Source organism: Chryseobacterium sp. S0630 (genome assembly GCF_024158915.1).
Lineage (GTDB): Bacteria > Bacteroidota > Bacteroidia > Flavobacteriales > Weeksellaceae > Chryseobacterium.
Genome location: NZ_JAMZGF010000019.1, coordinates 1 through 57,671 on the forward strand (window position 1 = coordinate 1; position 57,671 = coordinate 57,671).

The 57,671-nt window shown below is 34.5% G+C and carries 36 protein-coding genes (1 of these 36 running past the window's edge); 28 read left to right on the forward strand and 8 right to left on the reverse strand.

Annotated features, from left to right (window positions below; all coding sequences use genetic code 11):
* Positions 1–198 precede the first annotated feature (198 nt).
* From NK356_RS10535 to NK356_RS10555, 5 genes are all read right to left on the reverse strand, one after another.
* Positions 199–1,005 carry a hypothetical protein gene (locus NK356_RS10535; protein WP_253316931.1) on the reverse strand — a complete coding sequence of 269 codons (807 nt, stop codon included), beginning with the start codon at positions 1,003–1,005 and terminating at the stop codon, positions 199–201.
* Positions 1,006–1,426: 421 nt separating this feature from the next.
* Positions 1,427–1,759 carry a helix-turn-helix domain-containing protein gene (locus NK356_RS10540; protein WP_253316932.1) on the reverse strand — a complete coding sequence of 111 codons (333 nt, stop codon included), beginning with the start codon at positions 1,757–1,759 and terminating at the stop codon, positions 1,427–1,429.
* Complete coding sequence (locus NK356_RS10545; protein WP_253316933.1) at positions 1,735–2,154, reverse strand: helix-turn-helix domain containing protein; 420 nt, start codon at positions 2,152–2,154, stop codon at positions 1,735–1,737. Before NK356_RS10545 ends, NK356_RS10540 begins: the two co-directional genes overlap by 25 nt.
* 31 nt (positions 2,155–2,185) lie before the next feature.
* Entirely contained in the window at positions 2,186–2,656 is a 471-nt protein-coding gene (locus NK356_RS10550) for a hypothetical protein (RefSeq protein ID WP_253316934.1), read from the reverse strand.
* 111 nt (positions 2,657–2,767) lie between these two features.
* Entirely contained in the window at positions 2,768–3,679 is a 912-nt protein-coding gene (locus NK356_RS10555) for a hypothetical protein (RefSeq protein ID WP_253316935.1), read from the reverse strand.
* Positions 3,680–4,041: 362 nt separating this feature from the next.
* Between NK356_RS10555 and NK356_RS10560 the strand changes: the two genes are divergently transcribed.
* Together NK356_RS10560 and NK356_RS10565 are read left to right on the forward strand one after the other, a co-directional pair.
* On the forward strand, positions 4,042–7,035 hold the full coding sequence (locus NK356_RS10560; protein WP_253316936.1) for a two-component regulator propeller domain-containing protein: 2,994 nt from the start codon (positions 4,042–4,044) through the stop codon (positions 7,033–7,035).
* The gene (locus NK356_RS10565; protein ID WP_034700015.1) at positions 7,028–7,666 is read left to right on the forward strand and encodes a response regulator transcription factor; all 639 of its coding nucleotides are present in this window, start codon (positions 7,028–7,030) and stop codon (positions 7,664–7,666) included. Before NK356_RS10560 ends, NK356_RS10565 begins: the two co-directional genes overlap by 8 nt.
* Before the next feature lie 140 nt (positions 7,667–7,806).
* On the opposite strand, the gene NK356_RS10570 is transcribed toward NK356_RS10565, so the two are convergent.
* The 3 genes from NK356_RS10570 to NK356_RS10580 all read right to left on the reverse strand — a co-directional run bounded on the left by NK356_RS10570 (position 7,807) and on the right by NK356_RS10580 (position 11,602).
* On the reverse strand, positions 7,807–8,973 hold the full coding sequence (locus NK356_RS10570; protein WP_253316937.1) for a hypothetical protein: 1,167 nt from the start codon (positions 8,971–8,973) through the stop codon (positions 7,807–7,809).
* A gap of 590 nt (positions 8,974–9,563) precedes the next feature.
* Positions 9,564–10,073, reverse strand: coding sequence for an ankyrin repeat domain-containing protein (locus NK356_RS10575; protein WP_034700016.1), 510 nt, complete (start codon positions 10,071–10,073; stop codon positions 9,564–9,566).
* A gap of 5 nt (positions 10,074–10,078) precedes the next feature.
* Positions 10,079–11,602 (reverse strand): catalase, encoded by a 1,524-nt coding sequence (locus tag NK356_RS10580; RefSeq protein ID WP_253316938.1) that lies wholly within the window; start codon positions 11,600–11,602, stop codon positions 10,079–10,081.
* A 380-nt stretch (positions 11,603–11,982) separates the two neighbouring features.
* On the opposite strand from NK356_RS10580, the gene NK356_RS10585 reads away from it, so the two are divergent.
* The 26 genes from NK356_RS10585 to NK356_RS10710 form a co-directional block, all read left to right on the forward strand.
* Entirely contained in the window at positions 11,983–12,396 is a 414-nt protein-coding gene (locus NK356_RS10585; protein ID WP_253316939.1) for a lipocalin family protein, read from the forward strand.
* Between the two features lie 467 nt (positions 12,397–12,863).
* Positions 12,864–15,854: a two-component regulator propeller domain-containing protein gene (locus NK356_RS10590; RefSeq protein WP_253316940.1), complete on the forward strand. Its 2,991-nt coding sequence runs from the start codon at positions 12,864–12,866 to the stop codon at positions 15,852–15,854.
* On the forward strand, positions 15,847–16,482 hold the full coding sequence (locus tag NK356_RS10595) for a response regulator transcription factor (RefSeq protein ID WP_253316941.1): 636 nt from the start codon (positions 15,847–15,849) through the stop codon (positions 16,480–16,482). Before NK356_RS10590 ends, NK356_RS10595 begins: the two co-directional genes overlap by 8 nt.
* A 69-nt stretch (positions 16,483–16,551) precedes the next feature.
* Entirely contained in the window at positions 16,552–17,229 is a 678-nt protein-coding gene (locus NK356_RS10600; RefSeq protein ID WP_034700025.1) for a response regulator transcription factor, read from the forward strand.
* The gene (locus tag NK356_RS10605) at positions 17,226–18,491 is read left to right on the forward strand and encodes a HAMP domain-containing sensor histidine kinase (protein WP_253316942.1); all 1,266 of its coding nucleotides are present in this window, start codon (positions 17,226–17,228) and stop codon (positions 18,489–18,491) included. Before NK356_RS10600 ends, NK356_RS10605 begins: the two co-directional genes overlap by 4 nt.
* 102 nt (positions 18,492–18,593) lie before the next feature.
* Positions 18,594–20,000, forward strand: coding sequence for a porin (locus NK356_RS10610; RefSeq protein ID WP_253316943.1), 1,407 nt, complete (start codon positions 18,594–18,596; stop codon positions 19,998–20,000).
* A gap of 12 nt (positions 20,001–20,012) precedes the next feature.
* Complete coding sequence (locus tag NK356_RS10615) at positions 20,013–21,299, forward strand: MFS transporter (RefSeq protein ID WP_034700031.1); 1,287 nt, start codon at positions 20,013–20,015, stop codon at positions 21,297–21,299.
* Between the two features lie 81 nt (positions 21,300–21,380).
* Positions 21,381–22,652 carry a dicarboxylate/amino acid:cation symporter gene (locus tag NK356_RS10620; RefSeq protein ID WP_034700033.1) on the forward strand — a complete coding sequence of 424 codons (1,272 nt, stop codon included), beginning with the start codon at positions 21,381–21,383 and terminating at the stop codon, positions 22,650–22,652.
* A gap of 189 nt (positions 22,653–22,841) precedes the next feature.
* Positions 22,842–23,348 (forward strand): TlpA disulfide reductase family protein, encoded by a 507-nt coding sequence (locus NK356_RS10625; protein ID WP_253316944.1) that lies wholly within the window; start codon positions 22,842–22,844, stop codon positions 23,346–23,348.
* Positions 23,349–23,515: 167 nt separating this feature from the next.
* Positions 23,516–25,561: a zinc-dependent metalloprotease gene (locus tag NK356_RS10630; protein WP_253316945.1), complete on the forward strand. Its 2,046-nt coding sequence runs from the start codon at positions 23,516–23,518 to the stop codon at positions 25,559–25,561.
* A 1,031-nt stretch (positions 25,562–26,592) separates the two neighbouring features.
* The gene (locus NK356_RS10635) at positions 26,593–27,063 is read left to right on the forward strand and encodes a hypothetical protein (RefSeq protein ID WP_253316946.1); all 471 of its coding nucleotides are present in this window, start codon (positions 26,593–26,595) and stop codon (positions 27,061–27,063) included.
* A gap of 176 nt (positions 27,064–27,239) precedes the next feature.
* Complete coding sequence (locus NK356_RS10640; protein ID WP_034700039.1) at positions 27,240–27,689, forward strand: hypothetical protein; 450 nt, start codon at positions 27,240–27,242, stop codon at positions 27,687–27,689.
* Positions 27,690–28,826: 1,137 nt separating this feature from the next.
* The gene (locus NK356_RS10645; RefSeq protein ID WP_253316947.1) at positions 28,827–33,896 is read left to right on the forward strand and encodes a choice-of-anchor L domain-containing protein; all 5,070 of its coding nucleotides are present in this window, start codon (positions 28,827–28,829) and stop codon (positions 33,894–33,896) included.
* A gap of 485 nt (positions 33,897–34,381) precedes the next feature.
* Positions 34,382–35,665 carry a zinc-dependent metalloprotease family protein gene (locus NK356_RS10650; RefSeq protein ID WP_253316948.1) on the forward strand — a complete coding sequence of 428 codons (1,284 nt, stop codon included), beginning with the start codon at positions 34,382–34,384 and terminating at the stop codon, positions 35,663–35,665.
* A 216-nt stretch (positions 35,666–35,881) separates the two neighbouring features.
* Complete coding sequence (locus NK356_RS10655) at positions 35,882–37,189, forward strand: zinc-dependent metalloprotease family protein (RefSeq protein ID WP_253316949.1); 1,308 nt, start codon at positions 35,882–35,884, stop codon at positions 37,187–37,189.
* 767 nt (positions 37,190–37,956) lie between these two features.
* On the forward strand, positions 37,957–41,394 hold the full coding sequence (locus NK356_RS10660) for a PKD domain-containing protein (protein WP_253316950.1): 3,438 nt from the start codon (positions 37,957–37,959) through the stop codon (positions 41,392–41,394).
* Positions 41,395–41,957: 563 nt separating this feature from the next.
* The gene (locus NK356_RS10665; RefSeq protein WP_253316951.1) at positions 41,958–45,173 is read left to right on the forward strand and encodes a PQQ-dependent sugar dehydrogenase; all 3,216 of its coding nucleotides are present in this window, start codon (positions 41,958–41,960) and stop codon (positions 45,171–45,173) included.
* Between the two features lie 72 nt (positions 45,174–45,245).
* Positions 45,246–45,890 carry an MbnP family protein gene (locus NK356_RS24260; RefSeq protein WP_367399302.1) on the forward strand — a complete coding sequence of 215 codons (645 nt, stop codon included), beginning with the start codon at positions 45,246–45,248 and terminating at the stop codon, positions 45,888–45,890.
* Positions 45,878–46,885 (forward strand): cytochrome-c peroxidase, encoded by a 1,008-nt coding sequence (locus tag NK356_RS10675; protein ID WP_253316953.1) that lies wholly within the window; start codon positions 45,878–45,880, stop codon positions 46,883–46,885. Before NK356_RS24260 ends, NK356_RS10675 begins: the two co-directional genes overlap by 13 nt.
* Before the next feature lie 41 nt (positions 46,886–46,926).
* Positions 46,927–47,781 (forward strand): EboA domain-containing protein, encoded by an 855-nt coding sequence (locus NK356_RS10680; protein WP_253316954.1) that lies wholly within the window; start codon positions 46,927–46,929, stop codon positions 47,779–47,781.
* Between the two features lie 14 nt (positions 47,782–47,795).
* Positions 47,796–48,701, forward strand: a complete 906-nt coding sequence (locus NK356_RS10685) for a TatD family hydrolase (protein WP_034700052.1) — start codon at positions 47,796–47,798, stop codon at positions 48,699–48,701.
* A 3-nt stretch (positions 48,702–48,704) separates the two neighbouring features.
* Positions 48,705–49,601, forward strand: a complete 897-nt coding sequence (gene eboC, locus NK356_RS10690) for a UbiA-like protein EboC (protein ID WP_034700054.1) — start codon at positions 48,705–48,707, stop codon at positions 49,599–49,601.
* Positions 49,602–49,616: 15 nt separating this feature from the next.
* Positions 49,617–50,789, forward strand: coding sequence for a 3-dehydroquinate synthase (locus NK356_RS10695; protein WP_253316955.1), 1,173 nt, complete (start codon positions 49,617–49,619; stop codon positions 50,787–50,789).
* The gene (eboE, locus tag NK356_RS10700) at positions 50,783–52,012 is read left to right on the forward strand and encodes a metabolite traffic protein EboE (protein ID WP_253316956.1); all 1,230 of its coding nucleotides are present in this window, start codon (positions 50,783–50,785) and stop codon (positions 52,010–52,012) included. The genes NK356_RS10695 and eboE overlap by 7 nt, the downstream gene beginning before the upstream one ends.
* A 16-nt stretch (positions 52,013–52,028) precedes the next feature.
* Positions 52,029–53,402: a nucleotide pyrophosphatase/phosphodiesterase family protein gene (locus NK356_RS10705; protein WP_253316957.1), complete on the forward strand. Its 1,374-nt coding sequence runs from the start codon at positions 52,029–52,031 to the stop codon at positions 53,400–53,402.
* Positions 53,403–53,806: 404 nt separating this feature from the next.
* A protein-coding gene (locus NK356_RS10710; RefSeq protein ID WP_253316958.1) for an amino acid adenylation domain-containing protein crosses the window boundary here: on the forward strand, positions 53,807–57,671 show its 5' portion. It continues 8 nt past the right edge of the window; only the first 3,865 of its 3,873 coding nucleotides appear in the window; the start codon lies at positions 53,807–53,809; its stop codon lies beyond the right edge, outside the window.

Sequence of the window (57,671 nt, forward strand, 5' to 3'; positions counted from 1 at the left end):
TCAGGCCACCAATCAGAATTCTGGGTTCCTCCTCCTGCTACACTCTTTTTCATTGTTCCGTTATGAAACGGGCATTTGCTGATGTCATTCAAATCTTTTTCCATTGTCGTTTTTTATTTATTTTTATGTGCTACTTAAGTATATGATTATTATAAACATATTTCAGCACTAATTGACTCTATTTTCCAATTAACAGTTTTAATCAGATACTTTAAATACCGATACAGAAACCTTTCCATCGGTTAATAAAGTTAAATTAACTCCTCCAGTTTCAATAGCAAAAGCAATTGTTTCCCCGGCATTAAGCTTAATAAGACCAGTCAAAGTCGTAGAAGTTACGGGAACCGCAGCAAGGGTAACTCCTAATATGGAAACCCGTACTGCATCAAATACTTTTTCCTCAAATATTGTCGTTCCATTTTTTAAAATCCCCATTTTTTTACCTCCCAGAATACTCAAATCTATACCTCCAGCCAATTGCGTTTCAAATGCTACTTCATAAATTCCACTTTTAGCTGCTGTATACACTCCAGTATTGAGAAGGGAAGCAGTTCCTGTCTTCACATCTTGCGAAGAAAGATTGATCTTATTCCAGTTAGTACCTGAAATTCCAAGATTTACTAATGACCAGGCTCCATCTTTGGATGCATATAAAGACGTCCCTGAATTACTTGAATTATCTTTTAGACCTACCCATACTGCATTTACTGCATCATAATAATAAAATCCCGCAGAAGTAACATTAATGGTTTTGGGAGAAACTGTGGTTACAGCAGATGTAGCAAATACCATAGTCCCATTTTGTGCCATACTGTAAGCAAGATCTTTAGCCTTTAACTGATCACCAGTGAGCCTTGGAGGTAAAAAGCCATCCTGAACTGCCGGGTCAGTAGCTTTTCCAACAACGTCAAACGTTCCTGCAGGTGTAGTCGTATTTATCCCAACCTGGCTATAGGATACAGTAGAAAAAAGAAAAGAAAGTAGTACAAGATAAACTTTTCGCATATTTTTAGTATTTAGAATTGAAAAATTAAAAGCACAAATCCTGATTAATAGTTATTAAGTAAAAATCTACTTTCCATCATTACTCCTGTTTTCCAGACTAAAAAACTTAGAGAGAAAATTTCTCTCTAAATATTTCATCTTTAGTTTTTAGAACCACATTAACTATTACACAATATCTAATCATTAATCTAATTCAAATTTCCACTAATTATCATATAGAAGCAAAAATAACATGTAGAGATTAATAGCTACAGATGTATTATAAAAACTACATCTTGTAAATAAAATACGACATTAAATAGACATAATCTACTTTTACTATGAGAATAGAAAAGAGTATACCCATCAGATATACTCTTTAAAAACTTAGAAAAAAACGAAGTAATATAACCCTTATTACTTTAGGATGAAAAGATGCAGATTATACTAAAAAGATACGTTTCCATTTTGTAACAGTATTTCTGCTTAATTTAAAATGCTTGGCTAGCTGACTATTATTTAATTTATGTATTTTTTGATAATCAAGAATTTCAAAAATGGTCTTTTTATCATAAGATTTGAACTTCTGACTTTCCGATAATCCCTCAAAAAAAATAATATTATTAATCTTTAAAACATCAGACAGGGACATGGTATCTTTTGATAAATATTTCTTTACATATTCCCTTTTATCCGGACATTTAGACTCTATGAAATCATGGTAAATCCTTTTATAATTAGGTCCCGTATTTATTGTTTGTACTTGCTTATCCATTTGTTCAATGTTGATTTGGGAATTCCGTAATGATTAATGATTTCAACTTGGGTCTTCTGTTTATTTTCCAGAAGCTCCAGCATATAATCTATAATTTCCTTTGTATATAAACTTTTCCGGAACTGAGGCAGTTTTGATTTTACTATATTTTTGTTCTGACTGCCAACCGGAGCATATAATATTAAATGATTGGAATAGAGACGAAAAAAATCATATTCCAATAATTTCGACCATTTTAGCAGTACATCTACATCCAATGATTTCATGGAATACATTTCCAGAATCTCTTTTTCTGTTGAATGTAAGAATCTGCATATTCTGCTCATATCAATATCCTGTTCATTTACACGCTCATATACCAAAGATCCAATATGAATATCTTTTAAATTTTCCATCTTAAATATATTTATATTCAAAACACAACTGCTATATCTTGGAAGTAGGTTCTTGTGTTTTCGCGGTTAAACTTTTCGTAATATCACCTAAAACCTGGTTTGTTTGATTTTGATTACAAAAAGTAATATCAATACTTTTTTTCAATACTTTTCCTGAAGAATTTGAAAAAAGAATGATTAAATATTTCCGAAAGATTCTTTCCTTTGTTTCTATCCTAATAATTTTTGTTTGAGGCATTTCAAATACCGGCATTTTTTTTCCACCTGAAAGCCATTGATAGTTTTTAATGGAAACCACTTGTCCGGAATTTTCATATTCGAATATAAACCGGTTCTTTAATGCTCCATATATCAATACCAATAAAGCTGTTAAGAAAAATATTCCTGAAAATAAATAATAACCTAAATACCTAAGGCCAATAATGATCAAAAAAAGCAATGCCGATATAACTAACTGAAAAGTCATATAATTGCTCACATTTTTCTTATTATTTATTTTCATCGACCTCCAATTATTAAAATTGTTTATTCTTATTTGTTTTCAATTTTTACATCCTTAGATTCAAATGGCGGAATATTGCTATCCCGCTCATTCAAAAATGTAATTAAAAATCTAATTCTTATAAAAACTATATCCTACGGATTGTACTCCCCAATTTTGCAAAAGACCTGGATTCGTAAGAGTTTGTCTTGATGAAAAGTTTTCAATTCCATATAACAACTCTACTTTATATTCACTATCAGGATCAACAGTTACTGCTGTACCATCTCCAATACTATAAAAAGCAGATAGGAAATATCTAAAATTTTGGTTTGTACTTCCTGGTGTCGAATATGTAGTTCCAGAATTATCTTTAGTTGCAGCTTCTTGAAGATATGGTGAAATCTGAGTGGTCTGCATTGTCACTGTTACTACATTAACAACATTCCAGGTAGTGCCCGTTTTTTTATACAATCTGGCATATGCCCTGCTATGAAAGAAAAGTGGCAGCCTAATTCTCCCTGTACCTCCAATTATATCTGCTTGAGACCAATCAAACCCATATGCCATTTCAAACCAAGTGTTCCATGTTGCTGTACCTCTTCTTACAGAACCTGCAGGAAATTTAAAAATGATTTCTGAATTAGGTACCACCCAACAGTTAGCAGGCTGGATAGTAGTTCCAGTTCCACCATCCTGTGCATTAGTTTGCAATGGGTTTAATATAGATGTTAAAGGCACATTTACACTACTATTTTGTCTAACATTACTATCAATGTTATATAAAATAAAATCGTTTGGATCAACTGGCTTAAACATTCCTACATTTCCTTCTCCATCAGCAACCAGAGGGGTTCCTGCCGGAATAACAGGCAAGTCTCTAACTCGCAATTGCCCATTAATATCCATTGTTTTTGTAGGAGATGTTGTATTAATCCCAACATTTCCCGTTTGCGCAAATACGCTAGTTGACAGCCCTAATAATACAGCTGCTAAAGATGTAACTTTTGTGTTTTTAAACATACTTAGGTTTATTTTTTTCAATTTGTTTTTTTTAAGACAAAACAATTCAATCAAGTACAACATGTTATTTCTTTAAACACAAAGGAGAAATTATCTCCTCTGTGTGAAATGACCTTGAAATTTTTGATTAAAATGTTTGGGAACACATTTAACTTAAATTGTTAAATCAAGTAATAAATTATTGTTGCAAATATCTGACAACCTTAATAAAAACTAAAATAATTACTGTAAATATATATTACCGTTATTGTAATTTTTAATAATATTACATGTAGTTTATAAATGACATTTAATTCTTTTAAAAGCGAGTAATATTTACTACATTTATAACAATAATTAAATATGTAAGACAAAAACACAAAAATAAAACACTATAATTAACAATGTCAGTTAAAACACTTACATTCCTGCTATTAATATGGATACAATGTTGTTACAGCCAACTAGCCGATTCTGCATGGTATGACACTGATAATGGACTTCCACAGAATAGTGTAAAAGATATTATTAAAGATAAACATGGGTTTATATGGCTGAGCACAGAAAACGGCTTAGTACGCTATGACGGATATAATTTTGTTACTTATAATCATCTTAATCTTAAAAACAACAGATTTACTACATTTTTTGGTAGTGTAGAAAAAGACTCTATTTATAATTTTACTGCTTATACAGAAAACATAGTTTTACTTAATAAAAGAAGCATAAACACTTTACGTTATCAGACCAATTGTGTAAAAAAAGCATTGCATGAAAGCAAGTTATATGGATTATTTGTAAAAAATGGAACTCCTGAAAAAATAGATCATAAAGACTTCTTTATTTATTTTGGTAAAAAAAACACCTATCATCTATTTAATAATGGAATTATACAATATAATGATAAAAAGATAGTGCCCATAAAGAAACTGCATAAGAATTATATAACCAATACTTTTTGTTTGGGACAAAATATTTTTATCATTTCCAGAACATTAAAAAAAATTATCAAAATTTCGTCAGGGCAAGTCAGATATTTAGATGCCGAGGATATTTTTTTCCAAAATAATGTGAAAGTATATTGGAGCCAAATTAATGATCAATGCTTTCTTTTTCATAATAATACCTTGTATAGAGTATCCTTTCAGGATAATGAAATTAGTTTAAAAAAAATGATCCATTATGATCTTAATGAAAACTCCTTAGCTTCCATCTATCATGATGACATCAACAATAAATTATATCTCGGAACATTATCAGATGGATTGAATGTCATCAAGTTTAATAATTTTCATGTAGCCAACCGATCGGATAAATCCTATGAAAATATCTTTTATTCAATACTTCCCTTTGAAGATAATAAAGTAATTACCTCCTCTGGAGATGTATACAATGAAAACGGACTGATAAAACAGTATCATTTTAATACGACAAGCCGATATTTCCTGTTGTATGACAGTAAAAAAAATATTATTGTTCAAAATGGGACTTCATTACTCCGTTTTTTTCAAAACTCCAACTACTCGAAAAGTGAATCTATATATTTTGAGAGAACACCATCTCATGTATTAAATGTCAACAATTACTATATTATTGCATTTCATGAGCAACCTTCATTACAATCTCAGCTCACCTTCTATAAAGACTCCAGTTTTAAAGATCCCTTTTTACAATTTTCGGTTCCCAATATTGTCACTTCAGTACAGAAGTTGACTCATAATAAGTGGCTGATAGGAAGCAGAGATGCTTTATATACAATAGAAGCACCAACATTTGTCCCTAAAAAAATTTCCACCAAGCCCTTACATATAAGAGAAATTACAAAGACAAAGGATGGAAATTTTTGGATTATGACTCAGGGAAACGGTTTTTTCCTTTATAATAAGGGCCAACTTATTAAAATGCCGGAAGATAAAAACGGATATCTTTTATTTGCCCATACTATTCTGGAGGACCACAAAGGATTCCTCTGGATCAGCACTAATAATGGTTTATTCAAAGTACTCAAAAACAACTTACTGCAATATGCTAAAGATAAGAAAACTTTACCTAACTATTACCGATACAGCAAGGAAGACGGATTTAATACCAATGAGTTCAATGGTGGATGTGCTCCCAGCTCTTCAGTCCTTCAGAATGGCTATTTTGTATTTCCATCTATCAAAGGTCTGGTGTTTTTTGATCCTGAAAAAATAAGAAGCTATTATCCTAAAAACTTCTTTTTGGAGCGGGTTATATTTTATGAATCCAAAAGCAGTATAAAAGGACAGAATATTAATCTGGAAAACGATTTTTATAAAGCAATTATATTAGTGGATGTTCCTTATTATGCCAACAGAGCTAATATGGTTATCGAAGCAAAACTGAAAGACTCCAAGAATGAGAAATGGGAAAGGGTAAATAGTGATGGTAAATATTATATCTCCAACCTGGAGCCAGGCCAATATCAGCTTATTGCAAGAGTATTGTATTCCCCCGAAGGAAAATACCTATACAAAACACTCAATATCAATGTAAAATATTTATTTTATCAAACACTTATTTTTAAGTTCTTTATTGCTTTACTATTTATTCTTATTGTATTTACTCTTTTTAAAATAAGAATAAAAAGGCAGGAAAAGAAAAAAAGGGAACTTGAAAAAATTATTGCAACAAGAACCCGGAAACTGTCAAAAACAGTTTCAAAATTAGAATATAGCAAGGAACAGCTGAGAAAAGAGAGCATACAACAGAAAAAATTATTAGAGACGATAAGCCATGATATCATTACTCCTATAAAGTTTTTATCCATCACAGCTCAAAAGTTATACGAAACTGACGAGCATGATCGTTACATAAAAAAGAAATATTTTGAAAGCTTCTACAAATCTTCAGTAGAATTTTACAATTTCGTGAAAACCTTAAAAGAATACGCGGAGATATATAATATTTCTGAAAAGAATGAAACTTATAATATTTATGAACTGGTAGAAGCCAAAAAAGCTCTTTTTGATGTTGCTGCTAAAGAACAAAACACTCTTATCATTAATAGTATAACAGATCCTACCTATTCAAAAATCAACCAAAATGTAATAACAGTCATCATCCACAACCTTATAGATAATGCAGTTAAAAATACCATCAATGGAATCGTAGAGCTTTCTACCTTTGAATACACCCAGACCCTCTTCCTGGAGGTAAAAGATACGGGTAAAGGAATGAGTAAGGAACAAATGATCTATTATGAAAAGCTTCAGGACAATATTGAAAATGAAAAACTCATTTTACAAAAATACAGTTTAGGATTACACCTCATCCTTCAGCTACTCATGATGATCAATGGCAAAATTGAATTTAAAAATAATACACCACAAGGAACAATAATATCAATTAAAATTAAAAAACAAAAAAATGACTAGAAAAATTATTATTGCAGATGATCATTTTGTAGTAAGATTAGGCACTACCCTGATTTTGGAATCCCACTACAAAGATGTACAGATTTCCTGTGCAGAATCCTATACGGAACTCATAGAAAAGCTACATATTGAACAATTCGATCTACTAATCCTGGACATCAATATGCCGGAAAGCAAATATTTAAGTATGATTGGTGAATTAAAAACGATGCATCCCAATCTTAAAATTCTGGTTTTTTCTGTGTATGATAATGATATTGCGGTGCAGTATATCATAGAAGGCGCCGATGGATATATTAATAAACTATCTGACGAAAACAATATCCTGGAAGCAGTTCAGCAAATCTTTGAAACCGGAACCTATTATTCTCCGGATATTGTAAAAAAACTCGTTTCTTCAGCTAAAAAAAACAATCCTGTAAATCCACTTGAAACATTATCAGAAAGAGAAAAGGAAATATTTGATCTGTTGATTAAAGGTTATGGAAATATTGAAATATCAAATGAATTAAACCTCCACCTTTCTACTGTGAGCACTTATAAAGCAAGAATTTATAAAAAGTTGAATATTAAAACTACGGTTGATCTTGTAAGACTGGGCGATAAAAACCAGACACACAAACATAAATAACCTCCTATATTTAGTTTTTTTTTTTAATAATCTATTGAAGTACCTGCTAAATGTATGTAAATTAAAAAAACGGAATAAATATTCCGTTTTTTTAATCATCTGTATTCTATCAGAATCGTAAAGTTGTTAATACAATTTTATTAATGCTTTTTTGACTTAATTTTCTTTTGTAATTTTTGGGTTAAGTGAAGAAGTTTATTGATTTGTTCTTTTTGAGCATCAATCTGTGTTTGCTGTTTTATAACATGCAAGTAAAGTTCTTCAACCTTCTCCAATGTCTGGGTTGAAAGTTCTGATAAATTAAATGAGTAAAGTCCATTTTCCGTTTTTGCTAAATCATTAATAGAAGTTACTCCAGGTAAATGATTGTTCTCTTTAATAAATTTTTCTGTATCATAAATATTTAAAAATTTATATTTAGAATTCAGTAAAGACTTTCCATTATAATACTCTTCGAATACATAATCGGGATAGGTAGTTGTTGCTGTCGTAATACTTCCGCTTACTTTCAATTTTTCACCTGGTGCAAAGGTCGTGGTGGAATATCCGATACCTAAATTTTGAACAAAAAAGGAATTCCCATTCGGCTCTATGGAAAACTGTGTTGCTCCGTTAGTTGAGGCAGCTGGTGTTGTAACGAATTGAATTCCACTGGGTGCTGCAGTAAAGCCTGTTCCTATTGATAAACCCGTACTATTTCCAGTTGCATTCATTTGGGCTTGTGAGTTTGTATCAGTAAAAATATGGAGACTTGGATTGCCACCATTTTGTAAAGATATTGTCGCTCTAGTACCCGATCCGGAATCTTGAATCATACCATAACCAAACTTATTGCTAAATACTGTCTTTTGCCCTCCACCGGGTGAAGCAGATAGGTCATTTGCAATTGTAAGGGTTTTATCGTCTTGTGTTAAAACTCTGGTCCCTGTAAGAGTACCATTTGCATTATAAATATTGTTATAAGAACTGATCAGTTTCTGCCATACTGTACCATCAAAATAATAGTAGCCAATAGCGTCAATATTTACTCTTGGTCCGGTATTGTTACCTGCTGAGATATCTGTAATATATATCAATGCTCCTTTTTGATTAGCTCCATAAAGAGCATCTCCTTTCGCGGAAAGCTGTGCGCGGGTAAGTCTCGGTGCCTGAAGTCCGTCAAGATCAGTAGCCCCTAGTTTTCCATTAACATCCAATGTGGAGTTAGGCGTTGTAGTATCAATCCCTACACCTGCCGTCTGTGCAAAAACACCAGCAGAAGTTACCAATAGGGCTGCTGTAAATAAAGTTGTTAAATTTTTTCTCATTGTTTTAATTTTAGTATTTAAACTTTTTTGAAGTGAAAAATATGGGATAAGCAAATAAATCTGATTCTTATATCCACTTGTGCAGTGTTAGCACAAAACAGAAAAAACATTCCTTTACTTAAAAATGGAATAGGAAAAAATGAGGTTTTTGTTTAAGAATAAACAAAAAGTAGAAATATAATCTTTATAAAGGTGTATTACCTTACATAAATATATTGTTCTACGGATGGCTTTTTTAATACTTTTGGGGAATTTAAATATATTTTATAATGTTTTTATTTGCATTTTCATCATTACTGACTTAATAATCCTTTTATTTTTCAAGAATGGAACTAATTCATTTTGATGGTACAAATTTAAAATACGGGATGTGAAAAATTCAACTTTCCACTGTAAAAACAAATTGCCATACATGTAGTAATATATCTTACTCATGTAGTTAAAAAATTACAAACCTCTGTAAATGTTTACCACATCAATAAACCAGCAGTTATTTTTGTACAATCCGATATCACATAATAAAGATCCTCCTACCAAATTGATAGGAGGAATATTACAAAAGTTGGTAGAAAAACTATTATTCTCCGAAATTATAATGATTGAAGCAGCTTTACAGCTTCTTCATTATTTTGCATCACGGCATGCTGCAAAGCCGTATTGCCTCTATTATCCTTAGCATTTTTATCTGCTCCGTTCTCTAAGAGCAGTTTTAGGATTTCAGTTCTTGCAAAAACAGCAGCATAGATAAGAGCCGTTGCATCATTATAGTTTTTGATGTTTATATTTGCCTTATGGGAAATCAACAACAAGATCATTTCTTTATGTCCTTTAAACGTAGCTCCCATTAGTGCCGTATTACCGTTATTATCCTGAAGATCAGGCTGAGCTCCATTTTCAAGCAACCATTTTACCACTTTTTCATGATTATGATATACGGCAAGTATTAAAGGAGTATATCCTTCCTCATTTTTAGAATTGACCTCTTTTTTAAACTGAGAAATTGCTTCTACATCACCTGTCTTTGCATAAGAAAAAATATCCTGCGCACTCATTCTGCTCATTGTAAGAAGCATCATGATGATAGAAAAAAGATATTTCATTATTTCTATTTTGAAGACAATAAAGATTCCAGTTGCTGACGATCCATTTTAACATATTGAGCCAGTCGCTTTCCATATTCTGCATCTGCCTGATAGAAATAGGAGATCATTTTAGCCACTACTTTTTTATTCTCAACACTGCTCAGAGCACTACCCAGATTTTTAATCAGGTTATCCTGATCTTTTTTAGAGAAAGACCGATAAAGTTCTCCAGCTTGTTTAAAGTTGTTTTCTTTATCGATTTTAGCTTGTGCTGTAGATGTACCTGCAGGGAAAACAGTTTGGGAGTATTTGAACTTTTTATTATCAGTAACTTCAGGCTTAGTTGTTGAAGGCTGATAGTTTACCTCTCCGTTCTGAGCTCTCATAGACATATAGCCGTTTTGGTTATATGTTGTCACATTATTTTTTGCTGCATTAATTGGTAACTGTTGGAAGTTCCCTCCAATTCTGTGTCTTTGAGTATCAAAATATGAGAATAATCTTCCCTGTAACAGTTTATCTTCTGATGGTTCTATTCCCGGAACAAGAGTACCAGGAGAAAAAGCAGCCTGTTCTACCTGCTGAAAATAATTTGTTGGATTTTGATTAAGGGTCATCGTTCCCACTTTCACTGATTTTGCGATAGATTCCGGCCATACTTTAGTTACATCTACCGGATTAAAATCGAGCTTTTCAAAATCATCCTTTTTCAACATCTGCACATATAAATCCCATTTTGGAAAGTCTTTATTCTGGATAGAATTATATAAATCTCTTGTTGCATGTTCTATTTGTGTAGACTGGATTTTATCAGCTTCTTCCTGCGTAAGATTTCTTTCACCTTGCTTGGGAACCCACTTGTATTTTACATAGGTTATTTCTCCTTTTGCATTGATCCATTTAAAAGCATGTACTCCATTTCCTTGCATCTCTCTGTAATTGGCAGGAATTCCATTGTCAGAGAACAACCATGTCAGCATATGGGTAGCCTCCGGGATATTAGCCATAAAATCAAACACCCTGTTATTATCGGAAGCATTATTAGTAACCGGAGAAGGTTTAAAAGCGTGTACCATATCTGGAAACTTAATTGCATCTCTGATAAAAAACACCGGTAAATTGTTACCTACCAAGTCATAATTTCCCTGATCCGTATAAAACTTAACAGCAAATCCTCTTGGATCCCTAAAAGTTTCCGGAGATCCCTGCTGATGTACTACGGTAGAGAATCTTACCAATACCGGAGTTTTCTTACCAGCCTTTGATAAAAAATCAGCCATTGTAACATCAGAAAAATCAGCATCTGCAACAAATTCACCTATGGCTCCTGCTCCTCTTGCATGCACTACCCTTTCAGGAATTCTTTCTCTGTCAAAAGCAGCCAGTTTTTCAATTAAATGAATATCCTCCAGCAATACCGGTCCGTTATTACCTACTGTTTTAGAATTTTGATTATCTCCTACAGGACTTCCTGTATTAGTTGTCAACTGTTGAGAATAGACTGTTGATGCTATCAGGATTCCCGCTAACAAAACATTTTTTTTCATAATTTTTTATTTTATAGTGGGGCAAATATAGAGAGATGATTTAGTGGATTCATCTTAATAAATTCAATCATAAAAATTAATTAAATCTATCGAGTAGCTAAACATCAATAGATATCATCTACTATATTTTATAAAATAAACTTATTTTTTTCTCAAACAAATTTCTTCAAGACACTTTAAATGGCATATCGTGTAGTTTAATAACTACACTCATTTAAACATAATTTAGAGAACAATTACTTAATTTTGCTAAGTCAAAAAAATTAAACACCTGATAAAAATATCATGGTTAATTAGACATAGCTAGAAACAATTGATAGGCTGGTATAAGAAGTTTATACCGAAGACATTTACAAGACATACATAAAAACATAAGCATTATGAAAAAAAAGGTATTATCACTAATTATCTTGGGTATTTTGACAGCGTGCACTTCTCCCAAAAAAGAAAATACAGAAGTTAGTTCAAATAAAACATCAGATGTTAAAGCTAAACTTGTAGGAAAATGGGTACAACCTATTCCAGGACAGGAAAAGGAAAAGGAGGGTATTGAGCTTCGGGAAAATGGTACCGCAGCATCAATAAATATACACACGTTGCTATATGAACAATGGAAAGTTTCTCACGATACCCTATTTCTATGGAGTCGTACTGTAGGAGTAGCACAGCCTTCTACCTCTAGCGATATTGACACCTTACTTATTCAAAAACTTGATAATACATCGTTAACGGTTGTATCTTTAATTGGAGACCCTAAAAATAATGTTGCTCAAACTTACAGTAAAGAAAAATAGGTATTTAATTGCTAACAAATTCTTCTTTAGCCAGAAATTCTAACATCGAAGAAATTTATACTAAAGAAAAATAGATTCTAGGATCTATTTTTTTTTACCTATTGAGAGTATAATAATTTTTCTTCAAAATGCAAAAAATCAGTAATTGGATATTCGTCTGATACCTACTGATTTTATTTTATAATAAAGAGAACAAATATTGTTTATCCCAACGTTATTATCAATAACTTTCTCAACAGGATATCAAAACAAATAGGTTCTGTATCCATTACGGAACACCAAGTTTACCAAGTATTTAATTAACATCCATCAATCACTCTAAAAAAGCCATGGAAATTGACGTGGCTATCATTTTAAATTTAAAAGCGTGTAGTTTTAAAACGACACCCAACACTTCTACTGGCTTTCAAAATTTATTAATTTTATAATACTAGACCATGAATACTTTATAATTACAAGTATTAAAAATGTTTTATAAACAACTTATATTTATATTTTTCATAACTACACAACTGTACTACAGTCAGCAAACAGCTTCAATATGGTATGATACAGACAATGGCCTTCCTCAGAACAGTGTAAAGGATATTATTAAAGATAAATACGGATTCATCTGGATCAGTACAGAAAACGGATTGGTACGTTATGACGGAAATAATTTTGTCACCTATAATCATCTCAACTTTAAAAACAACAGATTTACCTCTTTTTTTGGAAATTCAAAGAAAGATACAATTTACAATGCAACAGCTTTCGACGAAAATACGGCATTAATATCTAAAAGAAATGTAAGTATTCTTACTCATAAATCGCTCTGCCTGCAAAGAGTATTGCGTGAAAGTAACTCGGACTTTATTTTTACTAAGAATGCTATATCAGATCAGTTTGAAGATAAAGATTTCTTTATTTATTTTGATAAGAAAAACTATTATCACTTGTTGCATGACGGAACCATACAATACAAGGATCATAAAGTTACAACGCTGAAGAATCTACCTAAAAACTATATTTCAGATACCTTTTGTTTTGACCAGACTATTTTTATCATTTCAAGATCATTAAAAAAAATAATTAAAATTTCTCCTAACCAAATCACTTACCTGGATGCCCCTGAGATTTTCTTTAAAAATGGTATAGAAGTGTACTGGAGCCAGATCAATAATCAATCTTTTATTATCCTGAATCATACACTGTATAAAATAGGTTATGAGCATAATACTTTTAGTTTTAAAAAATTAGCAGATTATGATCTTAATAAAAACTCTTTATCCGCCATTTATCATGATGAAGTGAACAATAAGCTGTACCTTGGAACATTATCAGATGGATTGAATGTAATAAAATTCAACAATTTTCATGTTGTCAACAAATCAGATAAATCCTATGAAAATATCTTTTATTCAATACTTCCTTTTGAAAATGATAAGGTAATCACTTCCTTAGGTGATGTATACAATGAAAACGGATTGGTAAAACAGTATCATTTTGATACAACAAGCAATTTTTTTTTACTGTATGATAATCAAAAGAATATTCTTGTTCAGCAGAAATCAAGTTTACTGCGTTATCTTAAAGAATCTAATTATTCTAAAAAAGAAAAACTTGCTTTTAAAAGGGAACCCTCTTATGCATGGAGGGCGAAAAATTTTTTCATTGTAACATTTCACAAACCTATACTGAAATCTCTCCTTACCTTTTACAGAGACTCTGATTTTAAAATCCCATTCTTACAATTTTCCATTCCCAATATTGTAACCACAGTTCATGAATATGACCATGATAAGTGGCTGGTAGGAACCAGAGATGCTTTATATTCAATAGAAGCCCCTACTTTTATTCCTAAAAAAATATCTGGCACCCCGTTACATGTAAGAGAAATTACAAAAACAGAGGATGGAAATTTTTGGATCACGACCCAGGGAAATGGCTTCTTTTTATATAAGAATAAGCTACTCATTAAAATGCCGGAAGATAAAAACAGATATCTTTTATTTTCGCATACTCTCCTGGAAGATAAAAAAGGTTTTATCTGGATCAGTACCAATAATGGATTATTCCAGGTACTGAAAAACAACCTTCTGCAATATGCTAAAGACAGAAAAACGATACCTAACTATTATCGGTACAGCAAGGAAGACGGCTTTAATACCAATGAGTTCAATGGTGGCTGCTCTCCAAGTGCTTCAGTTCTTCAAAATGGAAATTTTGTATTTCCTTCCATTAAGGGTCTTGTATTTTTCAATCCCCAGAAAATAAGAAGTTATTATCCTAAAAACATCTTTCTGGAACGGGTTATTTTTTATGATCCCAAAAGCTATATAAAAGGGCAAAATATTATTCTGGAAAATAATTTTTATAAAGCAATAATATTAGTAGATGTTCCCTACTATTCCAATAGAACCAATCTGGTTATTGAAGCAAAACTAAAAGGTTCAAAGAATGAAAAGTGGGAAAGGGTAAACAATGATGGGAAGTATTATATTTCAAATCTGGAGCCGGGCCAATATCAGCTTATTGTGAGGGTATTAACTTCTCCAAAAGGGAATTATATGTATAAAACAATGAATATCAGTGTAAAACAACTGTTTTATCAGATACTCATCTTTAAGTTTTTTATTCTATTTTTTATATCTGTATTTACATTGAAATTGATAAAACTTAGAATAAAAAGACAAATATTAAAAAAGAAGGAACTTGAAGAAATCATTGAAATAAGAACCCGGAAACTTTCAAAAACAGTTTCAAAACTAGAATATACCAAGGAGCAGCTGCGAAAAGAGAGTGTACAGCAGAAAAAACTATTGGAAACCATAAGCCATGATATTATTACTCCTATAAAGTTCTTATCTATAACCGCCAAAAAGTTATATGAGACTGACGAACATGATCGTTACATACAAAAGAAACATTTTGAAAGTTTCTACAAATCTTCGGTAGAATTTTACAATTTCGTGAAAACCTTAAAAGAATATGCAGAGATTTATAATATTTCTGAAAAAAATGAAACGTATAATGTTTACGAAATTGTGGAAGCTAAAAAAACACTTTTTGAGGTGGCTGCCAAAGAGCAAAATACTCTTATCGTCAACAATATTAAAGATCCTACCTATTCAAAGATCAACCAGAATGTGGTAGCAGTTATTATCCATAACCTTATCGATAATGCAATTAAAAATACCACTAATGGAATTATAGAGCTCTCTACCATTGAAGATGATACTATCTTTTTTCTGGAAGTAAGAGATACCGGTAAAGGAATGAGCAAGGAACAGATGACTTATTATGAAAAGCTTCAGGACAATATTGAAAATGAAAAACTGGTTTTACAAAAATACAGTTTAGGATTACATCTCATCCTTCAGTTGCTTATGATGATCAATGGTAAAATTGAATTTAAAAACAATAAACCACAAGGAACTATAGTATCGATTAAAATAAAAAAACAAAAATATGACTAGAAAAATTATTATTGCAGATGATCATTTTGTAGTAAGATTAGGCACTACCCTGATTTTAGAATCCCACTACAAAGATGTACAGATTTCCTGTGCAGAATCCTATACGGAACTCACAGATAAGTTATACGCAGAACAGTTCAATCTGCTCATCCTCGATATCAATATGCCGGAAAGTAAATATTTAAGCATGATTGGTGAATTAAAAAAAATACAGCCTAATCTTAAAATTCTGGTTTTCTCTGTATATGACAATGACATCGCAGTACAGTATATCATTGAAGGCGCCGATGGATATATTAATAAACTATCTGACGAAAACAATATCCTGGAAGCAGTTCAGCAAATCTTTGAAACCGGAACCTACTACTCTCCGGAGATTGTGAAAAAACTGGTTTCTTCTGCAAAAAAAGACACTCCAATAAATCCACTGGAAGCTTTATCAGAAAGAGAAAAGGAAATATTTAATCTGCTGGTTAAGGGTTACGGAAATATTGAAATATCAAATGAATTAAACCTTCACCTATCTACAGTAAGCACCTACAAAGCAAGGATTTATAAAAAACTGAATATTAAAAACACAGTTGATCTTGTTAGATTGGGAGACCGAAATCAAGTACATAAAAAATAATTAAAAAACCTTGTGTCCATTTGAAACACGATGTTTTTATTGTTATGCTCAACTCAGATAATATTTCCTATGAAAATCTTAATTATAGAAGACCATAAAGATCTGATCATCAATATCACTGATTATCTGAAAAATGAAGATTATATCTGTGAAATTGCATGCGATGCCCAAACAGCATTCGAAAAGATTGAACTTTTTGAGTATGATTGTATTCTTCTTGATCTGATGCTTCCCGACGGAAATGGTCTGGATATTTTAAAACATATTAAAACCTGCTCTGCGGGAACAGGTGTAATCATTGTATCAGCAAGAGATTCATTAGACATCAAATTAGCAGGACTGGATGAAGGTGCCGATGATTATATTACAAAACCTTTCCCACTTCCTGAACTTCATTCCAGGATAAAAGCTGTTTTCAGGAGGAAAACCCCGGAAACCCACCGACATCTTATCTTCAATGAAATATCAATAGATCTGGAATCTAAGGCGTGCAGTATCTGTAATCAGCTGATCAGTTTAACCAAAAAGGAATTAAATCTTTTGATCTATTTTATCAACAACCAAAACAGAATGCTGACCAAGCAGGCCATCGCCAGTCATTTATGGGGAGATTACACCTATAGTATTGACAATATTGATTTTGTATATCAACATTTGAAAAATCTAAGAAAAAAGCTCATAGAATCAGGAGGTAAAGATTATCTGCAGACTGTCTATGGATTGGGCTATAAGTGGATTGACAAATGAGTTTAAGTTTACGGTTTGCAAGGGCTTTTGCCTGTTTGGTATTCTTTGTTCTGGGAACGGGTTTTATCATTATGTATTTTGCTCTTGAAAGAACCACCGTTCGTTCTGCTATTCTAAAACTACAAGCCCAGAATATGCAGGCGGCCCATCAGCTGGAACGAGATCCATTTTATGATTACACTCTTTTCAGACAGAATCCTGCAGTGAATATCCTTCCTGATTCTCATACCATACCTAAGGCGAAAAAAATTAAAGAAAAGTATATTTGGGACCATAAAACACAGTCGTATATCAATAAGATAGAAGTAACGGATTATCTGGTCATTCACAAAAAAAAATATTCCATAAAAAGCATCCGTTACATTACGATCATTGAGCACCAGTTTCTAACAAGTATTCTGATGGTGATTGCATGGATAACAATATTTCTGATCATTCTAACAATCATTGTCAGTACAGTTGTGTCAAAAAGCATTCTGGAGCCGTTCTATTGTTCTCTGGACGAGATTAAAAAATTCAATTTAAAAGATCATTGTCAGATGAATCTTATGGAGACCAACATCAAAGAATTCAAACTGCTTAATCAGTTTCTGCTGAAAATGTCTGATAATTCAAAAAAAGATTATAATCTGCTGGAAGAACTTTCTGAAAACACTTCTCATGAACTCCAGACTCCTCTGGCTTCTATGAAAGGGAAGATAGAACTGCTGATGGACAGTCAGCTTTCTGAGTACCAGCTCACCACCTTAGATATGATGAATAATGAATTGGACAGACTCTCTTCTATCAATCAATCCCTTATTCTTCTGGCAAAACTGGAACATTTTGAGAAAAAAACAGCCAATTCCATCAATTTTTCCAAAATCTTACGAGAAAGACTGCAGTACTTTGAAGAACTATTTATTCTTCAAAATCTCTCTGTGATTATTGATATTCAGGATGATATTTTTTTAAGCTTCGATGAAAACCTGGCAGCCATCATCATCAATAACCTTATCAGTAATGCCAGAAAACACAATATGGATAATGGTGATATTCGCTTAAAGCTTACTGAACATTTTTTTGAGATCTCCAACACCGGCTATCCTCCTGCTCTGCCCACTGAAGAATTATTCCAGAGATTCAAGCGTGGCAACCCCAATCAAAACTCTATCGGGATTGGTTTGGCATTGGTGAAGAGAATTTTGGAGATCTACCAAAAGAAGATCTCTTACCATTTTAGCAATAACCGACATGTCGTTACAATATACTTCACAAATTAAAACACTGTAAAACAAAAATATAATAACAAAAATCACACATCAGTAACAACTTCAGAATTTCTTCAGAATTTATGTATTGCTTAGGTGCAAATAAAACCACATATGAAAAGAATATTATTCATTCTGGGTTTAATAGGGTCTCAGATGGCTTACAGCCAGGACACTCTTAAACCTGGAACATCCGAAACTGCAGCAGAAAAAAATCCCTTAGATATTGGTGAGCTTAAGATCAATCTTACTCCTAAAGGAGACAAATGGCTAAAATTCAGTGTTTCCAGCCAGATGTGGCTTCGAAGTATTGAAAATAATCCGGGCACAGCCGTCAATTCTGTCCCACAGCAGGAGACTTACGATGCGGGAATGCGAAGAATGAGGGTAACGATACAAAGCCAGATTACTCCTTTTTATTCTGTATTTCTTCAGGTAGGAGCGAACAATCAGAATTTCATCTCCGGAGGAGGCTCTGGTACCGGAACAAACGGAGCAGGAAAAAAGGCCGCTTTCTTTTTCCATGATGCCTACAATGAATTAGCAATTATTCCAAGAAATGATTTTCAGACAGGGTTACCTAATAAAAATAGCCTTTACTTCGGTGTAGGGCTTCATTCCTGGAATGGAGTAAGCCGGATGACCAATGGAAGCACCACCAAAATGCTGGCCGGAGATCTTCCTATTTTTAATTTTCCCACGATTGAAATTTCAGATCAGTTTTCCAGGCAGTTTGGGGTATTTGTACATGGGGAATTCGACAGGCTTAATTATAGATTCAGTGTTAATAAACCTTTTGCAACAAACTTAAAACCCAGTGTAGGAAGCGGCGCTGTAGATAATAATCAGAATGGAAAATTATCATTTGCAGGATATGCCTATTATCAGTTTTTCAATAAAGAAATTACAGCAACTTCTTTTCTGGCAGGAAATAACCTTGCCGTAAAAAAAGTACTGAATGTGGGAGCGGGATTTTATACGAATAAAAATGCTACTCAGACTCAGCCCAAAGAAAATGTTTTTGAGTCTCATAATACTTCGGTTTTGGGTACTGATATCTATTCTGAAATTCCCGTTGGGGATAAAAAGAAAGAAATGGGACTTACTTTATATGGTGTTTTTTATCATTATAACTATGGACCTAACTATTTAAGAACAAGCGGCATTATGAACCCTGGCACCGCAGATCCCGGATTTACAGGACAAAAAGCACTGGAAGGAGCAGGAAATAACAGAATTTTAATGGGAACCGGAAATATATTCTTTACTCAGGCAGGTTTTGTACTTCCTAAATTCAGTAAAATTCTGAAAGTTCAGCCATTTTTCAGCTATGCTTTAAAAGATATGAAAGCATTGCAGGAAAAAGGAAGTTACTATGACATTGGTGCTAATTTATTTCTCTATGGCCAGAATGCAAAAATTGTAGCTCAGTATAGCAGCAGACCTCTATATGACGCGGTTTCCAAAACAATTTTCGACAGAAAGGGAGAATTTCTGCTGGGGCTTTTCATCGTACTTTAAAATTATTTTTCTATGAATACAACTCAAATTACAACTTCACAGAGAATCAAAGCCATTATTGGCGGTTCAATAGGAAATCTGGTAGAATGGTATGACTGGTATGCGTATGCCGCATTTGCCATCTATTTTTCAAACTCATTTTTCCCGGATTCCGATCTTAATGCCCAGCTGCTTAATACCGCCGGAATTTTTGCTGTAGGTTTCCTCATGCGTCCTGTTGGCGGATGGATGTTTGGAAGTATTGCAGATAAAATTGGAAGAAAAAGAGCTATGACCCTTTCCGTTTTGCTGATGTCTTTCGGTTCACTGCTCATTGCCCTTACTCCTACTTATGAAACTATAGGAATCTTAGCTCCTGTCATGTTGTTGATTGCAAGACTTCTTCAAGGATTAAGTGTAGGAGGAGAATATGGTGTTTCGGCTACGTATCTGAGTGAAATGGCAGATGAAAAAAGAAGAGGTTTCTATTCAAGCTTTCAATATGTGACTTTAATTGGCGGACAGCTTATAGCTTTAGGAATTCAACTCATTTTACAGAAATTAGTTCTCACAGAAACACAGCTGGAAAATTGGGGTTGGAGAATTCCTTTTGTAGTAGGCGCTTTTCTTTCTGTGATTGCCCTGTATCTAAGATCAAGCCTTCATGAAACGGAAGCTTTTAAAAACAAAGCCTCTAATGAAAAGAAAGGGACCATCAAAGAACTCCTGAAGCATCCCAAAGCTGTACTTACTGTAGTGGGGCTTACATTGGGAGGAACGCTGGCATTTTATACCTATACTACCTATATGCAAAAATTCCTGGTCAATACAGTGCATCTCAGCAAAGAGCAGTCTACACTGATTTCATTTGTTTCTTTATTTATTTTCGCATGCCTGCAGCCGATATTTGGGATGTTGTCTGATAAAATAGGCCGAAAACCTTTATTAATTGGTTTTGGAATTCTTGGAACAATATGCACAGTCCCTCTTCTTACGATGCTGAGTGTGATTACTTCTGCGTGGGCTGCCTTCTTTTTAATTATGATTGCCTTAATTATTCTTAGCGGATATACTTCAATTAATGCAGTAGTAAAAGCAGAACTCTTTCCTTCAGAGATCAGGGCTCTGGGTGTAGGTCTTCCTTATGCCCTTACTGTTGCTATTTTTGGGGGAACTGCTGAATATATTGCCCTATGGCTCAAAAAGATAAATATGGAATCATTATTCTATTGGTATATCACAGCATGTATACTTTTTTCTCTGATTGTATATGCAAGAATGAAAGACACGAAAAAAACTTCAGAATTAGATAAAGATTAAATGCAGCTATATCGGTAAACTACAATATTTATTCGGCATTCTATCCCTTAACATATTACAAGTATAATAATTTAAACACTTATGAAATCAAAAAAAATATATCAGCAGCTTTACTTTCAAGTTGTTATAGCTATCATTGGCGGAGTACTTTTAGGCCAGTTTTATCCTGAAATCGGTGAGAAAATGAAACCATTGGGTGATGGTTTTATTAAACTGGTTAAAATGATTATTGCACCGGTTATTTTTATCACCCTTACATTGGGAATTGCCCACATGACAGACCTCACCAAAGTGGGCCGGATTGCTGTAAAATCAATGATCTATTTTCTTACTTTCTCTACCCTGGCTCTTGTCATTGGGCTTATTGTAGGAAATTTATTACAGCCCGGATCAGGATTAAATATTGATCCCTCCAATCTTTCAGGCGATATTTCTCAATATCAGCAGAAAGCCCACGATACCACAGTCACGGGATTTCTCACCAATATTATTCCGGACACATTGTTTAGTCCTCTTGTAGGTGATAACATTCTTCAGATACTTTTGGTGTCTATCTTAATGGGAGTTGCTTTGGTATTAACTAAAGATAAAAGCCAAAGGATCACTGATTTTATCCAGGATTTATCAGCTCCCATCTTTAAAATTGTACATATGCTGATGAAGCTTGCACCTATCGGAGCTTTTGGTGCAATGGCATTTACTATTGGGAAATACGGGCTTTACTCTGTTTTAAATCTGATTTTTTTAGTAGGCACTTTTTACATCACTTCTATCCTGTTCATCATTGTCATATTAGGAGGAGTAGCCTGGTATAATGGATTTAATATTTTCAAGCTCATCATTTATCTTAAAGAAGAAGTTCTTCTGGTATTAGGAACGAGTTCTTCAGAATCTGCACTGCCAGGACTTATGGAAAAGCTTGAAAAAGCAGGCTGTTCGAAAACTATTGTAGGTTTTGTTGTTCCTACCGGCTATTCTTTTAATCTTGACGGAACTAATATTTATATGACTCTTGCTTCACTTTTTATTGCCCAGGCTCTTAATATTCACCTGCCTATTGAAAAACAGCTGGCACTCCTTCTGATTGCTATGCTAAGTTCTAAAGGAGCAGCAGGAGTTACAGGAGCAGGTTTTGTCACTTTAGCAGCAACATTAGCGATTGTACCGGAAATTCCTATTGCCGGAATGACACTGATTTTAGGAATTGATAAATTTATGAGTGAATGCAGAGCGCTCACCAACGTTATTGGTAATTCTGTGGCTACTGTTGTAGTGGCTAACTGGGAGAATCAACTTGATAAAGAACAACTTCAGTTATGTCTTAATAACCCTCATAAAAACCTTACCGAATAATAAGAGCATTTCTATATTTAACTTCATATTAGTAAAGCCCTGTTTTAAAATTTTTAAAACAGGGCTTTTTTACAGATATAAATCAACAATAGCCACTATAAAAACCGTCATTCCTATCGTTAAATAACTACAACCCTGATGCCTTTGTAAGCAAATTTATTATATAGCTTTGCTCATAAAAGAAGTTATATGAAAAGGTGGTTTTTATTTTTCATTATTCCAATGGGAATAATATTAATTGGTTTATTATTCCTTAGGTCCAGGAACGCAAACAGATCAATTCAGCAGCATAAATCACCTGATATTAAAAATAGTCCTTTCCATAAAGAATATCTTAGTAAAGGGGGAATAACTGTTGTTAATGTATGGGCAACCTGGTGTCAGCCATGTGTAGAGGAAATCCCAGTCTTTCAAAAAATAGCAACAGAAAATAATCATATCAAATTTGTTTTCTTATCGCTGGATGAAGATCAGAAAAAATTAGAAATGTTTCTTACAAAACACCCTATTAATGATATAACGTTTAAAAACAAAGAATATATAGAGACAATCAAAACATTTCTGGGTGGGAATGGGGTCATGGGATATAGCGTTATACCACAGACTTTTATTATAAAAGATGGCAAAGTTGTAGACAAAAGCATTGGAGGTATTGACTATCAGAATTTTACAGACAAATTAAAATCATTCTACTAGATCCAATTAAATAGGTTGATTAAACCAAAAAAAATTGGATTATTCAAATAATTTATTAACATAAAAATCCAAAAATTATGAGATTTAAATCATTACTATTTATGTCCCTATTTCCAATAATAGGTTTTGCACAGCAAGATAGGCCTCATGAGTGTAAAGCAGATGAAATGATGAAAAAACATTTTGAGCTGCATCCTGAATCTAAGGCTGAATATGATAATTTTGAGAAATACACCAAAGATTTCATAAAAAAAATGAAATCAAACAAAAATTCATTGAATACAATCAATAATCCAACCTACATTATCCCTGTGGTTTTTCATGTGTATGGAGAATCTCAAAGTAATGTAAAAGTAAATTACCAAAAAGTAGTCGACTTACTGGAACAAATCAACTTAAATTTCAATGGAATTAACACTGATTCAAACACCGTAGATCCTGATTTCCAATCTATCAGAGGAGCTTTAAGCATTGAATTCCGTTTAGCTAAAATTGACCCCACCGGAAAAGTAACCAGCGGAGTGGTATTTCATCCTTTCAAAGGCGGATATGGCAATGGTGGCGGATATGATACAGAAATTGGTGCAGATGCCTGGGATAATACAAAGTATATGAATGTGTATATCCAAAATGATCTTTATGCTGATAAAACTCTTAATAACTCAGGAGTGGCCTGGTATCCGGATACATCCATGACTTCAGATAATACAGCAAGAGTTGTTTATAATGGACGTTATATATTTGATGCTGCAGGAACAGTGGCTTCAAACGAGTTTTCTGATACATTCACGCACGAATTTGGGCACTGGCTCAATCTTCAGCATACTTTCAATGTTCTTTGTTCAACTGCAAACCCTGGTAATGATGGTGATGGAGTTGCAGACACCCCTGTAGAAAATAATTCTAATGGATTAGGATGTGCCACTGGCAACAATTGTCTTGGACAGAAAGTGAACGTTGAAAACTATATGGGATACAACGGCTCTGCCGGTTGTTATAAAATGTTTACCAATGGACAAGTTTACAGGATGCTGGCAGCATTAAACCATGCTTCAAGAGTAACTTTATGGCAGCCTGCCAACTTAGTTGCAACCGGAGTTGCCAATACTCCGCCCAGGCTAACCCTTAGCAACAGTACATTTACAGAAAACTTAGACAATAATGGAGCAGTGTCATTAGATGGAACAGTAGCCTCTGCCCCTACATCAACAATTACATTAAATTCAGCAACATTTGACGTACCAAATGGAACAACTCTTGTTTCGGGAACACATTTCACCTCTTCATTACCAGCAGGACTAACAGCAAGTATAGTAGTTACAAGCCCTACAACTGCTACACTTACCATAAATGGTGCTGCAACCAGTCACCCAAAAAGCCAGGTCCTGAATTCATCAATTACATTCCTGAATCCGGCTATAACAGGAGGCACAGCTTCACTAGGATCAACAACAGCTCTAGCATTAACTTTCTCTTATAAAGATCCTTATAAAATAGTTACAGGGACTCCTCTGGAAAGTTATGCCAACCCAACAGCAACAACAGTAACAACCAACCCCGGAGCACCTTGGAAATATTTTATCATTAACCCGGAACTTAGTGATAATGCAGGATATGGAGCTTGGTACTATGCTGCCAATCAATTAAAGTTCGAAACCTATTGGAAAGGGTTAGTATGCGAAACAGGAACACGAAATATAAGTTTAATTCCAGCTTGCACCACCATAACTAATGCAAGTAATATAGGGTATCCTGGCTTTACTCCCAACCAACTTGATGTGTACACTCCTACCTATACTACCTGGTCTGGTCAAACAGCCTATGTTGGTTTTAGAAATCAATTCGATGGTTACAACATTAACGGTTATTTCAAACTGATTGTGGGGGCAAATGGTTCAGATTATTCTGTAACTGAGTATGCATACAATACACAACCATATGGCAGTATTACAACACCTTGTGTATTATCCACTGCAGATGTTGATACAAAAAACTCAGAAACTTCCATCTATCCAAATCCAGTTTCTGATGTATTGACAATTAAAACAACAGGGAAAATTAAATCAATTGCTGTTTATGATATGTCTGGAAGAAAAATAAATGCTAAAGTTATTGGTGACAAGGTTGACGTTAGACACTTCCAAAGCGGAACTTATTTAATTGATATCGAAACTTCTTTAGGAAAGTCTTCTCAAAAATTCATTAAAAAATAAGATCAAATGCTATATAATAAAATATGATATCTAATAAAAAGGGGCTAAATATAAATTCGTTTAACATTCATATTTTTTAACTTCCTGTATTTTATGAGATGGTGCAGGATCAGGATGGGCTCAATGAGCCCATCTTTTTTATATATCATTCTTAAAAATATGTTATATGACAATTTATAGCTTCATTGCTATAGTCTAATGTTTACAACTTATACTTCTTATTACTTAAGCTATTTCAATAAGTTTGTCATTATTAAACTGTTTATGCATATCCGATTTTAAGTAGTAATGACATTTCATCTTTTAAATTTCGCTCATTTAAATTTAAAAGTATAATATAAGTCAATTACATGATCCTTTAATAAAAAGATATCATTTCTAAACATAAATTCGTCAAACATTCATATTTTAACTTTCTGTATTTTTGAGATGGTACAGGATTAAGATGGGCTCAATGAGCTCATCTTTTTTATATAACATTCTAAAAAAAGGTCTTATATGACAATTTATTACTTCATTGATATAGTTGAATATCTACAACCTATACTTCTTATTACTTAAGCTATTTTAATAAGTTTGTCTTATTAAGTTGTTTATGTATACTTTACTAGTAATATTTTAAATAAGTAAAAGATAGGGGACATCTTTTGAGAACCTGCTATATCCACATTTTCAATTTCCGATTTTTAGTACTATTGACATTATTCATAATATTAAATTTCACCCTTTTTTAATTTAAAAGTATAATATAAATCGGATATAAAGTCCAGTAACTTTTTTAAAGGATATAGTACGTATTATTAGTATTTAAGTGTACAATGGAAGATGGGCAATACGCTCATCTTTCTTTTTTCTATACCACAGTCTTCTTTATAAATCTATTAAGATCAACAAAGGATATTACTTGTTTTTATCATTAAAAAGGCAGGGTTTCATCGATTAATATTTTCATAAGTGTAGTATAATGCCTACGATTCTGATTCTCTGTTATAGAAAAGCATTAAATATTTTTGTCACACATCGAAGAATTAATGAGATCTATATTTACTCTGGCCGTTGTGGCAGCCCTTAATCTGGCATGTACCCAGACTGAACCAAAAATATTTACCAATAAGAACTCCTCTCCTATCTATCATAAAGTTTACCAAATTTCGGAATTGCCTGCTGTTCCAGACTTTGCTGCACCAATTAAAGAATCGTGGGAAATTCGAAAATTCACATTGATCAAGGCTGACTGCAAAATATTAAATTTTGAATTGAAAGTTACATCCTCATATTTTTGGAAGGAAGACAATACCCTGACTGGTTTTGTGATGACTGATAAAAAAACAAAAGAGAAAGCAGTGATGACAATAGAAGAAAATGGATATGAACTGATTTATACTGATCATTGCAAAATCTTCAAATTACAAGGTAAAACTGACACCGATAATAAAGTATTGACCGATCCGCTGAGTATTCTCAAGAATAAACTTCTAACCTATGCAAGGACCAGGAGATAATATACTTTACCCAACAATGAGATTTCTAAATCGATTTTACATAATACCTATGTCATAAAAAAACAGAAAAAAATAACACTAACAATATTTTCACAATCGTAGTTCAACAACTACACTTTAAATTCTTTGTTACACCCATTACATTCTTAATTTCATCATTAAAATAGAATTAAATTATGAGAAAAATTATGTTTTTAATGGCTATTGCAGCCATATCATTTGTTTCATGTAATAAAAAAAACATTGAATCAAGTTCATTCACTGATAATAATGATAGTATGTATAAGATTTCAGAATTACCACTAATTCCAGAATTTGCGAAACCCATTGAAAAGGAAGGCGAAGTAAGAAAATTTACACTCATAAAAAATGATGGAACAAAACTGTATTTTGAATTAAAAAGTACTAAAGAAAAGTTTTCTGGAGATAAGCACAAACTTGCTGGTTTCGTGACAAACCACATGAAAATAAAAGGAAAAGCATCTATGACTGTTGGAGAAAACAGCTATGACTTATCCTATACTGATAATCAAGAAGATTGTACATTACAAGGAGAAAATAAACGAAGCATTAAATATAAAAATATCGAAATTAATTTACCTGGAATTATTAAAGAAAACTTTTAGCCAATTCCAGAAACAAATGATAATCTTTGTCAAAGAATAAATTACAAACCTGTTTAAACTTTTATTTTCCAGAGGAACGAAATAGAAAAGATTTCTTTCTGCTCCAAAATATCTCTGAATTCTTTACTTCTCAACCCTGAACCTGCATTAAGAAACAAACCTTTCTATTCTACATTGATATCTTTTAAGAGAGAAAAGATTTCTTTAAAAACATACTCAATCTTATAGAGATTATGAAGCTGTCTACTTAAAGAATTTTTCTAAGAAAGCATCTGCCTCTGATTATCATAAAGAAAAATACCGTTGCTTTTTTTTGATGATTTTCTCTCCCAATATCCAGCTCTCCTCCTGTTCTACTTCATGTATAACTTCCATTTAACCAAACACAGGGAAGAATCAGATTCTGTAGCAGAAAAATCCAGACTCGCTTAAAAGGAACCTTTATTGCTTGCTTCATTTATTGAAATAATAATCTAAAAGTTTCTAGCTTATTGTTTTCTTAGAATTTTTTTTTCAAACTCAATTCACAACATCGACAGCCCATTTTAATCATTTTATAATAAATTGGAAAATTCTTCCAAAATTGAATCTTATAGAACCCTCTCCTTTTACCTTTTCTTAGATAGGGTAAAATCTATTTTTCCTATTTATATTTCTTTATGAATTCCAGAATTTCAGTCCTTTTTTTGCGGCTATAAATTGCTAATTTCTCTAACCTCTTTTATCCATTATAAAAGTTTAAATAAGATCGATAATATATTTTGTAAGCAGCTTAATAAAAACGAAAAATAACACTAACAATATTTTCACAATCGTAGTCAAACAACTACGATTTAAATTCTTTGTTATACCTATTACATTCTTAATTTCATGGCTAAAAAAGAATTAATATCTGAAAACTATTATGCCAGGTTGCATTTAAAAACCCATTATTCACTACATCGATATTGAACTTCTGAAACAGCCATTCAATCAGTAAAGGACATGTACAAAAGATCAATATTGAAAAGAAATATCAACTTTTTCATATAAAAAAGAATGAGTAAAACTGCTCACTACTCACAGAAATTTCATTCACATCATCTATTTTAACAATACGGTCATACAGTCATTAAACATAATAAAAAAAACAATAATATGAGAGAAAATTTACTTTTAGTGTTATTTTTAACATTCCTTGGAAACTTTGTTTTGGCTCAAAATAAAGGCAGGGTAGAGATTGCGGCAAAGCCTACGGCTGCATCTATGAAAGCAGGTGCTTTTATAGATGTAAATGCACCAGGCTATCCAGAGTCGAACTATCCTATAAATCAGCTGATCAGTGATGTTCTTATATCAGGAGGCACCACTTGTGTCAGTTCAAATGTAAGCAATGTAACTGTTTCCCCAAACTTACCGGCCACTGATCCGAACCGAAGCTGGGGATATTTCAATAAATCAAGTACAGACTTTCCTTTCACTAAAGGAATTATACTTTCAACAGGATATGCAAATAAAGCAGGGAACACTTTTGAGCCCAATTTAAGTGATAACCTTGGGACCGCAGGAGATCCAGATCTATCTGCTGCTATAGGAACCAACAACTTACATAATGCCACTTCTATAGAGTTTGACTTTGTGGCTGCTTCTACTGAAATTACTTTCAGATATTTATTTGCTTCTAAAGAATATCAGAGCAACTATCCTTGTACCTATACTGATGGTTTTGCCTTATTATTAAAAAAAGTATCTGATCCTACTTATACCAATCTTGCTGTACTTCCAGGAGGAGCAGGGCCTGTAAGTGTAACCAATATTCACCCTCAATATCCAAACTGCGGACCTCAGAATGAAGTATATTATGCGGGTAACAATACTGCTCAGATTGAGACTAATTTTAATGGACGTACCATTCCACTTACTGCAAAAGCAACGGTAGTTCCTGGAGAAACCTATCATTTTAAAATTGTGCTTGCGGATTTTAATGATACCGCATATGATTCAGCAGTATTTCTTGAGGCAGGATCCTTTGATATCGGAGTGGGAATGATGGATCCGGCAGGAGTCCAACTTCCGGATTCTGTCACTATGTGTGATAATACACCACAGACTTTTACTGCCTCAATTCAAGGATCTAATATAACCTATCAGTGGTATCAGGGAACCAATGCTATTCCGGGAGCGACAAATGCGAGCTATACTGCAACACAACCTGGTGTATATACTGTTAAAGTTTTTATTCAGGGAAACAACTGTCCAGGAGAAGCAACCATTACTGTAGTAGCCGGAACTTCGCCTGTCGTCCAGAATGCAAGCTTAAGTGAATGTTCAAACTCAGCAACGGCCACTTTCAATTTAACATCCGCACAAGCTTCAATAAGTACTACTCCGGGAGCTGTGTTTTCATATTATACTACTTTGGCAGACGCCAATGCAGGAAATACCAATACCATTGCCAATCCTGCAGCCTATCTTTCCGGAAATGCAATCATTTATGCCCGCGTCAGCTCAGGAGCATGTTTCAAAGTGGCTCAATTGCAGCTTACAGTAATACAGACTGTAACTCCTGTTATCACTCCTTCATCAACTACCATTTGTTATGGAGGAAGCGTGACTCTTACCTCAAACCAAACTACGGGAAATGTATGGTCTACAGGTGCTACGACACAATCTATTACCGTGACCTCTCCGGGAACTTATACCCTATCCAACAACAATGGATGTACAAGTACTTCTACTTCAGTCACCATCAATGCTGAAAGCAATCCTGATGTACAGATCACTGGAAACCTGATTCTTTGTGAATCTTCAGCAACTACTTTAACAGCTACCTCTACAGGAACCGGAAATACTTTTTCATGGTCAAACGGGGTAAACGGATCTACCAATACCGTTACGGCAGGAGGTGTATACACAGTGACTGTTACTACTCCTTCAGGGTGCCAATATCAAAAATCCGTTACGGTGGATCAAGGTGTGGTTCCGGTAGTTCAGAACGCAAACTTAAGTGAATGTTCCAGCTCCGCAACAGCTAATTTCGATCTAACATCCGCACAAGCTTTAATAAGTACTACTCCAGGAACTGTATTTTCATATTACACGACATTAGCAGACGCCAATGCAGGAAATACCAATACCATTGCCAATCCCGCAGCTTATCTTTCCGGAAATACAACCATTTATGTCCGTGTCAGTTCTGCAACATGTTTCAAAGTGGCACAGCTACAGCTTACAGTAACACAGACTGTAACCCCTGCCATCACCTCTTCGTCAACTACCATTTGTTATGGAGGAAGCGTGACTCTTACCTCAAACCAAACTACTGGAAATATATGGTCGACAGGTGCTACGACACAATCTATTACTGTGAACTCTCCGGGAACCTATACCCTATCCAACAGCAATGGATCATGTACAAGTACCCCTGTTTCAGTAACCATCAATGCTGAAAGCAATCCTGATGTCCAGATTACAGGAAACCTGGTTCTGTGTGAATCTTCAACAACTACTTTAACGGCCACCTCTACAGGAACCGGAAATACTTTTTCATGGTCAAACGGGGTAAACGGATCTACCAATACCGTTACGGCAGGAGGTGTATACACAGTGACTGTTACTACGCCTTCAGGGTGCCAATATCAAAAATCCGTGACGGTGGATCAAGGTGTCGTTCCGGTAGTTCAGAACGCAACCTTAAGCGAATGTTCCAGCTCCGCAACAGCTAATTTCGATCTAACATCCGCACCAACTTTAATAAGTACTACTCCGGGAACTGTATTTTCATATTACACGACATTAGCAGACGCCAATGCAGGAAATACCAATACCATTGCCAATCCTGCAGCTTATCTTTCCGGAAATGCAACCATTTATGTCCGTGTCAGTTCTGCAACATGTTTCAAAGTAGCACAGCTACAGCTTACAATAACACAGACTGTAACTCCTGCTATCACTCCTTCGTCAACTACCATTTGTTATGGAGGAAGCGTGACTCTTACCTCAAACCAAACTACGGGGAATGTATGGTCTACAGGTGCAACAACACAATCTATTACTGTGACCTCTCCGGGAACTTATACCCTATCCAACAGCAATGGATCATGTACAAGTACCCCTGTTTCAGTAACCATCAATGCTGAAAGCAATCCTGATGTACAGATCACTGGAAATCTGGTCTTATGTGACCCTTCAACAACTACTTTAACGGCCACCTCTACAGGAACCGGAAATACTTTTTCCTGGTCAAACGGGGTAAGCGGATCTACCAATACCGTTACAGCAGGAGGTGTATATACTGTGACTGTTACTACGCCTTCAGGTTGCCAATATCAAAAATCCGTGACCGTAACTCAAGGTGTGGTTCCGGTAGCTCAGAACGCAACCTTAAGCGAATGTTCCAGCTCCGCAACAGCTAATTTCGATTTAACATCTGCACAAACTTTAATAAGTACTACTCCGGGAACTGTATTTTCATATTACACGACATTAGCAGACGCCAATGCAGGAAATACCAATACCATTGCCAATCCTGCGGCTTATCTTTCCGGAAATGCAACCATTTATGTCCGTATAGCATCAGCTACCTGTTCGAAAGTTGTAGAATTGCAATTGATAATCAATACAAACCCCACTCTAGTCATTTCTACATCCGCTCCGGCAATTTGTAATAACGGGAGTGTAACTTTAACATCGAATTTTGCAACGGGAAATACATGGTCTACAGGTGCAACGACTCAATCTATCACCATAACAGCTCCCGGAACTTATACTTTAACTAATACAAGTGGAAACTGTGCCATTGCTCCTGCATCAATTACTATTGTAGCAGATGTGGATCCCAACGTACAGATTACTGGGAATTTAGCGTTTTGTGAAGGTTCATCTACAGTTTTAACGGCAACGGCATCAGGCACAGGAAATACTTTTTCCTGGTCAAACGGGGTAAACGGAACTACCAATACAGTTGTTGCAGGAGGTATTTATACAGTAACTGTTACAACACCTGCAGGTTGTCAATATCAAAAAACCGTAACCGTAACCATGGACCCTGCAATAATTGTCAATATCGCTACTCCTTCACAAATTACATGTACTGTTGCTCAAATTACACTGGATGCTACAACATCTGTTTATCAGCCTGGAGCAACATTCTTATGGACAGCAACTAATGGTGGAAATATTGTTTCAGGAGCAAATACATTGACTCCGATAGTGAATAATGGTGGAACTTACACGCTTACGATTACAAGTGCTAATCCATCAGGTTGTGTGAAACAAGCTACAGTAACCGTAATAAATAATACAACTCCACCTATTATTTCTATCACCGCACCTGCTCTTACAATTTGTAAAGGGCAATCTGTTACTCTAACTGCATCCGGTGCTATAACCTATACATGGACTGGATTATCAGGTAACGGAAATACTCAGACAGTTTCCCCTACTTCCACAACGACCTATACCGTAACTGGAGTGGGAATCAATGGTTGTGCTTCACAAACAGCTGCAACCATTACCATCAATGTGGTTCCTGAAATAACATCCGCTCTGAACAATATAGAAATCTGCAAAGGAGATACTGGTATATTAGATGCAGGATCAGGTTTAAACTATACTTATAGCTGGAATACCGGAGCGACAACTCAGAAAATCAATGTAACTGCTACCGGTACTTATACAGTAACCATCAATAATGGAACTTGCTCTAAATCCTTTACTGCTGCAGTTTCATATATTCTTACCCCAGAAATTACCGGTATAGTTTACAATAACAATACCTTAACTATTAATGCAAAAAATAATGGAAGTATTTCTCTTGAATATTCTATTGATGGAGGGGTTACCTGGCAGACTTCAAATGTTTTCACCAATGTTCTTAAAAAGACTCTATATTCTATTCGGGTTAGAAACAAAGAGACTTCTTGTGATACAAATGTAGAATATTACACATTCTTTATGGCTAATGTTATTACTCCAAATAATGATGGCATTAATGATGTAATAAATTTTAGTGAGATCAGTAAATACGGAAATTTTGAAGGAAGCATATTCGACAAATATGGTAAAGCAGTATTTAAACCAACCTCAAAAACTCCAATCTGGGATGGGAAATATATTGGAAATCCTCTTCCAACTGATACTTATTGGTACAAACTATTCTGGCAAGATAAAATAAGTAAAAAGAATGTTGAACTATCAGGTTGGATCCTATTAAAAAACAGAGAGTAGATCTGATGAATATTATTAGGGTATTTATTTTCTTAAAAAAAGTAAATCCTCTTATAACACAAAAATCATCACACAATGAACTGCCCCCAAAAAGTATCTGACTTTTTGGGGGTAGTTTTTTATGGGGAAATCAATATTGTTTAAGTTTTAAGAATAACGTGTAGAAACTATAAATATCATTAAAAATTACAAAGTTTAAAACTGAAAAATATATTTTCGAAGTTAGAAATACACCATGACATTCTGAAAGAAGTTATCACGAAAACAATTATTCCAGGAGATTAATTGTTCCGGATTACGATGTTATTATTGCCGGAGCCTAAAAATTGGCAAGTATATACCATTCACAATATTATTATAGCAATAAAAAAGACGACAATAAAAGCAATTAATATCTTCATATATGTAGTTTAATTTTTACATCAGTCTTTTTATTATATCACTATTAAGTGATTAAATTTATCACCAATTAAAGAATTATATTTATGAAAAAGATTATGATTTCAATGGCTTTTGCAGCCACTCTGTTTGTTTCATGTCACAATGAAAACCTTGAAACCAGTTCACCTGCTGATAGCGGTATCGTAACCAATAATGGCAGTATGTACAAAATTTCGGAATTACCATTAATACCGGAGTTTGCAAAGCCTATTGGAAAAGAAGGAGAAGTGAGAAAATTCACGTTGATTAAAAATGATGGTTCACAATTGAATTTTGAACTTATAAGCAACAAAGCAACTCTATTTGGAAAAATGAGAACCTTTATGGGAACAGTAGATACAAGTGGACAAAATAAAGAAAAAGCCATCATGATTGTAGGAGAAAATGGTTTTGACTTATTTTACACAGATCAGAATCAGGATTACAGATTAAGGGGTAATCAGGATCTCAATATTGGTTTGCAAAAAGGAAATCTGGGAATCAACCCAAATCACAAAAATCAGTTTCTGGCTTTGGCTAAGAAAAAAGGATTAGACGGTGATCATTTATTACAGGAAGCGAATAAAAAACCTGTTGATAATGATAAACGTTATGAGGTAGCAGTGGAAAAGTCAAACTATTATTCCTTAATTAATGTAACAGCTACCTTACAGAAAAAGGGTTCCGGTAAAAATTATGGAAAATGTAATGCAGATTCTCTTCCCTTTCCATCTTCTGAAAAATCATATGGCAAAAATTCAGGGTCTTTGCGTGCATATAATATTGAGATTGTATATAGTGACAGTACTTTTGATTTTGACTCATCTTACGCTGCTCTTTTAACATCACTTAATTCAGTAGATTCAGGATTTGAAACAATTCTACCCAATGTTACTCAATATCAAGGGCGTCCTGGTAATCCAGATTTCCCGCTATCTGTAGAAGACGAGCTAAATTATAACACAGCATTTTCTAAAGTATATAATTCGACTGAGCAATTGGAAAAATTTGAAAACTGGATTGGCTCAAGCCATCTTAATAATGCAGAAAGACTAATTAGAGTTGCATTGTATGAAAGTACTTGGGATGCTTCAACATGGGCGTCAGGAACTTTGGGGCTGGCAAGACCAGATATGTATAAAAAAAGTACGAATAGTTTTTATCGTAAATATTCAGCACTGATAGCTTGTGACGATTATAGTAATACCTTCGCACATGAATGTGGTCACAATTTAGGAGCCCAACATGTAGATAGTTATTCCGATTTGATGTATAAAAGTGCCAATTTTACACATAAGCATTATGACGCTACCAACATCTCTAACATAAAAGGGTCATTAACTTATTAATAGTAAATATATTTAATATAATCCGGATCTTAGAATCAGTACATTGTAAAAAGGATGAGCAGTTTTGCTCATCCTTTTATTATATTACTCTATGTTCCAAAAAAACGACAAATAATATCATTAATATTTTCACATGTGTAGTTCAATATCTACATTTATTCTTTATTATTTCACAGACAAGAGAGTAATTTTGTCACCGATTAAAGAATTATATTTATGAAAAAAATTATGATTTCAATGGCCTTTGCAGCCACTCTGTTTGTTTCATGTCACAATGAAAACCTTGAAACCAGTTCGCCTGCTAATAGCGGTATCGTAACCAATAATGGCAGTATGTACAAAATTTCAGAATTACCTTTAGTTCCGGAGTTTGCAAAACCTATTGAAAAGGAAGGAGAGGTTAGAAAATTCATACTCATTAAAAATGATGGCACAAAACTTAATTTTGAACTAAAGAGTATTAATAGTACTTTATTTGGAAAAATGAGAACACTTATTGGCTCAGTCAATACAGGTGATGAAAACCAAAATAGAGCTATTATGATTGTCGGCGAAAATGGTTTTGACCTGTTTTATAAAGACAAAAATCAGGATTTTAGGCTAAAAGGGAAAAATGAGCTAAATATTGGTTACAAAAAAATTGAATTTAATCCCCAGGGAAAACAGAAATCAGAATTTCTTGCTTTTGCTCAAAAAAAAGGGATCAATGGCCAGCAATTACTAAACCAAGTGAACGAAAAAATGATAAATGACAATAGTCTTTATAATGTAACTATTGAAAATTCAAATCATTATATTTTATTAAATGAGACCGCTACTGTACAAAAAAGAGGATCAATAGAAAGTCATAGAAAATGTAACACAGATTTACATTCTAATCCAGCTATCAATAAAATATCAAATATGACTGCCTCAAAACAAGGCAGACCTTATGAAGTTCAAACTTATAATCTACAACTTGTAAAAATGTATGGAAATGCTGATATTGATGGACAATATGCACAATTAGTAAATACATTATATAACGTTGATGCAAGATTTACAGTAAACCTTACCCAATATCAACTTACCAACTCTATACGTAATCCGGACGACACTTTTAACGAAGCTTATGTAGAAGAATTAGCAGAATTGGCAAACGCAACATCAAAGGTAGCTACCTCAGGTGCCCAGATGACTAAATTATCAAATTGGTCTGTTAGCCATCCTTTTACAGGTTCAGGTAGATTCGTAAGATTTGTATTATATGCAGATGCTTGGGAGGACCATGCCGGTCAAGCTTATCTTAATTTCTACAGAGATAGTGATAATTCCAATCCATATATTCATGGAAACTCAATATTAGTTGCTTGTGATGACTATAGCACGGTACTGACCCATGAGTGCGGGCATAATATGGGAGCTGAACACGTTGATCTTGCTGATGATGTAATGTATCCTAATGCTAATTTTCTTGGAAAATTACACACTAATCCTGATAATATCCGTAAAGTACAAACATCATTATATAAATATACTGATTAAAAAATATCATTTATATAAAATTTTCACAAACTTTTCAATTGTACCTTATGATATAGTCCGAATTTAGAATCAGTACATTGTAAAAAAGGATGAGCAGTTTTGCTCATCCTTTTGTTTTAAAAAAGACCAAAACTTATTTACCACACAGCAATAAATAACTTCTTATCCGTAGTACAATATCTACAATTTTAATTCTCTATCGCTTTACTTATTTCAATAGCTTTGTAATAATAGATTTCACTTACAAAATATCATAAAAATATTTGACAACGCTCATCGTCATAGAAATTTTGGCCTTGGATTAATCCGGAATTTTGTTAAGAATAATATTATCTGTATTTATTTCAACATCCTAGTTTAGAAAACATCCCTTCAGGATATAAACCGTAGGTTTTTTTTGTAAGTGTTTGTGGAAAGATGGGCTACTGCTCATCTTTCTCTTTTTTTGAAGTATGTGATAAAGTTATAGAAAAAATAATCCCTTATTTCAACGCCAGCAATCTATATCCCGGTTCATTTAACCAAACAAAATGTGCTAAAAACAGGTCATTATTCCTCCCTGCATTAAGAAAAAAAAAAAACATAAAAAACTGTAGTTTTTTAATGATATTTTCACATTTTCTTTTAATCATCCGACAATTTATTTCTACACACATTATTTCTACATAAAGGGATTTAAATATGATATTTACAACACAAGTATCACATTAAAGAGAATTAATATAACGTTTTTACGAAAGATTAACCATATTAATATTTATAAAATTATGAAAAAAATTATGTTTTTATCACTATTCCTTGCCGGATTATGTGATGTGTATAGTCAAAATTTTGAACTTCAAACCTACAAAGCAGGCTTTGAGTTACCAGTTGGAGTAGTTTTTGACAGTAGTGGCAATGCGTATGTCTGGGAAAAAGCTGGTAAGGTAAAACAAATAGCCCCGAATGGAGGTAATGTCACCACAATTATTGATATTTCAAATGAAGTGATGAATCCTAGTGGTGATGATCATGGGTTATTAGGATTTGCTCTTGATCCTCAATTTGCCAGTAATGGCTATGTGTATTTATGGTATATTGTAGAACCCCGGACTCTATTCTCTGGATTAAATGCTGATGATCAGTTTTCTGCAACTATTGCAAGATGTACCCGATACACTTATACCAATGGTGTTCTTGATCCTGGTACCAGGAAGGTGTTGGTAGGAAATAATACCCAATATGGTTTTACAGATGGACCTCCTATTCTAGCAACGGCACACGGGGTTGGAAGTGTATTTTTCGGAGCGGATGGTAGCTTAATGCTTTCTGTTGGAGATAGTTCTCTGGGGGATCAGGCAGGAGCACAAGGAGTTGCACGAGGCATTCTCCCTCAGGCTGAGCAATCATTACGACAAATGCGAGCTCAATCAAAGACTTCTCTTTCCGGTAAGATTTTAAGAGTAAATAAAAATACAGGAGATGGAATACCCGGGAATCCGTATTATGATTCAACCCAATCAAGAAGTGCGCAATCCAGGATAGCAGTGATGGGTCTTAGAAATCCTTACAGGGTTACTGCCATTACACAGAATATTATAGGAAACGGACCTGGGCAGTTTTTAGTAAGTGATACCGGAGAAAATGCATGGGAAGAAGCAGCCCTATACTCTATGGGGGACAACGGAGGATGGCCACATTACGAAGGATTTGATAACGCAAGAATCAATGAACAGTTTACTACCTTTCCAAAAGATCCTTCTTACACTTTCAAATATCCCTTATATGCATGGGCTCATCCAGATAATGGTAACCCTAATAAACTCTGGGGAACAGACAGCAAAATCAACAAAGACGGAAATCCGACCCTTTGGTACAATCTTTCTTCTGATTCATACAACCATAAAGGTACCTCTTCTACCGCCAATACTTTTTATCCAAGAGAAATTAGTACAGACAGATATGGTGGTAGTTTAGCAAACTCTGTTTTGGTGGGTGACTATGTAGGAAGTGATCTTATGGCCATCAAATTTGAAGAAAATAATTCCGCTGCCAATTTCTCACGTCCAACAAAGGTATACAAGGCCCTTAATGCAGGTGGTATTGTTCATTTATATACTAACCCATACGACGGATATATTTATACTGTAAATTATGATGGCAATGGAAATTCGATTTCAAGATTAGCTATAACAGGCAATTATGCTCCAACAGCAATCATTAAATCTGATAAAAATTCTATTAATCAGAATGGAAATACAGTACAATTCTATGGTGATCTTTCTTATGATAAAGAAACTCAAAACTTACAGTATTTATGGAACTTTGGAGACGGAACCACTTCTACTGAAGTGAACCCGGTTCGTACTTTTACGATTCCAAATTCTAATGCAGATAAGAGAGTGGTAACCCTTACTGTTACTGATGCAGGAGGAGCAACCAATATTGCCACCAAAGAAATTTATCTTAATAATAATGCTCCTGTTATTCAGGATGTTGCGATAAAGAGGTCATCTGACAACTCAGTTGTTCAAACCTTACCTAATACTCATCCAAGCTCTACCAATGTTAATATTAGCGTTGCGGCCACTGATGATTTGACAAGTGCTGCTAACTTAACCTATACCATGCAGGTAAACAGACACCATGATGATCATATCCATTATGGCTCAGTAATCAACGGTTCAACAACTAATACTACCTTTGTACCAGAAGGAGGATGCGGAGAAGGAGCAACCTATTGGTTTGAGGTCTTGGTAAAAGTAAAAGATGCACAAGGTGCTGAAACACAATTCAGCAAACAAATCTTCCAAACATGCAACGGGCTGCAAAATCAGACGATCACCGTTTCAAACCCATTAACGAAAATCAGCAAGTATGCTAATCCATATATTTTGAATGCTGCAGCATCTTCAGGGCTACCGATTTCATTCAGAAGGGTTTCCGGACCTATCAATATAGATAATTCCGGAAAAATTACCTTTACCGGAGGAGCCGGAGCTGCAAGAATCATTCTATTACAGGCAGGAGATACCACCTATGGAAATGCCAATCCTGTTTACCTGGACTTTGAAGTTAATAATGATGCTACACCAGTTGCTAATTTTACAGATCCATTTGAAGTATGTACAGACAAGAGTGTAAAAGTAATCAATAATAGTACCGGTGGATCTTCTACTTATACGTGGAGATTATATGATGGTAATAATCAGATTGTTCTTACCAGCCCTAATAAAGATTTTGATTTTACCATTCCTAACAGTACTTCTACCTGGTTTAGAATAGAACTGATTGCTACTAACTCCCTGGGAACAAATACAAGATCAAGTGGATGGATAGCTAAAAAAGTATGTTCTGCTACAACCTCCTCTCCACTTGCTAATTTTACCGCACCCAATACATTATGTACTAACAGCAATAATACGATCATTAATACAAGTAGCAATGGACCTGGTACCACTTATGAATGGACGCTGAAAGAAGGAAATACTTATCAAAATATTCTTACCAGTACCAACAAAGATTTTGTATTCACATTGCCTAACCTCCCTGCCTATTATTATGAAATTACTTTAAAAGCAACCAATTCATCAGGGACTCATACAAAAACCAGTGCATGGATTTATAAAGAACAATGTTCTGCTATAGCCTCCCCACCTCTTGCCAACTTTACCGCACCCAATACATTATGTACTAACAGCAATAATACGATCATTAATACAAGTAGCAATGGACCTGACACCACTTATGAATGGACGCTGAAAGAAGGAAATACGTATCAAAATATTCTTACCAGTACCAACAAAGATTTTGTATTCACATTACCTAATCTTCCCGCATACTATTATCAGGTTACTTTGAAAGCAACCAACTCATCAGGAACCAACTCAAAAACCAGCGCATGGATGTATAAGAATCAATGTACAACAAAAACAAGTCTTAACAATAAAGTAATTTATGCTTCAGAAAGAGATAAACCAGAACTTCCAATAGACAATGATCTTGTTTATCCAAATCCAACAAGTTCAAGTGTTAATTTCAGCTACAGTGCCTTACAAAGCTATACCGAGTATAGTATTTACGATATGGCAGGAAGAGAAATGAAAAAAGGTTCAATACAGGATGCGAAAATAGATATTTCCAAGTATCCAAACGCAACTTATACAATCATATTCATCAATACCCAAACAAAAGCAAGGGTTATCAAGAAAATTATTAAAAAGTAAATTTCAATCACTATGGTGCGCCTTAACGGCGCACTTTTTATAACATGCAAAAAATTGTTTTATTAACCGGGTTAATTCTTATTCAACCACAAACCATAGCCTAAACATTAAGTTCACTCTCTTTTTAAATTGCAAAAAAACCACAACCAACGTCTAGTTTTTTCCTTAAAAAACAAATACATACAATTAATATTTTAAATCCTATGTTTGCTATTTAATGATCAATAATGAAGGTACTTCATCACAACTCATAGACAAAGAATCCTTTCTTGTAGTATTACCCCAAAACAACAGGATGGATAATGAGCCTGATCCCACACACAGTAAGAGCAGAAGCGCTATATTTTTTTTCACTACCATAGGAAATAATACCTATAATCTTTGTAGTTTTTTAACGATATTTTCACATTTTATTTCAGCATTCAATCAATTTATTCCTACATACATTACATCCTTTAAAAGGGATTTAAATGGGATATTTGCGCACAAATATTCATGACCCCGGGGAATTTCTTTCACATTCGTATACACCATGAATATTATTATAATTATATAAAAAAATAATGAAAAAAATTATGTTTTTGTCACTATTCCTGGCCGGATTATGTGATGTGTACAGTCAGAATTTTCAGCTTCAACCCTACAAGTCAGGTTTCGATCTTCCGGTTGGTGTTGTTTTTGACCCTAGTGGAAATGCCTTTGTCTGGGAGAAAGGTGGTAAGGTAAAACAAATCGCTCCCAATGGAGGTAACATTTCTACTGTTATTGATATTTCAGGTGAAGTCATGAGTCCAGATCTTGCTGACCATGGATTATTAGGATTTGCTCTTGACCCTCAGTTTGCTGTTAATGGTTATATTTATTTATGGTATACTGTAGAACCCCGCATTTTATTCCCCAATGTAAATACTAATGATCAACTTTCCCCAACTATTGGAAGATGTACCAGGTATACCTATAAAAATGGGGTGCTTGACTACAATTCCCGAAAAATATTAGTAGGTGCCCCTAAAGTAGTAAATGGAAAATATGATTATTCAGATGGACCACTTATTTTTGCTTCAACACACGGGGTTGGCTCTGCTTTTTTCGGTGCAGACGGTAACTTAATGCTCTCTATTGGTGATGGTAACCTTGCATTAGATTCATCGATAGAGACAACTCCCGATGGAAAGCTAGCGATTGAACGAGGTATTATTACTCAGGCAGAGCTAAAACTACAACCAATGCGAGCTCAATCAAAAACGTCTCTTTCCGGTAAGATTTTAAGGATTAATAAGGATACCGGAGACGGAATACCTGGAAATCCCTATTATGATTCATCTCAACCGAGAAGTGCCCAATCCAGAGTGGCGGTAATGGGTGTTAGAAACCCTTATAGAGTAACACCTCTGACACAGAATGTTCTTGGAGGCGGTCCTGGACAATTTTTAGTAAGTGATACAGGAGAAAATGCCTGGGAAGAAGCGGCCCTATATTCCATGGGGGACAATGGAGGATGGCCTCATTATGAAGGATTTGATAATGCAAGGATTAGTGAACAGTTTACTACCTTTCCAAAAGACCCTTCTTACACCTTCAAGTTCCCTTTATATTCATGGCCTCATAAAGATAATGCCAACAAAGGTTGGGGAGGAGACAGTAAGATTAACCAAAACGGTAACGCTGTGCTTTGGTATAATCTATCTTCTGATTCATATAATCATCAAGGTACCTCTTCTACCGGTAACACCTTTTATCCTAAAGATATTATTGCTGACAGGTATAATGGTGCCCTAACAAACACGGTTCTGGCTGCAGATTATGTTGGTTATGAACTTATGGGTATTAAGTTTAATGAAAATGGTACAAATGCCAATTTTTCAAGTCCGGCAAAGGTATACAAGGTTATTAATGCAGGTGGCATTGTCCATTTATATACCAATCCATACGACGGATATATTTATACTGTAAACTATTCAAACGGTGGAGTTTCAAATTCTATTTCAAGATTAGAGATAACCGGTAATTACACCCCAACAGCACTCATTAAATCTGATAAAACTTTTATTAAACAAGGTGAAAGTACAGTACAATTTTACGGTGGACTTTCTTATGACAAGGAAACTCAAAACTTACAATATTTATGGAATTTTGGAGACGGAACCACTTCTACTGAAGTGAACCCAGTCCGTACCTTTACGATTCCAAACTCTGCTCCTGGTAAAAGAGTGGTAACCCTTACTGTTACTGATGCAGGAGGTGCAACCAATATTGCCACCAAAGAAATCTATCTTAACAACAATGCTCCTGTTATTCAGGATGTAGTGGTGAAGAGGTCATCTGATAATACTATTGTTCAAACCTTACCTAATACTCATCCAAGCTCTACCAATGTTGATATTAGCGTTGCGGCCACTGATGATTTGACAAGTGCTGCTAACTTAACCTATACCATGCAAGTGAACAGGCACCATGATGACCATATTCACTACGGCTCAATAATCTATGGCTCAACTACCAATACCACTTTTGTACCAGAAGGAGGGTGTGGAGAAGGAGCAACCTATTGGTTTGAAGTCTTGGTAAAAGTAAAAGATGCAGATGGTGCTGAAACAGAGTTCAGTAAGCAGATTTTCCAAACTTGTAATGGATTGCAAAATCAGACGATTACCGTTCAAAATCCACCTGCTTTTTTAAATAAGAATTCTGCATCCTTTAATTTATCGGCTTATGCATCTTCAGGATTACCAATATCATTCAGAAGAATATCTGGACCTATCAATGTTGATAATTCTGGTAAAATAACTTTCACAGGAGAATCCGGAGCGGCGAGAATCATTCTATTACAAGCAGGAGGAATTAGCGGAAGTACTAATTATGGTAATGCCAATCCAGTATATGTTGATTTTGAAGTCAATGATGCTGCACAAGCTTCTGCCAATTTTACAGATCCGACTGCCATCTGTACTGATGTTAGTTCAAAGGTAGTAAACACTAGTACTGGAGGAACTTTAAATAGCTATAAATGGGAATTATTTGATACAAATGGTCAGGTTGTTTCAACCAGTACAAACAAAGATTATGATCTTAAAGTGCCTGATAATAGTACTTCTAATAGTTTCTATATCAAATTAACAGCTACTAATCCATATTTTGGTCAGTCATCTAGTATAAAGTATAGTGCATGGCTTAATAAGAAAATATGTGATCCTACTGTTACTCCGGTTGCTAATTTTACTGAGCCTACAACATTGTGTACGAATAGAAATAATACGATTATCAATACAAGTGCCGGAGGAGCTGCTACTACTTATGAGTGGACTGTTCAGGAAGGAAATCAATACTACAATATCTTAACCAATACCAACAAAGATTTTGTATTTACATTACCTAATTATGCTGCTGGCTACTATAAAGTTTCGTTGAAAGCAACCAACTCATTAGGGACCAATACAAAAACAAGTGGATGGATTCCTAAGAGCCAGTGTACAACTACTGCAAGAATGGGTAACAATGCCAAGGCAATTTCTGCTCCAAACGGAGATAAACCAGAACTTCCAGTGGACAGTGATCTTGTCTATCCGAACCCAACCAGTTCAAGTGTAAACTTCAGCTATAGTGCCATAAAAAATTATACAGAGTATAGTATTTACGATATGGCAGGAAGAGAACTAAAGAAAGGGCCAATACAGGATGCGACAGTAGATATTTCTAAATATCCAAACGGAACTTACACTATTGTGTTCAGTAACGCTTCAACAAAAGAAAGAGCTACTAAGAAAATTATTAAAAAGTAGAATTCAATCACAATGGTGCGCCTTAACGGCGCACCTCTTTATATTATGAAAAAAATACTGTTTTTATTGACCATGTTACTACTTAGCCCCAATGTATATTCATCTACAAGGGATAGTCTAAACATTAAGTTTAATCCCCTTCTTAACGGTGAAAAAATAATACATACTTCCCAGCAGCATCCTAAAGATCAACTGCTGACAATTAAGTTATTCAAATTTTACGTTTCTAATTTTACGATCAATTATAAAGATGGCTCATCTGAAATTATCGACAAGGTCTTCCTTTACAATCTAACAAAAAAAGAATCGTGGATGATACAACTGCCTAAAAGCAGTGTTAAAGAAGTAGAATCAGTCTTATTTACCATCGGACTGGACAGCCTTACCACCAAAAACAGCGATATGGAGAATGAGCTTGATCCTATCCATGGTATGTTTTGGTCCTGGCGTGCCGGATATATTAATTATAAAATTGAAGGATCTTACAAAAATAACAAGAACAACCAGCCTTTTGTTTTCCATATAGGCGGCAATTCCCAGGACTACAACACAACATTTACCGTAAAAAAAATAGATCAGGGAACAGATACCCTTATAACAGATATTGAACTCAAGCCTGTCCTTGATTTCCTTAATGATAACAGAAAAAAGACCATTATGTCTATCAATGACGATTCCCTTTCCTTTTCACAATTCTTTAAAAAATGTTTCCAATAAAATTTTTAAGTCTTCTCACACTTTCTTTCATGATGGTGGAAGATTTCAATACTACCCCATTGTACTTCAACGTTCCTATAGGTTTTCCGGAAACAAAATATAATTTCAAAGAAAATCCTTTATCTGCCGAGGCCTATAATCTGGGTAAAAAGCTTTTTCATGATCCTATTCTTTCCAGAAACAATACGATTTCCTGTGCAAGCTGTCATACTCAGGAAATGTCATTCGCCCATGTAGACCACAATCTGAGCCATGGAATTGAAGATAAATTTGGTAAGAGAAATGCTCCGGCACTCATCAATCTGGCCTGGATGGATCAATTTATGTGGGATGGCAGAATCAATGATATCCATGTGCTTTCGGTCTCTCCCATTAATGATTCTTTGGAAATGGATGAAAATCTGGATAACATCAAGAAGAAATTAAAAGCCAATGACTATTATCTTTCTTTGTTCAGAGAAGCGTATGGCGATGAGGAGATTACCAATGCAAGAATACTTCGTTCTTTGTCACAATATATGCTTATGCTGGTTTCGGCCAATTCAAAATACGACAGGGTACAGCGGGGATCAGAAAAATTTACTGAAGATGAGCAAAAAGGCTATGAAATTTTTAAAGCAAATTGCTCTTCCTGTCATACAGAACCTTTGTTCACCACCAACCGATTTGAGAATAACGGACTTCCCATTGACAAAAATTTAAAGGATTATGGCGTGTATCAGGTTACACAAAAAAAAGAGGATCGATTTAAATTTAAAATTCCAACTCTTAGAAATATCTCTTATACCTACCCCTATATGCATGACGGAAGATATGAATCTCTGGAAGAAGTCATTGAATTTTATACCAATAAAAAAAATAAAAATCCTTCATTCCAAAACAAGGCGCTGAAGTCCATCAGTTTACAAAAAGAAGACATTTCAAAACTGATCCTGTTTTTAAATACTCTTAATGACAAAGAATTTACACGAAATCAATTTTTTGGCAGCCGATAAATACATCTACAATTATATAACAATTCAAAAATACTACCGGAATGACAGAGAATACTATAAAAAATAATTCCTGCGAAATTTTATATTCATTGATCCAAACCAGGCTTTCAGAAGCTCAGATGGATTGGATGAAAACTGTTATACTCTTTGAAAATGAAAACCTTTTCTTTCAGAACTTCGGGCTGATTTCCCGTATGATTCCCTCTGATTCACCACAATGGAGTAGATCTGAAAAAATCAACCTTGAGCAACTTTACCCAGGCCTTACCTCTGGGCAATGGAATCTCCAGCAATTCTGCCGATGTCTGCTTATGGCTCATATTCCTGAAGATCAAAACGTAACTATCGTAAAAAAACTAACACAGTCAGCAGATATCAACGAGCTTATCTGTATTTATAAAGGAATATTCTTCCTGGAAAATGCATTTGAGTTTGTTCCCCTAGTGGAAGAAGGTATCAGAACCAATATCACTTCTATTTTTGATTCTATAGCACTTTTAAATCCTTTTGCAGCCAAATATCTTCCTCTGAAATCCTGGAATCAGCTTGTTCTTAAAGCATTATTTATGGGGCGTCCACTCTATCAGATCACCAATTTGGATCTGCGTAAAAATGAAATACTGGCTTTCATTGCTACCGACTATATTCACGAAAGATGGTCTGCCGGAAGAACAGTATCGCCGGAGATCTGGCGATTGATGGATGGATTTGTCAATAAAGAGATTACCTCAGATCTGTTGAAGGTTATTGAATCTGGTGACCCACTGTCCAAACATGCAGCCATCATCGTACTCAGAGAAAATGCTTCCAACACCTGCAATAATATATTAAGACCCATAAATACTACTTTATGGAACTATATAGGAGAACAATATTACATTCAAATAAATAAATAAATAAAATAAACACTATGTACTTTATCGATCCACACATTCATATGGTTTCAAGAACCACTAATGATTATCAGGCAATGCGCGCAGCAGGAATAGTTGCTGTAATTGAACCTGCATTCTGGCTGGGACAGGCCAGAACAGAAGCTTCCTCTTTTAAAGATTATTTCAGCACACTGGTAGGATGGGAAAGATTCCGGGCGTCACAATTCGGAATAAAACATTACTGTACCATTGGACTGAACTCCAAGGAAGCCAATAACGAAGCTTTAGCTGAGAAAGTAATGGATCTGCTGCCTTTATTTGCAGCCAAAGAAGGTGTTGTTGCCATTGGAGAAATTGGCTATGATGACCAAACCCCTGCTGAAGACAAGTATTTCAGACTGCAGATTGAGCTGGCTTTGAAATTTAATTTACCTATTATGGTTCATACACCGCATAGGGACAAAAAAAACGGAACAATCAGAAGTATGAATGTCCTGAAAGAACATGGGGTAAGTCCAAATATGGTCGTAATAGACCATAACAACGAGGAAACAGCAAAATGCGTTTTGGACAATGGATACTGGGCTGCTTTCACCATTTATCCTAATACAAAAATGGGTAATGAGCGTATGGTAGAGGTTGTAAAACAGTATGGTTCTGAAAGAATTATTGTAGACAGCTCTGCAGACTGGGGAGTAAGCGATCCGTTATCTGTTCCTAAAACAGCAGCTTTAATGCTTGAAAGAGGGATATCCAAAGAAGATGTACATTTAACCTGTTACAAAAATGCTCTTACTGCTTATTCACAAAGCGGGCAAATGAATGAAAGTGACTGGTCAAATGAAATGATTATCCAACAGGATTGTCTGTTTGAAGGCAACAGTATATTAAGAGGTCAGGAATCACAGGAAATCACCTTTAACAATATCATCAAAAATTAACCAATGTCTGGTAAAATATATTATTTATTTGCTTTACTGCGCCCGGCTAATATTATCACAGCTATCTCTGATATCCTTGCAGGCGTTGCAATTTCCGGAATATTGATTCATCAGTACACGGATTATCCTCTTTTACTTCATGTTCTTTTGCTTGTCATTTCAACAAGTGGTCTGTATGGTGGAGGAATTGTTTTTAATGATGTTTTTGATCTGGAATCAGATATGATATCCCGACCGGAAAGGATACTTCCCCGTCATTTGGTTTCTAAAAAAGAAGCTGTCATACTGGGAATTTCCATGTTTGCTATAGGTATTATATCAGCCTTTTCAGTATCATTATTAAGTGGTTTTCTGGCACTAAGCATTTGCATTCTGGCTCTTTTTTATAATACAGTAAGTAAATATTATTTTTTTGCCGGCTCTCTGAATATGGGATTATGCAGAGGATTCAACCTGCTGCTGGGTATCAGTATTATCAATAATGCAGTTTGGAGTAATGGGTTAATAGCCGTTATATCCACTCTCTTTATTACAGGGGTAACTTTTATCTCAAAGAAAGAAAACCAGGGAAACAATAAATCTGTGATTCTCTCTACTTTTTTACTGGATTTTCTGCTTATATTCCTGTATACCTTTATCGGAAATCTGATTGGTTTGAAAATTCTCAATCTGCTTCCTCTTTTATTTTGCTGGTTAGCAGTCAATTTTCTGGCAAAGCTCTCGGCTATTCATTTTAACCAGCCTGATTATATTAAAATAGCTGTAAAAACAGGTGTCTTATCACTTATTCTCCTTAATGCCAGTTATATTGCAGGTTCCACAGATTTACTGCATGCCCTGCCGGTACTCATACTGCTTCCATTATCCACTACACTATCAAAAAAATTTGCAGTTACATAAATTATTTTTCACAACATGAACGATCAAAAAATTATACAACAAAACTTTGCGGTTCCCTTCCATTATGACGTTATATTCAGCCGTTCCATTTTTGATTTGGACAATCCGTCATTTATTAATATTCTCAAACAGGAACAGCAGTATCAAAGGCGTAAAATTGTTTTTATCATAGATAAAGGGGTTGCTGACTCCAACATTGAGCTTATGGCTGTCATTACTGATTATTTAAACCATTATCATATCGGTATTTTGCCTGAACAATTTTTAGTTATGAAAGGTGGAGAAGCCATAAAAAATAATCAGGATGATCACGAAAAAATCCTTCAATTTATTCATGATAATAAAGTTGACCGCCATTCTTTTGTTGCAGCCATAGGCGGAGGTGCAGTGCTTGATGCAGTGGGTTATATGACTGCTATAGCCCACCGTGGAATCAGACTGATTCGTATTCCTACTACCGTTTTATCTCAAAATGACTCAGGAATTGGAGTAAAGAATGGCATCAATTACTTTGGGAAAAAGAATTTCCTGGGTACATTTGCTCCTCCTTATGCCGTAATCAATGATTCTGATTTTTTAAAAACACTTGATGTCCGAAACTGGAGATCCGGAATTTCTGAGGCTATAAAAGTTGCACTGATAAAAGATGAAAACTTTTTCTCTTGGATAGAAGATCATGCTCTGGCTCTGAATAATGGAAAAATTGCCATTATGGAAGAATTAATCTTCCGCTGTGCTGAACTTCATGCACACCACATTTCCAAAAACGGAGATCCTTTTGAAAATGGTTCTTCAAGACCATTAGATTTTGGACATTGGGTAGCGCACAAGCTGGAACATCTCACCAACTATGAGCTTTTACATGGTGAAGCCGTTGCCATTGGAATTGCTCTTGATGCTTCCTATTCTTATTTATCTAATAAAATTGATCTGGATAGCTTAAATAGAATCCTGGACAGCCTTCTTGTATTAGGTTTTTCTATAACACATCCATTTTTAATTACTCATTTTGATGAGATCCTGGCTAGTATTGATGAGTTCAGAGAACATCTGGGAGGAGAGCTTACCATTACCCTATTGTCTAAAATTGGTAAAGGTGAAGAAGTACATACCCTCCTAAGTACTACAATAGCCAACTCGATTCAATATTTATCCTTCTATTCACAATCTGTTCATGTATTATGCTAGTTACACCCAACAGCCACTTAAGTTATTGTACTAATATCCACAGCGGAGAATCATGGGAGGAAATATTTACTAATATAAAATCCTATTGTCTTCCGGTTAAAGAGAATATTTCACCAGATAAGCCTTTTGGTATTGGTCTGCGGCTTTCTAATCAGGCAGCAACAGAATTGCTAAGCGGGAACAGACTTTCAGATTTTAAATCATGGCTCCATACGAACAATATGTATGTCTTTACCATCAATGGATTTCCCTATGGGAACTTTCATGGTGAACCGGTTAAAGACCATGTTCATCTTCCGGACTGGACAAGTACAGAAAGATTGGATTACACAGTATTGTTGATAAGCATTCTTAAAGAACTGCTGCCTTCAGGCATTGAGGGCAGTATTTCAACATCTCCATTATCCTACAGGCATTGGTTTAAGACTGAAGAAGATTTAGTCACCGTAAAACAAAAATCTACGCAACATCTGGTGGAAATTACTGCCTTAATGGTAAAAATAAACCGTTTTTGCAAAAAGAAACTGCATCTCAATATTGAACCTGAACCGGACGGAATTATTGAAACCAGTGATGAGTATATTCAATTTTTCACAGATTATCTTCTCAAAGAAGGAGCGTCCCAGCTTGCTGTCCATCTTAAATGCACTTTTACAGAAGCACAGCAACACATCCGGGAACATGTGCAGCTTTGTTTTGACGTCTGTCATTTTGCAGTTGGTTTTGAAAGAAGTGAAGATGTTTTGAAAAAAATGGAAAGTCATGGTCTGAAAATCGGAAAAATACAGATCAGTGCAGCCCTACAATTTAATACATCTGAAAAAGCTTCTGTAAAGGAAGCCCAGAATTACCTGCATGCTTTTGACGAAAGTACTTATTTGCATCAGGCTGTTATCAAAAATTCTGATGGAAGTATCCAGCGATTTGAGGATCTTGGACCTGCCATTGTTTCAATGGGGCATCCCGGTTTTGAAGAACTGCGTACCCATTTCCATGTACCCATATTTCTGGATCAGTTTGAATTGTTGAGCACTACTCAGAATGAAATTATCAATACTCTCCAATATTGGTATGAAACAGAATGTTCTCTGCATTTAGAGGTAGAAACCTACACCTGGGACGTTCTTCCGGATCACTTTCAAACCAATATTACTGAATCTATAGAGAGGGAACTTAAATGGGTTACAGATACGATTAACAAAATCAAGAACAAACAGCTTTAAGAATATAATACATACTATGCAGCAGACAGTTGTTATTAATGTGGTAGGCCTTACTTCTACCCTACTTCAGGATTCTGATTTATTCATCAGTCAATGGATGAAAAAGAATAAGCATCTAAGTGTCATCGAACCGGTAATTCCGGCATTAACCTGTTCAGCTCAGGCTACTTACCTGACTGGTAGATGGCCTTCTGAACATGGGATTGTAGGTAATGGATGGTATGACAGAACCGATTGTGAGATAAAAATGTGGAAACAATCCAATAAGCTGATTCAGTCTCCAAAAATTTGGGATCTGGCTAAAGAAATTAATCCTGCTTTTACTTGTGCCAATCTATTCTGGTGGTACAATATGTATTCGGATGCTGATTTCACTGTTACCCCACGTCCACAGTACAGAGCCGACGGTCAAAAAAAACCGGACTGTTATTCTAAACCTTCTCATCTTAGAAAACGTCTTCAGCAGCAACTTGGAGTCTTCCCTCTTTTTGATTTTTGGGGTCCTAAAACTACCATTCGTTCAAGCCAGTGGATTGCCAATGCATCGAAATTAGTTTATACCTGGTACAAACCAACTTTAAATCTGGTGTATTTACCACATTTGGATTATTGCTGTCAGAAATTTCCTTCCTCTTCTAAAGAAATACATGAAGAAGTAAAAGCTATTGATAAAGTGGTTAAGGATCTCATTGAATTTTATGAAAGTCATGGAGTAAAACCCGTCATCTTATCAGAATATGGGATTACCAATGTCAATAATCCTATAGACATCAATAGAATGTTACGTTACAAAGGATTGCTGCAAATCAGGGAAGAAAACGGCCGTGAACTTTTAGATCCTGGAGAGTCCAAAGCATTTGCTCTTGCTGATCATCAGATAGCCCATATTTATGTAAAAGATAAAAGCATTATTCCGGAGCTAAAAAATTCTCTGGAAAAAAGATCAGGTATTGCAAAAGTACTCACTGATGATGAAAAAAAAGAATACCATCTGAATCATGAACGTTCTGGAGATCTTATTCTTCTGGCGGAAGAGAACAGCTGGTTCACTTATTACTATTGGCTGGAAGATAAAAAAGCTCCCGACTTTGCCCGAACTGTTGAAATTCATAAAAAACCAGGTTATGATCCTGCTGAGCTTTTTCTGGACCCTACAAAAACAATGATTAAACCTATCATTATTTTTAAACTTCTGCAAAAAAAACTGGGCTTTAGGACTCTTATGGATGTAATCCCTCTGGATGCATCACTGGTAAATGGTTCCCATGGAATTATTCCAAAGGATGATTATAATAAACCTATTTTCATTAGTGAAATACAATCAAATTCAACAATTGAAAGCATAGATGTTTGTCAGTATCTGCTGAATATTATTTTTAATAACAATTAAATACGTCTACCGAATGTACTCTAAGAATCTAACGGCTCTTGTTAGAAACATGAACATTCTGGAATCTTTGATTAAGACAAAAATAAAATATCATTTATAAATATCCTTTTTAAAAACCGGAGATCCAACTTTGAAATTAGATTTAACTTAAATATTGTTACCGGATCTCCTGCCTGTTTTCAGATGCAGGAGATCTAATCTATTATTCCTCTAAAATATTTTTTGTTTCAAAAAAATTAAAATAGAACTCTATGATCAATTTCATAAAGAGATTGTTCATCCTTCGCAACCTGTGGTTTAGGAAGAATCAGAAAACAGTCAGAATTCAAGTGATATTGTAAAGGTCAGATTTACCGGAAAATAGAATATTCCGATTACCTACCCACTCAAAATTGAACCTAATAATGAACAGAACTATTACTTCCAACAGTCTATTCATAAAATCTTATTTGGATAGCAACTATTTCAAAAAAAATTATTCAAAAGAAACTCTTCCTTATCTCCTTTTTTCACAACAAACGAATTACAGTGAGAAAATATACTTAAGAGACTGTCAAAAAGAACTGACTTTTAATGACGTCTGTATTGAAAGTCTTAAAATCTCATTGTATTTACGGCTTTTATCCTTGAGTAAAGAACCGGTTGGGATTTATATGGAACCATCCGTAGAAATGGGTTTAGGAATTTGGGGAATATTAATGGCCTGTAAATCTTATATTCCACTATCTCTTGACTATCCGGAAGAACGGCTGCAATACATGATTGATAATAGTGGTATCAATTATATATTAACGAGCAGGGAATGTCAAAAAAAACTACACGTTTTTAATTTGAAAAGTACGAAGATAATCTGTTTAGAAGATGTGGAAAGTTTTCTTAGTGAATATGAAATTACCAATACTGAACTGGATTTTTGGAGCTCAGAAGAAGATCTTGCCTATATCATTTACACTTCGGGCAGTACCGGGAATCCCAAAGGGGTTATGATACAACATAAAAATATATCTCATCAGATGAACTGGTTGGAAAGCCAGCATAATATTGGTTTTTCAACTAAAATACTTCATAAAACACCCATCAGTTTTGATGCAGCACAATGGGAAATTCTTTCAGGATGTAATGGAAGTGAAGTTGTAATAGGTCCTGCAGGGATTCATAAAAACCCTGACCAAATAACGGGTATGATAAAACAATATGGAATTAATACTTTGCAGGGCGTTCCCACTTTACTTCAAGCACTTACAGAAAATGACTTTTTTAGGGACTGTAAAACATTAAAATGTATTTTCAGCGGAGGAGAGGCACTCACCAGGAAATTAGCAGCAAGCATTTTTAAGCAGCTTCCCAACGCTGAAATTACTAATCTTTATGGGCCTACAGAATGTACGATAAATATTAGCGCTCATATTCTTGTAAAAGATAGTATGGAAGACTATAAAGATACTATTCCTATTGGTAATATTGTAAGTAACCATAGTTTTCTACTGTTAAATAAGAAGGGCAACCATTGTTCAAATGGAGAAACAGGAGAGCTTTATATTTCAGGAATACAGGTTTCAAATGGATATTATAAGAATACAAAGCAAACCCTTGAACGATTTGTTACAATTGATGATCAGTATTATTATAAAACCGGAGATTTGGTCGTTCAGGATGAGAGCCTTCATTTGTACTTTGTAGGACGATTGGATAATCAAGTTAAATTAAGGGGATACAGACTAGAATTGGATGAAATAAAGATTAATATTGAAAAGCATCCATGGGTACGTCATGCAGCAGTGATTATATCCGAAAATACGATAAATTCAACACAGCAGCTGGTTGCTTTCATAGAATTGAATCCAAATGAAGCCGCTCTCATGGATCAGGGAGTAGAAAATGCATACCATCATGCCTCCAAATCAGATCAACTTCAGGTAAAGGCACAATTATCCAATTCCGGATGCAAGAATGATAAAGAATTGACAGGTAAAGAATCCGTAAAACTTCCGGGTTATTATTCAGACAGCTTTCAGACTGAAAAGATTTTTGCAAGAAAAAGCTATCGGTCATTTGAAGGCGGTCATGTTCATAAAGATGAGGTTTTGAATTGCCTTACCAAAATTCTCACCAGTAAGATTGGCAGGTTTGTTCCTTCTTCATATAAAGACATACACTTTCAGGATCTTGGCTATATAATGCGATATTTTGGAGCTTTTTACAGTCAGGAAAGAATACTTCCCAAATACGGTTATGCTTCGCCAGGCGCCTTATATGCCACTCAGATTTTCCTTGAGACTGCTAATATGAAGGGCTTGAAAAATGGTTTGTATTATTATCATCCTATTATGCATACTTTATTCCTCATTGATGAATATAAAGAAAGTTCAGCTAATGAAAAATCACCCATTACCCTGCATTTTATAGGAAAAAAGAGTGCTATTGAGTCTGTTTATAAAAATAATATCAAAGAAGTTCTGGAGTTTGAAGCTGGGCACATCATTGGTCTCTTTGATCATGTTTTAAAGCAATTTCAACAATGTATCGGAAAAGGATATTATAGTGAAGAAATAGATTGTGTTAAAGAAAAATTATTTGGATGCCGTAAGGAGGATTATTATCTGGGGTCATTTCCAATCATAAGAGGAGATCGTAAAAAAGAGAAGGATAATATTGCGATTGAAATTCTGATTCAATTCAATAAAGAAACCCTGGACAATAAGGGAATTTATAAGTATATCAATGGAGAATTGATGCCACTTGCTGATGAAAAAATAGAAAAAAACGATGTTATTGCTATTAATCAAAGAATATATGACAACGCAGAAATTGGTGTCTGCTTTCTGAATCATGTGGAGACATGGGATCAATATATAGAATTGGGAAGACTCCTGCAGATTTTTCAAATGAATGATCAGATGATGGGCTTTGTATCTTCGGGCTATAGTTCAAAAAGTGGAAATGATCTTAAAGCAGCGAAGAAAATAAAAAAAATACTTAAACTGAACGATAAGACGGGAGTTTATTTTGCCTTAGGAGGAAAGATATCTCCTGACCAAAAATATTCCAGAGGGATGAAAGAAGATACTGTACATATGGCAGGTCCTGCAGAGATTATTAAACAGGATCTTGCCTCATTTTTACCGGATTATATGTTACCCGGCAGGATTGTTATTCTGCAGTCTCTACCGAGAACAAGCAATGGAAAAATTGATCTTATAGAAATTCAAAATAGCGCTCAGGAAATAATTAATAAACGTATTACTCCATTTCTTTTGCCTGAAAATGAAACTCAGCATCGATTACTTGATCTGTGGAAAAACCTTTTGAAGATAGATGAGATCTCCACAAAAGATGATTTTTTTGAATTAGGAGGAAACTCACTCTCTGCGTTATTATTAATTAACAGGATCAATAAAGAATTAAAATGTAATCTTCCTGCCCAGATTCTGTTTGAAGCAAGAGATATTGTATCATTATCTGATGTGGTTATTCAGAATACCGATACTATAAACAGCTCAAGAATGATTTCTCTTAATAAAGCCAAAGGAATACAACCTGTCATTTGCTGGCCAGGATTAGGTGGCTATCCTTTAAACCTGAAACCGCTGGGAAAAGAAATATCTTCCACTCCAGTATATGGATTTCAGGCTTATGGACTGAATAGTAATGAAGCTCCCTATACAAGTTTAGAAGAAATGGCTTTGGAGGATATTAAGATCTTAAAGAAAAAGTATCCAAAAGGTCCTTATACCTTAGTAGGATATTCCTTTGGTGCAAAACTTGCCTATGAAGTTGCTTTTCAATTAGAAAAAATGAATGATACTGTTGATAGGATGTTACTTATTGCTCCCGGTTCTCCCAATCATAGAACAATGAATGAGAGGAAGAAGGAAAGTATTTCCTTTGATGATCCCTATTTTGTTACCATTTTATATTCTGTATTTACTCGTAATATTGACGATACAGCAATAAAAAACTGCCTTGAAAAATGTAAGGACAGAGAAAGCTTTATTCATTTTATCAATCAGGAAAATGGAGATCTGGGGATGGACAGCATTAGAAGAATAACCCATATTGTGGAGAGTACATTCCACTTTGTTTATAATGATCTCTCAAATAAAAAGCTTAATACTGAGATTATCCATATTAAAGCAAAAGGTGATCAGGATTCATTTATTGAGAATAATATAAATTTTATTAATAAGGTTGATTTTTTTGAAAGTACTTTTGACCATTACGATATTTTAAAAGAAGAAGGTATTGCAGAAGTAATGAAAATGACTCGTT

Excerpts from the sequence above, each read along its gene's own strand:
- NK356_RS10535 (WP_253316931.1), bottom strand. The coding sequence starts at position 1,005 with ATGCGAAAAGTTTATCTTGTACTACTTTCTTTTCTTTTTTCTACTGTA.
- NK356_RS10540 (WP_253316932.1), bottom strand. The coding sequence starts at position 1,759 with ATGGATAAGCAAGTACAAACAATAAATACGGGACCTAATTATAAAAGG.
- NK356_RS10545 (WP_253316933.1), bottom strand. The coding sequence starts at position 2,154 with ATGGAAAATTTAAAAGATATTCATATTGGATCTTTGGTATATGAGCGT.
- NK356_RS10550 (WP_253316934.1), bottom strand. The coding sequence starts at position 2,656 with ATGAAAATAAATAATAAGAAAAATGTGAGCAATTATATGACTTTTCAG.
- NK356_RS10560 (WP_253316936.1), top strand. The coding sequence starts at position 4,042 with ATGTCAGTTAAAACACTTACATTCCTGCTATTAATATGGATACAATGT.
- NK356_RS10565 (WP_034700015.1), top strand. The coding sequence starts at position 7,028 with ATGACTAGAAAAATTATTATTGCAGATGATCATTTTGTAGTAAGATTA.
- NK356_RS10570 (WP_253316937.1), bottom strand. The coding sequence starts at position 8,973 with ATGAGAAAAAATTTAACAACTTTATTTACAGCAGCCCTATTGGTAACT.
- NK356_RS10575 (WP_034700016.1), bottom strand. The coding sequence starts at position 10,073 with ATGAAATATCTTTTTTCTATCATCATGATGCTTCTTACAATGAGCAGA.
- NK356_RS10580 (WP_253316938.1), bottom strand. The coding sequence starts at position 11,602 with ATGAAAAAAAATGTTTTGTTAGCGGGAATCCTGATAGCATCAACAGTC.
- NK356_RS10585 (WP_253316939.1), top strand. The coding sequence starts at position 11,983 with ATGAAAAAAAAGGTATTATCACTAATTATCTTGGGTATTTTGACAGCG.
- NK356_RS10590 (WP_253316940.1), top strand. The coding sequence starts at position 12,864 with ATGTTTTATAAACAACTTATATTTATATTTTTCATAACTACACAACTG.
- NK356_RS10595 (WP_253316941.1), top strand. The coding sequence starts at position 15,847 with ATGACTAGAAAAATTATTATTGCAGATGATCATTTTGTAGTAAGATTA.
- NK356_RS10600 (WP_034700025.1), top strand. The coding sequence starts at position 16,552 with ATGAAAATCTTAATTATAGAAGACCATAAAGATCTGATCATCAATATC.
- NK356_RS10605 (WP_253316942.1), top strand. The coding sequence starts at position 17,226 with ATGAGTTTAAGTTTACGGTTTGCAAGGGCTTTTGCCTGTTTGGTATTC.
- NK356_RS10610 (WP_253316943.1), top strand. The coding sequence starts at position 18,594 with ATGAAAAGAATATTATTCATTCTGGGTTTAATAGGGTCTCAGATGGCT.
- NK356_RS10615 (WP_034700031.1), top strand. The coding sequence starts at position 20,013 with ATGAATACAACTCAAATTACAACTTCACAGAGAATCAAAGCCATTATT.
- NK356_RS10620 (WP_034700033.1), top strand. The coding sequence starts at position 21,381 with ATGAAATCAAAAAAAATATATCAGCAGCTTTACTTTCAAGTTGTTATA.
- NK356_RS10625 (WP_253316944.1), top strand. The coding sequence starts at position 22,842 with ATGAAAAGGTGGTTTTTATTTTTCATTATTCCAATGGGAATAATATTA.
- NK356_RS10630 (WP_253316945.1), top strand. The coding sequence starts at position 23,516 with ATGATGAAAAAACATTTTGAGCTGCATCCTGAATCTAAGGCTGAATAT.
- NK356_RS10635 (WP_253316946.1), top strand. The coding sequence starts at position 26,593 with ATGAGATCTATATTTACTCTGGCCGTTGTGGCAGCCCTTAATCTGGCA.
- NK356_RS10640 (WP_034700039.1), top strand. The coding sequence starts at position 27,240 with ATGAGAAAAATTATGTTTTTAATGGCTATTGCAGCCATATCATTTGTT.
- NK356_RS10645 (WP_253316947.1), top strand. The coding sequence starts at position 28,827 with ATGAGAGAAAATTTACTTTTAGTGTTATTTTTAACATTCCTTGGAAAC.
- NK356_RS10650 (WP_253316948.1), top strand. The coding sequence starts at position 34,382 with ATGAAAAAGATTATGATTTCAATGGCTTTTGCAGCCACTCTGTTTGTT.
- NK356_RS10655 (WP_253316949.1), top strand. The coding sequence starts at position 35,882 with ATGAAAAAAATTATGATTTCAATGGCCTTTGCAGCCACTCTGTTTGTT.
- NK356_RS10660 (WP_253316950.1), top strand. The coding sequence starts at position 37,957 with ATGAAAAAAATTATGTTTTTATCACTATTCCTTGCCGGATTATGTGAT.
- NK356_RS10665 (WP_253316951.1), top strand. The coding sequence starts at position 41,958 with ATGAAAAAAATTATGTTTTTGTCACTATTCCTGGCCGGATTATGTGAT.
- NK356_RS24260 (WP_367399302.1), top strand. The coding sequence starts at position 45,246 with ATGTTACTACTTAGCCCCAATGTATATTCATCTACAAGGGATAGTCTA.
- NK356_RS10675 (WP_253316953.1), top strand. The coding sequence starts at position 45,878 with ATGTTTCCAATAAAATTTTTAAGTCTTCTCACACTTTCTTTCATGATG.
- NK356_RS10680 (WP_253316954.1), top strand. The coding sequence starts at position 46,927 with ATGACAGAGAATACTATAAAAAATAATTCCTGCGAAATTTTATATTCA.
- NK356_RS10685 (WP_034700052.1), top strand. The coding sequence starts at position 47,796 with ATGTACTTTATCGATCCACACATTCATATGGTTTCAAGAACCACTAAT.
- eboC (WP_034700054.1), top strand. The coding sequence starts at position 48,705 with ATGTCTGGTAAAATATATTATTTATTTGCTTTACTGCGCCCGGCTAAT.
- NK356_RS10695 (WP_253316955.1), top strand. The coding sequence starts at position 49,617 with ATGAACGATCAAAAAATTATACAACAAAACTTTGCGGTTCCCTTCCAT.
- eboE (WP_253316956.1), top strand. The coding sequence starts at position 50,783 with ATGCTAGTTACACCCAACAGCCACTTAAGTTATTGTACTAATATCCAC.
- NK356_RS10705 (WP_253316957.1), top strand. The coding sequence starts at position 52,029 with ATGCAGCAGACAGTTGTTATTAATGTGGTAGGCCTTACTTCTACCCTA.